The sequence below is a fragment of the Rothia sp. P5764 genome (genome assembly GCF_048512965.1).
Classification (GTDB): domain Bacteria; phylum Actinomycetota; class Actinomycetes; order Actinomycetales; family Micrococcaceae; genus Rothia.
In genome coordinates this window covers 56,916-114,586 of sequence record NZ_JBLXXQ010000005.1, presented here as the reverse complement: position 1 = coordinate 114,586, position 57,671 = coordinate 56,916, and the positions used below count along the sequence as shown (strand labels likewise).

The 57,671-nt window shown below is 55.3% G+C and carries 40 protein-coding genes (2 of these 40 cut by a window edge); 15 read left to right on the top strand and 25 right to left on the bottom strand.

Going from position 1 to position 57,671, the window contains the following annotated elements:
- The 3 genes from ACN08Y_RS08410 to ACN08Y_RS08400 form a co-directional block, all read left to right on the top strand.
- Positions 1 to 194, top strand: partial view of an ABC transporter substrate-binding protein gene (locus tag ACN08Y_RS08410; protein ID WP_419112400.1) — the 3' end only. Its footprint begins 1,555 nt before the window's first position; the window shows 194 of its 1,749 coding nt (coding positions 1,556-1,749); the start codon falls outside the window, past its left edge; it ends in the stop codon at positions 192 to 194.
- Between the two features lie 159 nt (positions 195 to 353).
- Positions 354 to 1,886 carry an ABC transporter permease gene (locus ACN08Y_RS08405; RefSeq protein WP_419112399.1) on the top strand — a complete coding sequence of 511 codons (1,533 nt, stop codon included), beginning with the start codon at positions 354 to 356 and terminating at the stop codon, positions 1,884 to 1,886.
- The gene (locus tag ACN08Y_RS08400) at positions 1,886 to 3,073 is read left to right on the top strand and encodes an ABC transporter permease (RefSeq protein ID WP_419112398.1); all 1,188 of its coding nucleotides are present in this window, start codon (positions 1,886 to 1,888) and stop codon (positions 3,071 to 3,073) included. The genes ACN08Y_RS08405 and ACN08Y_RS08400 overlap by 1 nt, the downstream gene beginning before the upstream one ends.
- A gap of 101 nt (positions 3,074 to 3,174) precedes the next feature.
- Here ACN08Y_RS08400 and ACN08Y_RS08395 read toward each other — a convergent pair whose 3' ends face one another.
- Positions 3,175 to 3,795, bottom strand: coding sequence for a PH domain-containing protein (locus ACN08Y_RS08395; RefSeq protein ID WP_419112397.1), 621 nt, complete (start codon positions 3,793 to 3,795; stop codon positions 3,175 to 3,177).
- Positions 3,796 to 3,872: 77 nt separating this feature from the next.
- On the opposite strand from ACN08Y_RS08395, the gene ACN08Y_RS08390 reads away from it, so the two are divergent.
- Positions 3,873 to 5,627, top strand: a complete 1,755-nt coding sequence (locus ACN08Y_RS08390; protein WP_419105229.1) for an ABC transporter ATP-binding protein — start codon at positions 3,873 to 3,875, stop codon at positions 5,625 to 5,627.
- A gap of 243 nt (positions 5,628 to 5,870) precedes the next feature.
- On the opposite strand, the gene ACN08Y_RS08385 is transcribed toward ACN08Y_RS08390, so the two are convergent.
- Together ACN08Y_RS08385 and ACN08Y_RS08380 are read right to left on the bottom strand one after the other, a co-directional pair.
- Positions 5,871 to 6,833: an NAD(P)-dependent oxidoreductase gene (locus ACN08Y_RS08385; RefSeq protein ID WP_419111094.1), complete on the bottom strand. Its 963-nt coding sequence runs from the start codon at positions 6,831 to 6,833 to the stop codon at positions 5,871 to 5,873.
- A 22-nt stretch (positions 6,834 to 6,855) separates the two neighbouring features.
- Entirely contained in the window at positions 6,856 to 7,560 is a 705-nt protein-coding gene (locus tag ACN08Y_RS08380; RefSeq protein WP_419111095.1) for a TetR/AcrR family transcriptional regulator, read from the bottom strand.
- A gap of 97 nt (positions 7,561 to 7,657) precedes the next feature.
- On the opposite strand from ACN08Y_RS08380, the gene cls reads away from it, so the two are divergent.
- Positions 7,658 to 9,157 carry a cardiolipin synthase gene (gene cls / locus ACN08Y_RS08375; protein ID WP_419112396.1) on the top strand — a complete coding sequence of 500 codons (1,500 nt, stop codon included), beginning with the start codon at positions 7,658 to 7,660 and terminating at the stop codon, positions 9,155 to 9,157.
- Positions 9,158 to 9,275: 118 nt separating this feature from the next.
- On the opposite strand, the gene ACN08Y_RS08370 is transcribed toward cls, so the two are convergent.
- Positions 9,276 to 9,695 (bottom strand): hypothetical protein, encoded by a 420-nt coding sequence (locus ACN08Y_RS08370; protein WP_419112395.1) that lies wholly within the window; start codon positions 9,693 to 9,695, stop codon positions 9,276 to 9,278.
- A gap of 198 nt (positions 9,696 to 9,893) precedes the next feature.
- On the opposite strand from ACN08Y_RS08370, the gene ACN08Y_RS08365 reads away from it, so the two are divergent.
- Positions 9,894 to 10,139, top strand: a complete 246-nt coding sequence (locus tag ACN08Y_RS08365; protein WP_419111098.1) for a hypothetical protein — start codon at positions 9,894 to 9,896, stop codon at positions 10,137 to 10,139.
- Positions 10,136 to 10,405, top strand: coding sequence for a type II toxin-antitoxin system RelE family toxin (locus ACN08Y_RS08360; protein ID WP_419112394.1), 270 nt, complete (start codon positions 10,136 to 10,138; stop codon positions 10,403 to 10,405). Before ACN08Y_RS08365 ends, ACN08Y_RS08360 begins: the two co-directional genes overlap by 4 nt.
- A gap of 522 nt (positions 10,406 to 10,927) precedes the next feature.
- Here the strand turns inward: ACN08Y_RS08360 and ACN08Y_RS08355 are convergent.
- From ACN08Y_RS08355 to ACN08Y_RS08320, 8 genes are all read right to left on the bottom strand, one after another.
- Positions 10,928 to 11,338 (bottom strand): hypothetical protein, encoded by a 411-nt coding sequence (locus tag ACN08Y_RS08355; RefSeq protein ID WP_419112393.1) that lies wholly within the window; start codon positions 11,336 to 11,338, stop codon positions 10,928 to 10,930.
- On the bottom strand, positions 11,331 to 13,121 hold the full coding sequence (locus tag ACN08Y_RS08350; RefSeq protein WP_419112392.1) for an RHS repeat-associated core domain-containing protein: 1,791 nt from the start codon (positions 13,119 to 13,121) through the stop codon (positions 11,331 to 11,333). The genes ACN08Y_RS08355 and ACN08Y_RS08350 overlap by 8 nt, the downstream gene beginning before the upstream one ends.
- Before the next feature lie 122 nt (positions 13,122 to 13,243).
- Positions 13,244 to 13,639 (bottom strand): hypothetical protein, encoded by a 396-nt coding sequence (locus ACN08Y_RS08345; protein ID WP_419112391.1) that lies wholly within the window; start codon positions 13,637 to 13,639, stop codon positions 13,244 to 13,246.
- Positions 13,640 to 13,685: 46 nt separating this feature from the next.
- Positions 13,686 to 19,331: a DUF6531 domain-containing protein gene (locus ACN08Y_RS08340; protein ID WP_419112390.1), complete on the bottom strand. Its 5,646-nt coding sequence runs from the start codon at positions 19,329 to 19,331 to the stop codon at positions 13,686 to 13,688.
- A gap of 171 nt (positions 19,332 to 19,502) precedes the next feature.
- Positions 19,503 to 19,784 (bottom strand): pyrophosphorylase, encoded by a 282-nt coding sequence (locus tag ACN08Y_RS08335; protein WP_419112389.1) that lies wholly within the window; start codon positions 19,782 to 19,784, stop codon positions 19,503 to 19,505.
- 260 nt (positions 19,785 to 20,044) lie between these two features.
- Positions 20,045 to 24,337: an FtsK/SpoIIIE domain-containing protein gene (locus ACN08Y_RS08330; RefSeq protein WP_419112388.1), complete on the bottom strand. Its 4,293-nt coding sequence runs from the start codon at positions 24,335 to 24,337 to the stop codon at positions 20,045 to 20,047.
- A 95-nt stretch (positions 24,338 to 24,432) separates the two neighbouring features.
- On the bottom strand, positions 24,433 to 25,698 hold the full coding sequence (locus tag ACN08Y_RS08325; RefSeq protein WP_419112387.1) for an ABC transporter substrate-binding protein: 1,266 nt from the start codon (positions 25,696 to 25,698) through the stop codon (positions 24,433 to 24,435).
- Positions 25,699 to 28,668 (bottom strand): hypothetical protein, encoded by a 2,970-nt coding sequence (locus tag ACN08Y_RS08320; RefSeq protein WP_419112386.1) that lies wholly within the window; start codon positions 28,666 to 28,668, stop codon positions 25,699 to 25,701. It abuts the gene before it with no gap.
- 178 nt (positions 28,669 to 28,846) lie between these two features.
- Here ACN08Y_RS08320 and ACN08Y_RS08315 point away from each other — a divergent pair, with 178 nt between their 5' ends.
- Positions 28,847 to 30,802: a serine/threonine-protein kinase gene (locus ACN08Y_RS08315; protein WP_419112385.1), complete on the top strand. Its 1,956-nt coding sequence runs from the start codon at positions 28,847 to 28,849 to the stop codon at positions 30,800 to 30,802.
- A gap of 171 nt (positions 30,803 to 30,973) precedes the next feature.
- On the opposite strand, the gene ACN08Y_RS08310 is transcribed toward ACN08Y_RS08315, so the two are convergent.
- Positions 30,974 to 31,180, bottom strand: coding sequence for a cold-shock protein (locus tag ACN08Y_RS08310; RefSeq protein ID WP_419100254.1), 207 nt, complete (start codon positions 31,178 to 31,180; stop codon positions 30,974 to 30,976).
- A 267-nt stretch (positions 31,181 to 31,447) separates the two neighbouring features.
- Positions 31,448 to 31,867 carry a GNAT family N-acetyltransferase gene (locus ACN08Y_RS08305; protein WP_419100255.1) on the bottom strand — a complete coding sequence of 140 codons (420 nt, stop codon included), beginning with the start codon at positions 31,865 to 31,867 and terminating at the stop codon, positions 31,448 to 31,450.
- Positions 31,868 to 31,954: 87 nt separating this feature from the next.
- Between ACN08Y_RS08305 and ACN08Y_RS08300 the strand changes: the two genes are divergently transcribed.
- Positions 31,955 to 32,476 carry a hypothetical protein gene (locus tag ACN08Y_RS08300; protein ID WP_419100256.1) on the top strand — a complete coding sequence of 174 codons (522 nt, stop codon included), beginning with the start codon at positions 31,955 to 31,957 and terminating at the stop codon, positions 32,474 to 32,476.
- 111 nt (positions 32,477 to 32,587) lie between these two features.
- Here the strand turns inward: ACN08Y_RS08300 and ACN08Y_RS08295 are convergent, their stop codons facing one another.
- The 4 genes from ACN08Y_RS08295 to ACN08Y_RS08280 form a co-directional block, all read right to left on the bottom strand.
- Positions 32,588 to 33,337, bottom strand: coding sequence for an amino acid ABC transporter ATP-binding protein (locus tag ACN08Y_RS08295; RefSeq protein WP_419105240.1), 750 nt, complete (start codon positions 33,335 to 33,337; stop codon positions 32,588 to 32,590).
- Positions 33,330 to 34,007: an amino acid ABC transporter permease gene (locus ACN08Y_RS08290; RefSeq protein WP_419112384.1), complete on the bottom strand. Its 678-nt coding sequence runs from the start codon at positions 34,005 to 34,007 to the stop codon at positions 33,330 to 33,332. The genes ACN08Y_RS08295 and ACN08Y_RS08290 overlap by 8 nt, the downstream gene beginning before the upstream one ends.
- A 33-nt stretch (positions 34,008 to 34,040) precedes the next feature.
- The gene (locus ACN08Y_RS08285) at positions 34,041 to 34,865 is read right to left on the bottom strand and encodes a transporter substrate-binding domain-containing protein (RefSeq protein ID WP_419111115.1); all 825 of its coding nucleotides are present in this window, start codon (positions 34,863 to 34,865) and stop codon (positions 34,041 to 34,043) included.
- Positions 34,866 to 35,065: 200 nt separating this feature from the next.
- Positions 35,066 to 35,902, bottom strand: a complete 837-nt coding sequence (locus ACN08Y_RS08280) for an NlpC/P60 family protein (protein WP_419112383.1) — start codon at positions 35,900 to 35,902, stop codon at positions 35,066 to 35,068.
- A 912-nt stretch (positions 35,903 to 36,814) separates the two neighbouring features.
- Here ACN08Y_RS08280 and ACN08Y_RS08275 point away from each other — a divergent pair.
- Positions 36,815 to 37,444, top strand: a complete 630-nt coding sequence (locus ACN08Y_RS08275; protein ID WP_419100263.1) for a DedA family protein — start codon at positions 36,815 to 36,817, stop codon at positions 37,442 to 37,444.
- 88 nt (positions 37,445 to 37,532) lie between these two features.
- On the opposite strand, the gene ACN08Y_RS08270 is transcribed toward ACN08Y_RS08275, so the two are convergent.
- The gene (locus ACN08Y_RS08270) at positions 37,533 to 38,738 is read right to left on the bottom strand and encodes an RNase H family protein (RefSeq protein WP_419112382.1); all 1,206 of its coding nucleotides are present in this window, start codon (positions 38,736 to 38,738) and stop codon (positions 37,533 to 37,535) included.
- A gap of 200 nt (positions 38,739 to 38,938) precedes the next feature.
- Complete coding sequence (gene ilvD / locus ACN08Y_RS08265) at positions 38,939 to 40,777, bottom strand: dihydroxy-acid dehydratase (protein WP_419112381.1); 1,839 nt, start codon at positions 40,775 to 40,777, stop codon at positions 38,939 to 38,941.
- Between the two features lie 622 nt (positions 40,778 to 41,399).
- Between ilvD and treR the strand changes: the two genes are divergently transcribed.
- The 3 genes from treR (at position 41,400) to ACN08Y_RS08250 (ending at position 45,590) form a co-directional block, all read left to right on the top strand.
- Entirely contained in the window at positions 41,400 to 42,134 is a 735-nt protein-coding gene (treR, locus tag ACN08Y_RS08260; protein WP_419111128.1) for a trehalose operon repressor, read from the top strand.
- A gap of 155 nt (positions 42,135 to 42,289) precedes the next feature.
- Entirely contained in the window at positions 42,290 to 43,945 is a 1,656-nt protein-coding gene (locus tag ACN08Y_RS08255) for an alpha,alpha-phosphotrehalase (RefSeq protein ID WP_419112380.1), read from the top strand.
- Between the two features lie 124 nt (positions 43,946 to 44,069).
- Positions 44,070 to 45,590 (top strand): MFS transporter, encoded by a 1,521-nt coding sequence (locus ACN08Y_RS08250; protein WP_419112430.1) that lies wholly within the window; start codon positions 44,070 to 44,072, stop codon positions 45,588 to 45,590.
- A gap of 10 nt (positions 45,591 to 45,600) precedes the next feature.
- Here ACN08Y_RS08250 and ACN08Y_RS08245 read toward each other — a convergent pair whose 3' ends face one another.
- Positions 45,601 to 46,632: a magnesium and cobalt transport protein CorA gene (locus ACN08Y_RS08245; RefSeq protein WP_419100269.1), complete on the bottom strand. Its 1,032-nt coding sequence runs from the start codon at positions 46,630 to 46,632 to the stop codon at positions 45,601 to 45,603.
- 3,254 nt (positions 46,633 to 49,886) lie between these two features.
- Positions 49,887 to 51,179: an adenylosuccinate synthase gene (locus ACN08Y_RS08240; protein ID WP_419112379.1), complete on the bottom strand. Its 1,293-nt coding sequence runs from the start codon at positions 51,177 to 51,179 to the stop codon at positions 49,887 to 49,889.
- 421 nt (positions 51,180 to 51,600) lie between these two features.
- Between ACN08Y_RS08240 and ACN08Y_RS08235 the strand changes: the two genes are divergently transcribed.
- The gene (locus tag ACN08Y_RS08235; protein ID WP_419100274.1) at positions 51,601 to 52,545 is read left to right on the top strand and encodes an Ltp family lipoprotein; all 945 of its coding nucleotides are present in this window, start codon (positions 51,601 to 51,603) and stop codon (positions 52,543 to 52,545) included.
- A gap of 25 nt (positions 52,546 to 52,570) precedes the next feature.
- Here the strand turns inward: ACN08Y_RS08235 and ACN08Y_RS08230 are convergent, their stop codons facing one another.
- The 3 genes from ACN08Y_RS08230 to ACN08Y_RS08220 all read right to left on the bottom strand — a co-directional run bounded on the left by ACN08Y_RS08230 (position 52,571) and on the right by ACN08Y_RS08220 (position 56,014).
- Complete coding sequence (locus tag ACN08Y_RS08230; RefSeq protein WP_419100275.1) at positions 52,571 to 53,557, bottom strand: aldo/keto reductase; 987 nt, start codon at positions 53,555 to 53,557, stop codon at positions 52,571 to 52,573.
- Between the two features lie 10 nt (positions 53,558 to 53,567).
- Entirely contained in the window at positions 53,568 to 55,064 is a 1,497-nt protein-coding gene (locus tag ACN08Y_RS08225) for an MDR family MFS transporter (protein WP_419112378.1), read from the bottom strand.
- Positions 55,065 to 55,222: 158 nt separating this feature from the next.
- Positions 55,223 to 56,014, bottom strand: coding sequence for a hypothetical protein (locus tag ACN08Y_RS08220; RefSeq protein WP_419111134.1), 792 nt, complete (start codon positions 56,012 to 56,014; stop codon positions 55,223 to 55,225).
- 263 nt (positions 56,015 to 56,277) lie between these two features.
- Between ACN08Y_RS08220 and ACN08Y_RS08215 the strand changes: the two genes are divergently transcribed.
- Positions 56,278 to 57,671, top strand: the 5' portion of a protein-coding gene (locus tag ACN08Y_RS08215) for a M13 family metallopeptidase (RefSeq protein ID WP_419112377.1). 583 nt of this gene lie beyond the right edge of the window; the window shows 1,394 of its 1,977 coding nt (coding positions 1-1,394); the start codon lies at positions 56,278 to 56,280; its stop codon lies off the right edge, out of view.

The window sequence follows — 57,671 nt, the reverse complement described above, 5'->3', positions numbered from 1 at the left end:
AGACCACCGATGAAGCTAAGATCAACGAGCTCAAGATGTCTGCCGATGCCGAAACCTTCAAGGACGGCTACGGTCTGCCCCTCTTCCAGTCCATTGCTGTTACCTCCTACAGCGACTTCCTGAGCGGGGTCAAGCCTAAGGCAGGCGCTCAGCCCCTGACCTGGAACATTGAAGAATGGGATATTGCTAACTAGTAGCTAGCAAATGCTCAGCTCACGCCACAGTGGCTGAACTTCTTAGCCCTGTAGCTTGTTCCCCGGCGCGGACGCTCAAGCAGCGTCCGCGCCTTCTGGCTATTGAGTTAGGCTGGCAACCCCAGCACCTCTAACTCCCCAACCCACCAGGAACCTATCATGCTCATGTACTCCGTGAGGCGCTTGATTACCGCGGTTTTCATTCTCTTTGGTGCCTCCTTTCTGATCTATAACCTCGTAGCTATTGCCGGTGATCCCCTTGAAGAGCTACGAGTCTCCACCTCCCCCAATAAAGAGGCCCTGATTGCCCAGCGCATTGCGGCCCTCGACCTGGACACCCCAGCCCCTCTGCGTTACTTCAAGTGGCTAGGTGGTGTGCTGGGTTGCTTTGCCGGTAAGTGTGACTTCGGGCAGAACCTGGCTGGTACCCCGGTCACCCAGTTGCTCTCTAACGCCGTCTACCAGACCCTGACCCTGGTGCTTGCCGCAACAATTCTGGCTATCCTGATCGGTGTCTGCCTGGGTATTGTCTCGGCTCTGCGCCAGTACTCCGGGCTGGATTACACCGTTACTTTCGCCAGCTTTCTCTTCTTCTCCCTGCCCTCCTTCTGGATCGCAGTTCTGCTCAAGGAATTCCTGGCCATTGGTTTTAACGACTTCCTGCGAAACCCCGTGGTAACTATTCCCACCACCCTGCTGATCTCGGCCCTAGCCGGCCTCTTCTGGTATGCGGCCTCCTTCGGCAAGCAAAAGACCCGCTACCTCATGGGTCTGGTGGGCTTCACCCTCACCGCTGGGGCCATCATCTTTGTGTCTGCCACCCACTGGTTCCTGACCCCCTTCCTGGGGATCCCCTTCATTCTTCCCCTGGGCCTGGTTGCCGCCCTGACCTTCACCGTTTTGGTCTCCGGCCTGCGCAACCGCCGTGCCCTGGGAGCTGGCCTGAGCATGGTGGTAGTCGGTCTTGTGGCCTACTTCCCCATTCAAGGTCTGCTGGCGCAAGCTACCTTGCTGATGGTCGTCATCGTCACGGCAGCCTTTATGGCCCTGGGTGTCATTCTGGGCCTGGGCTGGGGTGGCTACGACAAGGGCCAGGGGGCCCGTGTGGGTATGCTCACCGGCCTAGCTATGGCGCTGCTGATTATCGCAGACCGCTTCATGCAGGCCTGGCCCAGCTACCTCAACAGCGGCCGTATCAAGGGTCGCCCTATCCCAACGGCTAACGCCTCCACCCCTAACTTGCAGGGTGACTTCTGGATCCATGGGATTGACACCATGACCCATATCCTCCTGCCCACTATCGCCCTGACGCTGATTTCCTTGGCATCGTACTCCAGGTACTCACGTGCCTCTATGTTGGAGATCATGAACCAGGACTACATCCGCACGGCTCGCGCCAAGGGTGTCTCCGAACGTTCCGTGGTCATGAAGCACGCCTTCCGCAACGCGCTGATCCCCCTAGCAACCATTATCGCTATGGATATTGGGTCGATTATCGGTGGTGCAGCTATCACCGAACGCATCTTCGCTTTCAAGGGTATGGGTACCCTCTTCTTGGACGCGCTGGCCCAAACGGACCCCAACCCCGTCATGGGTGTCTTCTTGCTGACAGGCATCATGGCACTGACCTTTAACCTGGTTGCTGACCTTCTCTACTCAGCACTTGATCCGCGCGTGAGGGTGAAAGCATAATGAGCACCAACGAAACCACCAACAAGGGCTCGGTCGCAGAGCCCACCACCGAAACCACCGCTATGCGGGCCCTAGAGACCAACGTGGACATCCGGGCCCAGGAGTCGGTGGGTAAAACCCAGGGGCAGATTGTCCGAAAGCGCTTCCGCCAGAACACCGGTGCCGTTATCTCCCTGGTTCTCCTGGGGCTGATCCTGTTACTGGCTGTCACCTCCATTGGGGTGGGCCCGGTGCCCGGCTGGTGGGGCTACAATTACACCGAAATGAACCCATCCGTCAACGGGGCCGCCCCTAACGCCCAGCACTGGTTCGGCCAGGACGCTACCGGCCGCGACCTCTTTGCCATGACCATGCGCGGTGTTCAAAATACCTTCTTAGTGGTTACCCTCATTACCGCCATCGCGGCCTTCCTGGGGGTACTCTTTGGGGGCCTGGCAGGTTACTACCGGGGCTGGGTTGAAACCCTGATCATGCGTTTTACCGACATGGTGATCATCATCCCCCTGATCCTGCTGACCGCCGTACTGGGTAAGCTAGCCGGTAGCTACTTTAACGGTATTTGGAATACCATCATGTTCGGTGTAGTGGTGGGCTTGCTCTTCTGGGCTTCCCTGGCCCGTCTGGTGCGCGCCGAGTTCCTCTCCCTGCGTGAACGCGAATTCGTTGATGCCGCCCGTCTAGCGGGCGCCTCTGATTTGCGGATCATCTTTAAGCACATTCTGCCCAACGCTATTGGTGTAGTAACCGTGAATGTGTCCCTGATGATGAGTACGGCCATCCTGACCGAAACCGCCCTCTCCTACCTGGGCTTCGGCATTAAAGCGCCGGACTGGTCGCTGGGGTCACTGATTTCAGCTAACCAGTCAGCTTTCTCAACCCGCCCCTGGCTCTTCTGGTTCCCCGGGCTTTTCATCCTGGTAATCTCACTGGCTATCAACTTTGTGGGTGATGGTCTGCGAGATGCCTTTGATCCTCGCCAGAAGAAGTTCAACCCCAAGAAAGCCACCGAGCGTACCGCCCACTCTGCGGAGAACGGTGTGGGGGTAAGCGGTCAGACAGCTCCGGCTGAGGCAGGCCTAGCACGGACCAGCCTGGATGCTGAGCTCACCCAGCAGGGCTCAGGCCCCTCGGAGACCGTCGGCCCTGACGCTCCCGGTTCCGGTACGCCCGGTGCTGGTAAAATCTGAGGCTCAGTAGCCAGCCCCGGTAGCTTTGAGAACCGTGGCGGTGGCTGAACAAGCAGCCACCGCCGCCCATAAACCTATAGAGAAAAGCAGACCCCTCCTAGCTAAAGGAAGAGCCCTACCACAGTCAAGAAGACCAGGGCGCCGCAGGTGAGGATCCCCCGCACATCAAGGGCGGATATCTGAACCGGCTCAACACCGTCAAGGGCACCGTCTTCTACCTGCTCCTGCCAGTAGCCCCGAATCATCAGGGCCAGGGCGCCTGCCGCTGAGTTCGGTAAATCCGAAGTCCGCACAGCAGAGCCGACAGCGTAGGTGATTGCGGGAAGATTGCGTAAGTCCTGACGGTGAGCCGTGAGGGAGGCAAGCATACCGTTGGCGGGCACCCCGAAGGCCTGATAGCGCTTAGTGGCTGTCACCAGGGTCAGGTGGTACCTGGTTGAGATATCAATCAGGGCCGCGTAGTTAACGGTATGGTTCACAAAAGGGTTGCGCACGGTAATTGCGTCTTGGTCAACAAGGACATCCGAGCGGCCCAGCAGGTACCAGATGGCGTAGGCTATCAGCAGTGCACCCCACCCCTGCTTGAGAAGGGCTAAGGGGCCGCCGCTGTAGGCCAAAGCCAGCAGGACGCTAAGAGCAACAAGGCCCGCACACCAGGTGTAGAGGGCAGCTGTCTTGGTCCGAAAACGTACCGGGGGGTTCTGCAAATACTGAGACTTCATAGTCTTTAGATTCTCTCAGATAAAAACCGCTCTACAAGATAAAACTCCTTAACCAAACCTAAGAGTTGGGAAAACTAGTGAATACTCCAGTAACTCAGCAGACCGCTAGCCCGGTGCTTGAAGTTCGTGACCTCAGCGTCGACTTCGGTGTCGAACGCAAGTGGGTTCCCGCCGCCATTAACCTCAGCTACGAGGTTCATGCCGGTGAGGTACTCGCTATTGTGGGTGAATCAGGCTCCGGTAAGTCCGTCTCCTCTATGGGTATGATCGGCCTGCTCCCCAAGAACGCCCGGGTCACTGGATCCGTTAAGCTCAACGGCCGTGAACTGATTGGGCTCTCTAATACCGACTTGCTCAGCGTGCGCGGTGAAGAGGTCGCGGTCATCTTCCAGGAACCTATGACCGCTATGAACCCGGTCATGACCGTGGGGGATCAGATTATTGAGACCCTCCGAATTCACAAGGACATCTCACCCGCTCAGGCTAAAGACGAAGCTCTTAAAATGCTTGAGCTGGTGGAGATGCCTGACCCGGTCAAGGCCTTTAATTCCTACCCGCACCAGATGTCCGGTGGGCAGCGCCAGCGCGCTATGATCGCCCAGTCACTGTCCACCAACCCCAAGCTCCTGATTGCCGATGAGCCCACTACGGCACTGGATGTGACCGTGCAGGCTGAGATTCTTCAGCTCATGCGTAACTTGCAGAAGAAGCTCAACTCAGCAATTATTCTGATTACTCACGACATGGGTGTTGTTGCTGACCTGGCTGATCGGGTAGCGGTTATGCGCCGAGGGGAGATTGTGGAGACCGGTGAAATCCACGATATCTTCAATAACCCCCAGCACGAGTACACCAAGGCTCTGCTAGGCTCGGTGCTCCACCTGGGCGGTGATGAGATTGATGTGAACGCAGCCATTGACGATGCCGCTGAAGGCCAGCGCCCGCCAACGGCTGTCATCAACCAGGTACTCCCCCCGCCCAAGGCAGATGGTGAGGTTATCCTGGAGCTTAAGAACGTTGCCCTGGAATACCCCAAGCAGGGTCGGGTTGGTCCCTTCCGAGCGGTTACCGACGCTAACCTTCAGATCCGGGCCGGTGAGGTGCTGGGTCTGGTGGGTGAGTCCGGCTCCGGTAAGTCCACCATTGGCCGCGCTACCGTGGGATTCTTGCAGGTTGCCGAGGGTGAGCTGAACGTTTGTGGTGTTGATATGCGCAAACCCAGCCGTAAGGACCTGGCCCAGGTGCGTAAGGATGTTGGCATGGTCTTCCAGGATCCTTCTTCTTCCTTGAACCCCCGACTGCCCATTGGTGAATCTATTGGGGAGCCTATGATGCTGGCCGGTGAGGCCAAGGGCGATGCCCTACAGAAGCGGATTGAGGAGCTACTCGACCGGGTTGAGTTGCCCCGCTCTTACCGTAACCGTTACCCGCATGAGCTCTCGGGCGGGCAGAAACAGCGTGTGGGTATTGCCCGTGCGCTGTCGCTCAAGCCTAAGCTCCTGATCGCCGATGAGCCGACCAGTGCCTTGGATGTGTCTGTGCAGGCTCGTGTGCTGGAACTCTTCCAGGAGCTTCAGCAGGAGATGGGCTTCGCCTGCCTCTTTGTGACCCACGACCTGGCTGTTATTGACGCTCTGGCCGACCGTATTGCGGTCATGCGCCGAGGGGAGATTGTAGAGCAGGGGACGCGTGAGCAGATCCTGCGCCACCCCAAACAGGCCTATACTCAACGTCTGCTGGCTGCTGTTCCCCTACCTGATCCCGATGCTCAGGCCCAGCGCCGTGAGCTTCGCGCCAAGCTACTGGAAGAAACAGGGCCGGTCGTTAGCTAGAACGGATCTTTAGACACGTTCAGAGATAAGGCCGCTCCACCCATGACGGGTGGAGCGGCCTTATTCTATGAGCTTTGGAGAGCAAGGCTCAGCCCGCAGGCGGTGTGAGCCTTAGCTGGCTCGGCGGGGCTGGCGTTAAGGGGTGCTAATGGGAGCACCACCTACGGGCGTGTAAAACCGTGTGAGCCTTAGCAGGCGAAAGGGGCTGGGAGGCCTGGCGCTGAGGCCTAGAAGGGCAGGTAACTAGTTCATCTTGTTGCGCCAGTTAGCGGTCTTGCCTGCTCGCTGGTCGCGCAGAGCTTGCAGGTTCTGAGCGATCAAAGGCTCCGGTTCCACAGGGCGACCACCAGCGGAGTGAGGAGTAATAACCAGGTTCTTGGCATCCCAGAGCGGATCGGCAGGATCAAGAGGTTCCTCTTCCACAACATCCAGGGCCGCACCGGCAATAGAACCGGTTTTAAGGGCCTGAATGAGAGCGCCCTGGTCCAGGGTGGGGCCACGGCCCACATTGATCACATAGGCACGTTCCGGCAGCTGAGCTAGGCGGGCGGCATCCAAAGCCTTCTGGGTTTCTTCCGAGTTAGGCAGAATCATGACCAGGATGTCGGTGGTGGGTAGAACCCTGTCGATGTCTTCAGTAGCAAGAACCGGGAAGCCCTCGCGTTCCCCTGCGCTACGGGCTACACCGGTGACATTGGCACCGAAGGCCTGGAAGAGACGGGCGGTTGCGGTGCCGATGGAGCCAAAGCCCCAGATGGTGACGTTGGCGCCGAGTAAGGTGGTGACCTGGTGGGCAGGGTGTAGCTCCTGGGGGCCACCCAGCTCACCGGCCCAATGCTTCTGAGCCTGATGCTCAGCCAGGGTGGGCAGGAAACGCACAAAGTTGAGGGCCAGCGCTAGGGTATGCTCAGCAACGGTTTTTGAGTGCAGGCCGCTACCGGAGGCAATGACAGCTTCGGGGCGGAAACCTGCGGCGCGGGCCTGGTCGGGGCCAGCCAGGAGCGCCTGAACCAGCTCTACCTTGTGGAGGTTGGTTGCCGCGTCTTTGAGCTGGTCGTTGGTGTTGCCCCAGGCGATCAGTACGTCGGCGTCGTAGTTCTCGGGGGAGATATTTGCGGCGGGGTCGTAGCTGATGAGCTGGTCCTGGGCGGTCAGGCCTAGGAGCTCTTCCTTGAGGCGAATGGAAGTGGGGGCAAGTATTTTCATGAGGTGCTCCTTTGATCCGGGGTTAGGGGGTGCCCTGTGAGGGCGGGTCTGTTGGTGTGTCTTCGCGCAGTAGGTGGCGGAAGGTTGATACGGCTTCTCTGATGAGGGTATCTCGTTGGGGGCCGTCCGGTATGCCTTGGGTGAGGTCAATGTAGCGCAGCAGAGCGGAGGTAATGCAGAGGGCAGCTTGAACGTTGTGCTCCCTGAGCGGGGTGGGTGAACCACAGGGCCGGTAGATGAAGGGGCCCTTGCGGCCCTGCTGGGAGAAAGCCTGCCAGTCCACTGAGCGCAGGAAGTCAGCCAGAACGTTCTCGCAGGCTAGGTGGTGGGTGCGCATGCGGAAGCGGAGTTCCGGGTAGGTATCTAGGAGTAGCCTCAGCTGGGGGTAGCTGGGGCCGTCTATGGAAGTCACCAGTATGTCAACCAGTAGGTGAGCGATCCGCTCAAAAATGTAGAGCTCCTTCCTGGTCTGGTCCTGTTCTAGTATCTGGTCGGTCAGAACCGGTGGGCGTAGCCCCAGGACGGCGTCCTCCTTGGCCGCGAAATAGTTGAAGAGGGTGCGGGGGCTGACGCCAGCTTTCTGGGCGATTTCGTCGGTGGTGGCTGCTTTGAAGCCTTTATCAGCGACCAGGTCAAGAGCCGCTCCATGTATGGCGGCGTGGGTGCGTTGGCGCCGCCTTTGGCGGGCGGAGGGAGCTGGCCTTGTTTCCTGCGCAGAGGTGTTCACTCCCCTTAGTCTAGTGCAGGGCCCGCTCGGAGCCTACCCCAAGGGTTCCAGCCTGTGATTCCGCTGGCCACCGTATCTTAGCCGGTAGACTGGGAGGGTGAATCTTGGTCTGCCCTTCCTCAATATCACCAACCTGCCGGACTGGCTTTCGGTGTCCTTAGTAGTTTTTGATCTCATCATCCGCCTAACCGTCATCTTTTGGTTGCCCTATAACCGTAAGCCGGTGGTCGCGCTGGGCTGGCTGATGGCTATTTTCTACATACCCTATGTGGGGCTACTTGCCTTCCTCATTTTTGGTTCTAACCTGGTCCCTAAGCATCGTCTGAGCCGGCAACGCACCATGAACAGGATCATTAAGGACGCTATTGAGGGCGATCAGGCGGTCCTGGGTCATGCTACTCTTTCGGAGCCGGCTCGGGTGGCTGCCAAGCTCAACTACAAGCTGGGGGCCCTTCCCCTGATTGGGGGCAACAGTTTTGAGCTACGCCACCACAACAATGAATCCATCCAGGAGTTAGCTGAACATATTGATAGAGCCCGGACCTACGTTCACCTAGAGTTTTATATCGCCGGGTTAGATGCCACGACTGAGCCTCTCTGGGAGGCGCTGATTAGGGCCCACCAGCGGGGGGTTGCTGTCCGCATCCTCATTGATCATATTGGTTCCCGTAAGTACCCGCGCTGGCGGGAGCTTCAAGAGCGGCTTACTCAGGCGGGGGTCCCTTGGCATCTGATGTTGCCCTTGAAACCCTGGAAGGGGCAGTGGCAGCGCCCTGACCTACGTAATCACCGAAAGATTGTGGTGATTGATGGGCAGCTTGCTTTCTCCGGCTCCCAAAACGCTATCGACCGCACCTATAACCTCAAGAAGAACCTGCAGAAGGGGCTGGAATGGAAAGACCTGTGCTTCTTCTGCACCGGCCCCGTTGTGCACGAGCTTAATGCTGTTTTTGTTTCTGACTGGTACGCAGAAACTAAGGAGCTACTGCTCAACGAGATTGATGCGGATATCGAGGCCCAGGATAATGCGAGCCTGGACGCCCAACCGCCCCTGGCGCAGATAGTGCCCTCAGGGCCGGGCTATGAGACCGAAAATAATCTGCGCCTGATTAACCACCTGATTTACAACGCGGAGGAGCGAATCATTATCTGCTCCCCCTACTTTGTGCCCGAGTCAACGCTTTTGCAGGCGCTCACCAATATGGCGCTCTCCGGTATCGAGGTAACCCTGATTGTCTGCGAAAAGGGAGACCAGTTTCTGCCCATTATGGGCCAGCGTTCCTACTATGAGGAACTGCTACGGGCCGGTGTTAATATTCAGCAGTACCCTGGGCCAACCGTTCTGCACTCCAAGTTCATGATCGTGGACCAGGAGATCACTTTCATTGGGTCGTCAAATATGGACCCGCGCTCTTTTGCCTTGAACTTTGAGGTCTCAACTTTCATTGTTAGCTCGGATATGGTCAAGGAGTTGGAGCAGGTGGCCCACGAGTATATCGCTGTGTGTAAGAAGTTACGCTATGACGAGTGGATTTACCGGCCATTGCGCCATAAGGTGACAGAGAATCTTTGCCGCTTGTGGAGTGCCCTGCTCTAGGGCTTGTGAGGAGGAGAGTCAGATTTTGTGCTCTTAGCCTTGGTGGTGAGGGCGACCTGTGTAGGGCTTGCCGGCCCTACACAGCACAGGGTCTGTCTGAGTGCAGAGGCCTAGCCGGTTAGTCTCGAATAGGAAAACCCTCCAGCTCCACAGCACGAGCCTCATAATGACCCACATACAAATAACTCACCCGAAACCGCAACCGCTCACCCCGATGACGATTCAACTCATCAGCCAAATCCTGCCCACTATCGAAACCCTCATTCTGCATCATTACGAACACAAGCAGCCCACACTCCTCAGTCTCAGTATTAACACTTTGACGCGAACCAGCAGACCGCAAACCACCCCCACCACTAGTAGCCTCAGCACCCACAACAGTACAATCAACCGTCCGATAAAAATACATATCACCAAAGTAATAAGCAAAAACAACAACCCAAAAAGTCCACACACACCGCACAAAAATCTTACGCCCTCGAGGACCTAAACTACCAGCCCCAGACTTACCACCACGGTCTTGATCAAAAACAGCCACACAAACCACCTCTCCAACTACCCACGAGCCTAATCAAACCCCAGCAACAGACCGCGCTTGGGTTGGTCTCTATCTACCCGCCCCAACCTAAAATTTCCGCTAATTCTTTTATTTTCTATCTCCGAGCAGGTTTGAACAAGCCCACCCTCCTACACTTACTCTCTAGCATCCGTGAATGACGTGTAATACGATTAAGGTATGACTATAGAAACAAAAGCACGAAAAGGGTTCACCTTCCGCCCCTCCCACGATGTACGCCAACGCCTAGAAAACCTAGCCCACCAGACTAACCGCCCCGTCTCCTTCTATATCAACACCCTACTCGAAGAGCACCTGGCAGAAATAGAACACGCCTTTACCCTGAAAGCCGATGCTGAAGCGGTACGCTCAGGTAAGCAAAAAACCTACAGCCTGGCAGAAGCTCGCGCGGAACTTGACCTGTGAGCAAGACCTGGAGAATAGAGCTGACCCCTCGGATCCTCAAACAGCTCAAAAAGCTGGATAAGCCAGTTGCCCAGCGTATTGTAGACCAGCTAGAGAAGCTGGAAATCTCTGAGTACCCGCAGGAGCACTGTAAGGCTTTGATCGGTAACTACTCAGGACTGTGGCGTTACCGTGTGGGGTCTTACCGAGTGATTTTGGATATTGACCAAGGTGCCTTGGTGCTTCTGGCCTTAGAGGTAGGGCATCGTTCTAGTATTTATCGGTAGAACTTAGCGTGGGAGGGCTCTATCCCCCGCCTGTATGAGTAGCACCTTGCCCGCTCCTCTATCCAAGAGGGTCTTTGACTCCGAATATGGGATATCACCTTCGGCCAAGATTACTGACATCCAGTTAGAAACAACTTTGCGCGTCAAACACAGAAGGAGTTGCTGAGTCTAGTCTGTTAGCACAGACCCGCCCCATCGCAAGAGCACGAGCTAAGGCCACATTTTTCAGTTCCTAGTAGCACGCGCACCCCGGGAAACGCCCTCCCCTGGCGTAAACGCACACCTCAAACCTATCTAGCCAGGTTATCGGCTACTACGGTGGCCATTGCCCAAAAAAAATAATTGATCACATTTCCTGCCGCTACCGCCTTGGTGAATACACCGCCCAATCCACCTACCAGGAGATAGCCCAGCACCACCATCATCAAACCCAGCAAAAACAAAAGACGGCGGCGCCCCCATGCACCCAAACCGAACACACAAGAACACCGCCACCAGATATCAAACAATAAGCCAGGGGGCCTACCGGCCCAAATCAAGACCCTCAACACCAACAATAAGCGTGTCAGAAAAAGGCGCCTGCCAATACCCCACATCCACCGCCACCCGCTGACCAGCAAGAACATCAATACGCTCAGCAACCTCAGCACGCGTCAACCCATGACGCTCACCCACATAACGCATCCCCGGACAATCAGAAGCCTCCACATACACATAACTATTACCCGAATACGACTTAGACCGACTCTCCCCCTTAGCCGCACCCACAATCGTGCACTGCACCGGATGATTAAAAGCACGGTTAAAGGGCGTAGAAACAAGCACAGTAGCAACCCCATAAACTATCGGTCCACCTACCACCAGCAAAAAAAGCCAAGCACGAATACGCTCACTCCGGCTAACAGGCTTCTTACCCTCCACAGACTCACTCACCAGAACCCTCCCTCACATTCTCAACCATAGCCCCCACAGACGCCTGCACACCCGAAGCGCCAGAACCCAACAACCCTAGATCCCGCACAGCACCACCATAATCAAACCCACCACCAGACTTCACATCAAAAGACACCGACTTCAAAGACTCCACCGGACGACTCGACGAAGCACCACCCTTAGCCATCTCCTTCAAACCAGCAGCAATCGCATCGTCCCTATGCCAGCCGGGGCCTTCATAATCCTTCCCCTGATACGACTCAAACTGAGCAGAATACGTCATCGGAGCACCCGAATACGAGGTCACACCATTCACAAAATTACCAGCAGCATCCGACATAGCAGAACGCCCCTTAGCCGCAACACCCTCAGCCGCATCCAAACCAACCTTTTGGAAAGCCCGATCAAATCCCTTAGACACAGGCCTCGGCACCAAAGCATTCGACGCAGCAGGAACACCCCACGCCTGCGCCAAACCATCAGCAGTCACATGATGACCGTCCGTAACATACGTCAACGTAGTATCCACACCAGCCTCAACATAAGCACCCACCATCTCCTTAGCCCCACCATAACCAAGCTTCTGACCAAAACCCGCAACCTTCTGCGGAACACCAGAAAGACCACGAGCAGCATTACTCCACGCCGCCTGCGCCTGGCCATAACGAGAAGCCAAACTATTACCCAAACGACTACCCCAACTAGCAGCCTCATCAGCACGAGCACCAATCTGAGCTGCACGCCCAGCCATAGCCCTCACACTAGAACCAAACACCGAAGAACCCAACTTCGTCACAAGACCAGCAACACCAGCGCCAACACCACCAGCAATACCACCAATAGAAGCGCTCAAAGCAACCTTCTTCCAGTCAATAGGCTCACCACTTAACCACTGCGAACCCAACTCAACACCACCAGAAATAAGCATCCCCGTCAAAATGCCCCAGCCAACCGGCCCAGAAACAGCCAAAGCAGCCACACCAACAGCAGCAACACCCAAAGCAATCCAACCAGCATTATCCCGGGCAAAATCAGCAAGCCCCTTGCCCATACGCTCCAAAGCACGCCCAGAAGTATTCTCGCGATACTCCTTAAACTGCGCAGCACTCATCGGCGAAGTACCCCAAGGATCCACCAAGGCGCTCGGTGCATTACCCACAAACGAATACACATTCGCGCCCCAACCAGCACCCACAGGCGACACCACAGGATCAGGGCTCATGAACCCACGAGAAACAGGGTCATAAGCGCGAGCCCCTAGAACCTCGAGCCCAGCAACCTGCACAGAACCCGCAGCAGTCACACCACCGGCCACACCAGAACTAAACTCAGAAACCACCGGCGAAACACCAAACGGGTCCACACCGCGAGCACCCAACAAATCCACACCAACACCGGTAGCCAACGACACCGGCGCACCAGCGGTACCCAACACAGTAGGCACACTAGCGGCCAGATCCCACACCAGCTCACACGGTGCAGAACCATCAGCACCAGCGACACCGGTAGTCTGGCTCAAAGCGTCATTCCACAAGCGCACCACCGGGGCACCATCATCACTCACCTGCGCCAACAAACCAACCGGTGAAAACGCAAAATCACGCACAGAACCATCAGCACGCCGATGCTGAACACGACGGCCCAAACCGTCATAGATGAACTCAGAAACCCCAGCCTCAGAGTCATCAAGTCGTACCAGTTGCCCAGCAGCATCGTAAGTGTACTCACGGGTAACACCAGCAGCAGTTACCTCACGGGTCAAGAAACCAGCATCGTTATACACAAAAGAATGAGTACCCGCGCCAGAAACAACACCGGTGAGCTGGTGCGCATCATCATAGGTAAACAGACGAAGCCCATCAGCACCTTGCCCGCCCTACAAAAATAATGACATAGACCGTTCACCTACAAAGACTCAATCCCCATACCTATCCAATCTGAAGGGAAAAGCCGAACAAGACCAATACGAAATTTATAGGTTTCACCAACATGAATCTTCTGAGCAAACTCCGCTATACTCCCCTCACCCTCTGGGGTACTTCTAAAGGTAATAAGCGGACATTCCTCAGATTCCACATATAAAATATCATCGTTCGCAATAATTCCGCCACCATTTGAAAAAATCGTCTCCACTCGGGCATCTTTCACGGTGCATGTTTCTGTTGTGTATAGAAATCTATTACCAAACATATAAGCCGCAAAATAAGCACAAAAAATAATTGATAATACGAAGATTATATTCCTTCTCTTCTCAGACTTTTTCTCTCTTTCTACCCAATATTCCAAGCTCTTCTTATCCACAGATTTCTTCATAATTTTCTGCATCAATCCCGAAATTCAAAAAACACTATTTAAGGTACGGAGCAATTCTACTGACACTCTCAATAGGGGACAGCACATAATCCGTAGCTTTCAAAGCTCCTTCTTTCACCGTTGTCCCCACCGGGCGGAGCACAGGAGGAGCAGATTTTGAGACACTCTTAAGCGCACCGTTACCCGCGCCTTTAACAAATCCGTCCATAACCCCCTTAATATTTTTCTCACCATACTGTTCAGGCGGTGCACTTAAATAAACCCCTGCAGAATTAACACCACCGGAAAGAGAATCACTTACCAAATTCGTAGCAGCATTCTTAACAACACTCTTCTCAGCAAACTTCTCAACCGGAGCAAAACCAGGAACCCACTGATTTGCCTTAAACCTAGCACCCAGACCAGCAGTCCCCCCACCCCAGAAAGCACCAGCACCAAAAGATTGAACCGCGCCTAATACCGTATGATCACCATCAGAGTTTAGATAGTTAGCCGTATTCGAAAACGCACCCGAAGCCGCACCAGAAATAGTCTCACGCCCCACGGCAGAGACAGCTGGAGTAAACTTTCCAGGAACCTGTGTAGCCGCAGAACCTAATCTGGCAGAAGCATACCTCAAAACATGACCGGCTGACGTATTTCCCAAAATATTAGAGGCCTTCATCCCCATAGAGCCGAATGACGATGCAACGGCGCTACCGCCTACTTTCAGAACCTGAGAAACTCCACCACCTATAGCACCAGTGACCCCACCAATGAGACCAGATTTGAGAACCTTTCCCCAGTTAACACGGCCATTAGAATCTTTCTGGATAGCAACCCCAGCGCCAAAGGCAGCTCCACTAAGTGCCCCAAGAATAATGATAGCTGCAGGCCCAGTGGCGAGAGCAGCAGCAATGGTTAAAGCAACACCGCCAATCATCAGCCCTGTTTTGATAGCATCAGCATGCTCATTAGCCCAATTCTCAAGCCCCTTACCCAAACGCTCCAAAGCACGCCCAGAAACATCCTCACGATACTCCTTAAACTGCGCAGCACTCATCGGCGAAGTACCCCAAGGATCCACCAAGGCGCTCGGTGCATTACCCACAAACGAATACACATTCGCACCCCAACCAGCACCCACAGGCGACGCCACAGGATCAGGGCTCAAAAACCCACGAGAAACCGCATCATACGAACGAACCCCCAGAACCTCCACACCAGCAACCTGCACAGAACCCGCAACCGTCACACCACCAGCAATACCAGAACCAAACCCAGAAACCACCGGCGAAACACCAAACGGATCCACACCGCGAGCACCCAACAGATCCACACCAACACCGGCAGCCAAAGACACCGGCGCACCGCCGGTACCCAACACAGTAGGCACACTAGCGGCCAGATCCCACACCAGCTCACACGGCGCAGAGCCATCAGCACCAACAACACCAGCGCTCTGGCTCAAAGCATCATTCCACAAACGCACCACCGGGGCACCATCATCACTCACCTGCGCCAACAAACCAACCGGTGAAAACGCAAAATCACGCACCGAACCATCAGCACGCCGATGCTGAACACGACGACCCAAACCGTCATAGATGAACTCGGAGACCCCAGCCTCAGAATCCACAAGGCGCACCAACTGCCCAGCAGCATCATAAGAATACTCACGGGTAACACCTGCAGCAGTTACCTCACGGGTCAAGAAGCCAGCATCGTTATACACAAAGGAGTGGGTGCCCGCACTAGAAACAACACCGGTGAGCTGGTGCGCATCATCATAGGTAAATAGACGAAGCCCATCAGCACTATCATCCACACCGATGACCAAGCCCTCAGCACTGTAATAGGTAGTCCGGGTGACCTGTTCGCCGCTTGCGGTAGTGCTCTGCTCAACAGAAGCCCAGCCACCATCAGCCTGATAAGCAGCCTGGCCTGCATCAGTGCCATCACCCTGACTCTCAACCCCATCAGAAACCCGAACCGCAGTGGGTACCACATCAAAAGAACGCAACACAGCGCCCGCCTGATCAGTCACCCGCGACAAACGCCCGCCCTGATCATAGTGATAGAACACCGATTCACCGCTGGCACCACGCACCAGAGAAGTAAGCAACCCGGTGCCCTCATCGTAGGAGTACTCGGTAAGAACACCATCAACGTCAACGGTCCGGCGGCCACCGTCAGGGGTGTAGGAAATACGCACACTATGCCCATCCCCTACAAGCCCACCGCGGGTAGAGTGTTCTGCCAAACGGCCCAAACGGTCAGCAACCAAAGTGTGCACCACCGGTGCGCCCTGGCCCTCATCAGCCAAAGAAACCCCATACCCGGTGTAATCAAAAACCCGAGTCGTACGAGAAACCGCATCACGCTCAACACGCGAAAGCAACTGAGCATTAAAACGGGTAGTCGCCAACATACCGGCACCATCGTAGGTGTACTCCAACCGATCCCCATCAGGGCTGGTAGTACCCACCAAACGGCCTGCCTTATCGTACCGAGCAGTAGTAACCCTACCCAGAGCATCACGACTAGAAACAAGCTGACCGGCAACATCATAGGTAAAGGTACTCACCGCACCGGTAGGATCAGTGACCGAAGCGACCTGACCATCGGGGGTATAGGTATAACGGGTTTTACCGCCTAAACCGTTGGTAGCGCAGATGAGCTGACCGGCAGCATCATAGGCAAAACGACGGATACCAAACTTCAAATCAGCAGCGTAGGTCAAACGGCCACACGCATCGTAAGCATAACGAGCTGTACTGCTATTGGTCCGCTGAACAATCACGCGAGAGGCAGCATCGTAGGTCAGCTCTTCACGCTCACCGGCAGAAGTTGAACGCACGACCACACGAGAATCCGCGTCGTACTCCAAAGTAGTTACCACACCGGTCGGCTCGGTCATGGTCTCAGGGCGGCCACACGCATCGTAGGTGAAAGTGGTTACCCGGCCCTCAGGGCTGGTAATAGAGGTAATCTGCCCGCGAGCATCACGCCCAATCAGGGTCAGGTTGCCCTCCGCATCCAGAACCTCAACCACGTTACCCGCGGCATCGTGGGTGTAGATTTCCTCGGACCCGTCAGCACCCGTTTCCTTGACCAAACGGCCGTAAGAATCATAGTGAGAAGTGTAGGTGCCAAACGCATCCTTCACCTGAGCAATACCGGCCTGACGCTTCTGATCAACCGTAGTGCGCACACCGGTCGGATCAACCAGGGCGGCCAGCTCACCGTTAACATCGAACTCCCGCAACCACTTGTTCCCCAGCGGGTCAATAGCGGCGGTAGCCTGCATCAGCTCATCGTACTCAAAGCTCCACCGGGCGCCACCAGCCGTCAAGACTGACTTGATATTGCCCATAGCATCAAAAGTCTGGGTGGTTTCACGGCCCAGCGGATCAATCACCTGAGCAACCTCACCAGCACAGTTGTACTCCAGGGTAGTGACTGCACCCAGCGGGTCTGTAACAGTCTTGACCTGCCCACCGGCGCCATAGGTAAAGCGCCAGAGCGCACCGTCAGCATCCTCACGAGCCACAAGCTGGCCAGCCGCATCGTAGGTAAAGGAAGTAGTGTGGCCCAGCGGGGTAACAATCTTAGTCACGCGACCAGCAGAGTCACGTTCAAAACTCACCCGGTTGCCCAGGGCGTTAGTAACCCCCACAATGTCACCAAAAGTATCGTAGGTCAGGGTCATAGCCACACCGGTAGGGCCAACCATAGAGGTCAGAAGTCCCTGTTCCCACACCATCTCGGTGCGCCCACCCAGGGCATCCACCAGAGTGGAGGGGTTGCGGTCAGCACCGCTAGCATCGGCGTACTCGTACGAAACCACTGCACCGCTAGCAGTCACCAAAGTAGTGATACGGTCGTGCTCATCGTACTCGTAGGTAAAATCAGCCCCTTCGGGGGTTACTTCACGGGTCAGCAGACCGCGCTTATTGTAGGCACGGACCGTCATAGAGCCGTCACGTTCGGTAACGGAAACACGGTTATTGAAAGTGTCATAAGCCATGGACTGGCGATTGCCCTGGGCATCAATCATGCCCACCAGACGGCCCTGAGCATCAGAAATCCAAGAGTTAGCGTGCGAGCCGTCCTCATTGGTCACCAGGGTCACGCCATTAGAAAGGTAGGAATACTTACGCACCACGCCGTGCGGGTACTTCTGGGAACGAACCCGGCCCAGGGAATCGTAAAAGTTCTCAACCTCAACGGTGCCGTCTGCCGCAGTGACAGAGCAGATAAGATTCTCCTCATTATGAGCGTAGTAGCGAGTACCCACGGGGGTTGAAACCCCGGTCAGCAAACCTGAGGCACTGTAGAAGTACTCAACACGGGTGCCGTCATGGGACTGGGCGTAAGCAACCCGACCATCGGAATACTCAATGTCAATAAACCGGCCACGCACATGCTGCATGCGGGTAATCTCACCGCTGGCATTACGGGTGGCGGTAACAGCGTCACCGGTAGTAGCACCGTGAGCCAGCCACTCACCGGCAGGGGTAAAAGCCCACCAGGCACCCTGGTTATCGCGGACAACCAAAACCTCAACAGGTGCAGAAGCAAGCTCAACGGGGAGCTGTGAAGCATCCTCCCGGGTCAGCCACAGAGCATGAAGGTGGGCGCGGTCCCAGCCCTCCCCTTGACGCGGGAAAATCAGGTGCTGGCCATCTTCCTTAACCCAGGTAGCGTTCTCATCATTCAAGATCAGGCGCATATCCAGCGGTGAAGACCAGCCCAGGCCAAAAACGCCGATACTGGAATCCCCCGCGTTATACATGCGGGTAAGAGCCAAAGCAGCGGAAGCACCGGTAAAAGCAAGGTCGGTTTCGGGCTCAATAAAGTTACCGGAAGCAGCGTTGACAGGGTCGCCAATATAACCAGCGGCACCCTCAGAACCCTGAATAGTGGGGGTGTCTACTTTGATGCTCTTACGCGACAGCTCTGAGGTATTACCCACCGCAGCTTCGATTGCAGAGTAGGGCACGGACGCAACCGATGCCGGGTCACCGCTGATACGTTCAAGCTCGTCGGCGATCTTGCCGAGCCAAGTCTGTTCTTTCTTATTGGCACCCAGCCAATCAGTGAGAGCCTGAGGAATATTACCTACGTTTATGGGTGCCCAGCTACAGGCGGAAGCGTAGGACTCAACCGCCCGGCTCATGCGACCGGGAGCGTCCTCAAGAGCACCATCAAGTGCCGCGAAATCGCGCACACCGCCATCAATCTCGTTGGGAATGCCAGAGACGGTTGCAGCCCCACCAATCGCCCCTGACGGCGTGTCCTTGGCGGCGGGAGAGGGCGAAGCGACCGGCGGAAGCGAAGGGGAAGGCGGCAACTCTTCCTCAGGGTTAAACCCCAAGAAATCCCTACACTTGTCAACGAATTCCTCCCAGTCGCTCTTCTGGGCATCTTCCATATACTCGTCATAGGCCTCGATGGCGCGATCCATCAAGTAACCGACCTCGCGCATGGCCTTAGAAATTGAGGCTATATCGGTTGCTGCCGTCCCAGTATTAGCCCTGAATACATCAGCATAGGGCCCTCTGAACTCATTCAAAATCTTGTCAGCCGCCGCCGACCGCCTGGTAACCTGACCATCCAAAGCATCTGCAGTAAGAGCGAAAGCGTCCTTGACGCTACGGGCAGTTTCGCGGTTGAAGGGGATGTCCAGAGAGCCCATGAAATACAAATCCTTTTCAGGTTGATTTAATACACCAAGCTGGCTAGCAGTAGCCACAAGTGAAGCAAAAAGTCCGGTCAGCCCAAAGAATGCCTGACCATGTACATAGAGGGGGGAGCTAAAGGGCTTAAAACCCCTTTAGCTCCCAGTCAGAGAAAAACTCTAAAAATGCTAGGAAGCGCCACCAGCTGAGAAGATATCCTGAGAAATTTTCTGAAGCTGCTGCTGCAGTTCTTCCAGCTCGGTCTTAGCCTTCTCCAAAGCGCTCTTGGTCTCGGGCCAGGTGGAGTTGCGGAACTGCTCAGCAAGGGGGCCGTCCCAGTTGTTGGGGTCCTTCAGGATAGTGCCCTGTCCATCGAGAGCAGCGATCTGCTCGGTGAGCCCACCGTTGATGATTTCCTGGATACGGGTGATAGCTGACTTAGCTTCGTCCGAAGAGAGTACGCGAGCCATAAGAGGAACCTTTCATAAGGGTATAGTTTCCGGGAACTAAAGCCATGCCCACATGGGTAAACTGTTAGCCCCCTCCTAGAGACTACTAAAAAATGTAGAAACCAGAGAACCCTGTGGATAAAAACTTACCCCGAACCAAAAGCTCAGAAGCAGAGGAAACACGGATGACTAGGTTAAATAGGAACAAGCAATCAGGAGTGTAGAGAATAAAAAGTTCAAATATTATCTTTGTTTACGCACTCTAACAGACAACTCACCACCTAGGGAGTGAGGGCCTGCACCAGTTGTACGCTGCCATTAGATACCGCATAGCCGCGCCCAACAGTCAACTCAACAGGAGCTTTTCGAGGAAGGCGAGCGCCCAGCAGATCACCGTCTAAATCAACGTTGGGCTGTAAGAGCACACCGCACTTGGCTTTCCGCAAGGTCTTGCTCCAGTGACTGTAGAGGCTTCGTAACTCGTCAGCACGACCTGCCGCGATAATACACAAACCGGCAGGGGTCTTCTCCACCAGGCCTGCCAACGATTTATCGTTATCGGCGAACCCATCAGCATCATCCACCAAAAGCACAACCGGACCGGTAGCAAGACGAAGCTGGGCAACCAGGGCGGGGATCTCGTCCTCACCCACCGCAAGCTGGTCAAACTCCTGGGAGGCCAAAGGTGAACGGCGAGAACAAATAGCCCACACCGCCGGCGGCTCGTGCCCCTGCTCAACCTGCGCCCCCTTGATGAGGTCGCGCAGAGCCAGCAGCAAGGAGGACTTGCCCGAACGTGACGGGCCAGCAACCAGCACATGCTCACCCTCGTAGACCTCCACAAAGGCAGGTTTAAGGGTCTGCTCGCTGAGCCCAACAGGGATACGCCAAGGTTCCACCGTGAACTGGGCAGACTCACCCAGCTCACTCACTGAGACACGTTCTGGCAACTGACCAATCACCTCAGCCTTGGGCTGGTAGCCAGCCCATTGCTCTTGTAGGCGTTCGACAGCCTCCCCCAGCGGAACATCCGGAGTGGCAACATGGGTTTGCAAAAGTGAGGCAACGCTGACGCAGCGCCCAGGGAAAGCTGCAGGCAGATCCTTACCCTTAACCCCCTGAATGGAGTAGTCGTAGGTATCCGCCAAGCGGAAAAGCCACTTCTGAGTGGTGACCTCATCCATAGCTGCAGGTATCGCCTTAGAACGCGGAGTAGCAACAGCAAAGTGCATGCCCACAGAGGGGCCTTCGGCGTAAGCCCTATAGAGCATGTTTAAGAGAGCCTGCCCGTCAAAATCATCAAACTCATCTCTCAGGCTGGCCAGGCCGTCTACCAGAATCACCAGCGGCTTCTCGTGCTCAAGGCTTGCTCGACGCCGCTCCAGCTCAGACTGCATAAACCTCAAGAACCGGGCACGCTGCTCCTTAGCTCGGCCACCCTGCCCCACATAGGCCACGGTATGGGGTAGCCTGGACAGCTCTTTGAGGGACCCCGCGCCCAAATCAAGAACCATTAGGTCCAGGTTCTCAGGGGCACGGTGACGGGTAGCTGTCAGAGCGACGGATGCCAGTGTCGTACTAGTACCGCTACCGGGAATACCCACCAGAAGCAGGTTCCCCTTGGTCAGGTCCCAACCCACCGGTATCTGCCGTTGCAGGTGCGGCTGGTCCGCCAAAGCAAAATTAAGCTGTTTACCCTCAAAAGAGCCAACAGGCTCCTGGAGCTTACCCAACCCTGTGGTAATAGGCTCAGAGAAGCCCTCCAAGGCAACCCTCTCCCCCAGGGCCTCCGGCCACACCTGCCGGGGCTCAACAATACCCAACTCCTTGTGAGCCTCGCAGACCGCATCAATGAGCAGGTCAAGGTCGTTACCATCAGAAACCACTTTGGGTTTCTCCACCAGCGGCTTGAGCGGAACACCAAAAATGCTGGACTCGCGTAACTCGAGCTGGGTAGCGCCCTCAACCGGGGTCTGCCCCGTCACCAGTGCGGTCTGCACAGCAGAGATGTCTTCCTGGCCCAGCTTCACATAAGCCCGGCCCATCTGGGTTCGTTCAATAGCGGAAGCATCGGGCACACCAATAACGTTGGACGAGTCTTCCTTAGACTGCACGCGCAAAGCCACACGAAGGTTGGTGTTAGCCAAAATGTCATCGTTCACTACACCGGCCGGGCGCTGGGTCGCCAAAATCATGTGAACACCCAGGGTACGGCCCACCGCCGCTACGTTAACCAGCGACTGCAAAACGTCGGGAAAGTCCTTAGCCAGCATGGCGAACTCGTCAATGACCAGCAAGATACGTGGCATAGGTTCAGCCGGGTTAGTGGCCATGTACTCCTTGATGTTATCCACGCCCTCACCCGCCTGGGCAAAAAGAACCTGCCTGCGGTGCATCTCCGCATCGAGAGCACGCAGAGCACGGTCTGCAAGCTGCTCATCAAGGTTACTAATAGTACCGATAGTGTGGGGCAGGCGCTCGCAGGCCTTAAAAGCCGCGCCACCCTTAAAGTCAATCAGAATAAAGTTCAGATCCTCAGGTGAGTTTCGGGCCGCAAGACCAGCAACAAAGGTCCTGAGGAACTCACTCTTACCCGAACCAGTCGTACCACCCACCAGGCCGTGGGGGCCATCGCGCACAATATCAAGGAAGACCTTGCCGTCATCACCGATACCGATAGGGGCAGAGACACCTGTTTTCTCGCGCCACAGCTCTTTGATCTTCTCAGAGGTAGCCGGGGCAAGACCGAAAAGTTCAGGTGCCCGGACAAGCCGGGGCAGAGCAGCACCAGGAATTACGAGCTCGGGGTCATCAAAATGAGCGAGCCGCATGGCCGCTCTTTCAGCGGTCTCAATCTCCATACCGGCAAGAACAATGTCTTCAATGAGGGTACGGTTCTCGGGCTCAAAAATATCCGCAGCAGCATCGTCTTTGACGCGGATAATGCTAGTACAGGCGGCAGGGAGCTGCTCTTCAGAATGGGCAATCACAATACCGGAGACCGTATGCTCCGTCGAGTCTGCACCGGCTCCCAGCTTCCTTACCTTCTTCTCACGCCCGTACCCCAGTAGGTCACGGGCAGGAGCGTCCCGCCCCTCAGTCAAGACCTCTGAGTCAAGCACCAGAACAAGTGCGGGAGTAATAAAGCGATCAATATTCTGAGCCAGGTTACGGAGCATCTCGGTGCTACTCTGACGGCCTGACGTCATCCAACGACCACCATTCGAACTCCCCGCCTGGCGGGTATGAGGTAACCAAGAAGCCCAGCCCCAATCGTGTTCCTTCCCCTGATCACAAAAAACACCTAAGGTCAGATCAGCGGGGCCAACATGGGTTGCCAGCTGCACCACCAGGCTCCGCGCAAGCGCCAGACTGCCCTCCCGCTGACCGACAATACCAACAACACCGCCAGCGTTAAGGTTAGCCATGAGGGGGGTACCCTTGAGCTCAAAACTTTCGTAAATTTTCTCTACGTCCTCATCCAAAGTGGAGCTAGAACGTGAATCAAGAGCAGGCTTCCACGGGCGATTACCGCTCCCCACACGAGTCAGCAGAAAATCCTCAGCATCAGCACGCCGCTGCCAGACCTGAGTGGTAGGCAGAGCACTACGGTGAAGGACAAGAGCGTTATGAGGAACCAGCTCTTCTCTGCGAGCACGCTCTACAGTCGCAGCGCCTTCAAGTGCTTCCTCAAACTCTTCAAGAGCCTGCGAATACCGCTCATCCTCAGCTTTCAGATCCTTCTTGTAGCGATGTTTACCCTCAAACCAGGTACCAATCATGACCAAGGGGCTAAGCAGTGCGAAGACCGCATAGCGGGGGTTGCCCATCATAATGACCATGGCCCCAGCCATAATCAGAGGGGCAAGGACAACCGCCAGGTTAAAGCGAGAGTTCTCATTGACGCTTTTACGTTGCGGCGGGGTCACCGATTTGGGGGTAGGAGGGAGCGCAGGTCGCGGAGGGCGGTTGAACGGGGCCGTATGCGACGGCGTGAGATTAGGCAGGCTCCCCGGAGCAGGAGACTGAGGCTCCCGCAGACTCGGCTGAAAGAAGAGGCAGGCTCCGCCGGCTTGAACCTCACCCGGCTCACTCAGCGTAACAGGCTCATCAGGCTCCACCTTTTTACCGTTCACAAAAGTGCCGTTCGTAGAACCACTATCACTAATCACAACACCTTCATCGGTGACCTGCGCGGTGAAATGCTCCCAAGAAGCGCTCTCGGTAGGAAGGGTCAGATCAGCCTGTTCGGAACGCCCAAAGACCATAGGCCTCTTCTGCGTCACAGGCTTCAGGGGACCGGTCTGCAAACCCCCGCTCAGGCTAACAACCCAGCTAGAGTAAGTGCAGGCGCTCTCAAGAGGGGCGCGACTTACCCGCGAACCCTCCATCAGTATGACCTGGTCAAGGTGTTCGCCCGCACGCACCTGGTGAGTATCTACATAAATGCTCTCATCATCATCCAAGCGTGGCCCACCAACCGTGGCAACTAACTCGGCAAGGGTAGTTGTCGCCCTCCAGCTATCAAGCTCCACCGGCAGGTTCAGTGAATCAATCGCAATCGTGATACGCATTTATTCGGGTTTCCTAACGGTTGGGGGAGGATAACATCTCAACTTGCGCTGAGAAAGAGGGTAAACGCAAGGGGGCTAGGCCCAGTATCAGGTCTCTAAGCTTTCGGGAACCATTGGACACCCGCCCTGGCGCTAGGCAAAGAACCTCTCATATCGAGATTACCTATTGACGAGGCAAGCAAAACCGGCTTGGCCTGAACAGCATGTTGGGACGAAAAATCAAGGCTCCCGCTGGTGACTCCATCTGCCGGTGATAGCTTGAGCCCCTCAAGCGTTTCTTTAACGTCCTTAGCCTTATGAGAAGGGGAACCTTCCATGGCACGCACAAAAGCTACCAGCGAATCGTGGCTACGGGAATCGGCAGCCCCCGCAACCTCGCTAAAAGGCTGATCGCCTAGGGGGCTTGTAGCGTCAGAAGAATCGCTCATAATCTTCACCATCTGGAGGTAGGCAGACATAGAGCGGCCCTCACCATCTGACTTCAAGGCAACCGCATCACCACTGTCGTAGCCGATGCTGACAGCATTGATAGTAGAGCGCTTGACCTCCCCAGAGAGATAGCTTGCCCCAAAAGCAGGGCTAGTTGCACCCGGAGCGAGGATAAGTTCCGCATCAACACCAAGATCCTGCAAGGAACGCACAACCCTAGCCTGAAGGTAGGGGTCAGCATTGATGGCGATAGCAACCGGGACCTTGCTGTCCTTGACCTGCTGCGAGAGATCCCGCGCAAGCTGCTCAGTATCAGTACCTGCTGTTACCTTCACAACCTGGTCAGCAGGATACTCAACACCACCAAAGTTCTCCTGGTCAAGGCGGATAAGGCGCTGACCTGCATTGTGAACCGCCATCAGATTTTTCATGCTGTGATCATCGACCTGAAATGACCAGGTCCCCTCCGCATCGGGGGAATCGTAGGGGAAAATGAGAGGAATATCGAGCTGCTGAGCCAGGTCAATAGCCTCCTTGAGGTGCTTACCGCGAGTAGCCACAATGATTCCAGAAACATTTTGCTCAGCCAGCGAGCGAACTGCCGCAAGAGCACCGCTTGCTGTGCCACGGTCATCTTCAGTAACCAACGTGATACCGGCGCCGGCACGGTTAAAACGCTCAAGAGCGACCTGCGCACCGGCTGCTGCCTGGTTCCATTCAGACCCCTCAGCGTTCTCGTTACCAACGGTTACCAGCAAACCGATAGAGCCTCCCCTAACAGAACCTCCCGCCTTAAGCTCAACAGGCACCGTGACAGCAACAGCGTGGTCTTGCTCCTGAGCCTTCGTTTGGAAAATCGCCACCAAAACTAGGGATACGATCAGAGCGATAACAGCAATCGGAGCGCCAACAGTAGCTATTTTGCTTTTCATCTACTTGGCACCACCCAGAGTGAAGGTATAGATAGTCTTAACCGTTGCGCCCGATGGTGCCTCAAGCTGGAAAGCAGGCATTCCATTGAGCTTTGCAAGCGAGGCCTTGTACTGTGCCTGCTTGAAACGAATCTCACCCATATCCTCTTCACGGAGAGTCGCGTACTTCTCGGCGTTCTGAGTAGCCAGTGAAAGCTGGTAGTCAGCTCCCTCTGCCTTGCTAGCGTTCAGGGTCAAAGATCCCAGAAGACCGGACCCATCAATCGTGGTGTCACCAACATCGAGCATAATTTTCTGAAGCTCGCTGGTCAGAACTGCTGATGCCCCAGCAACATCCTGGGTTGCCTGGTCATGGCTTTCCTGAATACGTTCAAGAGCAGACTGGGTACGAGCATCTGCCTGCTCCACCTGCTTCTGAGCGCTTTCTTTAAGCTGTTCCGTCTGTTCCTTAACCAGATTCTCGGCGCCTGTAGATAGAGTGTTTGATGTGAGGGTAAGTTCAGTTACCTGCTGCGAAAAGAGAGCGCTAATGCTCTGCTTGCCCTGTGAACCTTGCTCAGAAATTCTCCGGGTCTGCTGGCCAAGAAGCTCGTTGACTTCATCCGCGCTCTCAGCTGGAGCGGTCTCAGCCAACTTTTTAATAGCCTGAGCCATAGCATCTTGCTGAGCTGCAAGCTCATCGAGACTAACAGAAAGATTTCCGAAGCTTTCCGATAACCCCGGCATCGCCTCCTTCACCGCTTTCACAGAAGAGCCCTCAGAGGGATCAGGGGTGGCTGTGGCCGATTGGCTAGGGGAAGGATCACCGGGAGTAGGGTCACCAGGGCTTGGTTGAGGGGATTGCCCTTGACCCAGAGCGTGACGTAGCTTAGCTGTTTCGCTGAGAACCCCCTCAATATTCTCTGTAAGGGCACTCAGCTTCTGGGAAGCCCCAGAGGTCTCAACATCCACATCGGTAATGCTCAGAACACTGGCCCACAGGTCAGCCTGGTTCTTCAAACGTTGGTCAAAAGGCGCAGGGAATTTGGGAGACTGACCTATCGGGAGTGTACCGTCGTCTGCCTGACTCGTTGGACTGACAACAGCCAAGCTAGGCGAGGTAGATGGAGCAGGAGCCGCGCTCTCGGTGGAGTGCCCACTCGGAGTAGCGGACGGGCTGGGAGTAGCCTTCTCAGCACCGCACGGAAGATCGGTGAGGTAGCCTCGAAGCCTGTCAATTTCTTCCTGCGACAGCTTGCCCGCCTGTTCGGTGCCGCCATCAGATAACAGGCAGAGCTGATCAGCCAGCTCATTGTTTTGCGAAACCATTGACATCTTACCGGCAGAGTCATCGGTAAGCTCAGCCAGGGCATCAGCGGCGGTCTGATGGATACTCTGAAGCAGGCCCCGCAAGGATTCAAGATCTTCACTCGATGACTTCATCTTCTCGTCGATCAGATTCAGAGTTGCTAGAACACTTGCCGTATCAACAGGCTCTGAACTTTCAGACGGTGAGGGCGCCGGGTCTACAGGGGGATCCTCAGGGTCGCTCGGTTCCGGGGAAGCCTGCCCTGGTGCTAGGGCATCCACCTTCTTCTGCAGATCCTCAAGGGCCTGAGTAGCGCTAGTGTAGTCGCTCATGACCTGACTCAAGGGGCCAGGATTGAGCTCATCAATGAGCGCCTGGGCATGTGAGCTGTGTTCAAGCATCAAGGCGGTCAATACTGTCTGGGAGTTAAAGACAGCGCAGGCTGCAGATACTGAATCCTTACAGGTTTCAGCGGTCGGGTTCTCGGGGCCCAGAATCGAATTCACGGTTTCCAAGACCTGATCACGGCAGTCAATATTTGCTTCGCTGTAAGCACCGAGTACATTCGACAGCTGAACCATGTTCGAATAAACAGTTGAACCGCCCTCAGGCTGGACAATATTAACCTGGCAAGTTCCAGCATCAAACACGGGTGCAGGGACTTCCTCGCCCTCACGTCCCAGGAAACTCTCCAGCGCCTCAAGAGTCTGCTGAACTTGGGACACCAACTCACCTTGCGAACTCTGGGTACTCTCACCCAGGTTAGCCTTGAGACCGCCAAGCTTCTCCTGCAAATCAGCAAGCTGACCGGTCAAACGGTCAGAGCTCTGCTTAAGTTCCTGAATCGTCGAAGACTTCAGCCCCTCAGCACTCGAATTAAGGTTGCTACGGACAGAGGACATCGTCGCACCTGCATCTGCAAGTGCCTGGTTTGTTTCAGCAATCAGTTCAACAGTCTGCTGCATCAGCTCCAGCTCAGAAGTCTGCTCAGCACTAAAAGCCGACGACACTGCCCCTGAAGCAGTCAAATCACTAGTTAGCCCAGGCTGGACACCCACAGTGAAACGGGGAACCTTAAAGTCCTCAGTGGAAAGATTTACAGTAAAAGTTGTGCTGGCACTGCCCTTGGGGCCAGCAAGAATCTTGCCCCACTGAATGACAGCGTCCCCCTGATCATTAGTGCTCACGATGCCGTTGGTCTTACCCCTGCCAAGAGTCGCCTCAGACAGGACCGCCTGAGGCTTCACACCGGTCAGCGTGGTAGAAGCTGCAACAGAGAGAGGCGCACCGATCAGAGCGCTCTTCTTCTTCTGCACCCCGGCCACATCGTAGGTCAGTGCTTGAGACTGAACAGTCAGGTTCTCCACCGTAATATCAATGCTGACAGGACCGGTGAAGCCCTCAAGCTCGCTTAAGTCGCTACCGGACTTATCAGCTGTAGTGTAACGAGTCGTCACACGAACGGGTAAATCATTCACCGTTTCCCTCACGCTATAGTCGACCTCTTCGCTAGCGGAGGTACCACGTAAAGCATCAAAAGAGACGATAGTCGAACCAATACTCGACACCTCAGCCGAGTTAGTAAGCTCCACGTTCACATTCTGCAAGATGTTTGAGGCATCCACTGAAGCAGTATTTTGGCTAGAGCAACCGGTAAACAAAAGAGCAGCAACAGCTACCATGGCCGGTAGCCTTTTAAACTTTAGATCCGGCGTCCGCCGCAATAGTGTTCTGGATTCAGAAGACATGAAGAGCCCATTTCATGAGGGAGTGTGTGTTGTTTAAAGCTACGCCCCATTGTATCGGGTTTTCAATTACACTAAGGGAGGCATTATGTCTTGAACTGAGGAAGACTAGGGTATGGCAGAGATGAGCGCAGGTGCACCACTCGGTGCCTCGTACACCCTGGTAGAGCAGGTAGGCAAAGGAGCCTCGGGGCAGGTATGGCGGCTTGACCACGCCAAAAAGTCTGAACCGCTGGCCGCAAAAATCCTCCACCATCACCTCACCGCAGACACCGCAATTGTAGAACGATTCGTCCGTGAACGATCCGTCCTCCTCAACCTCAACAACAAAAACATCCTTGCAGTACACGATCTTGTTGTAGAAGGAGAAACCCTGGCCCTAGTCATGGACTACTGTGCGGGTGGATCCCTACGGGAGGTCATACAGAAATCCGGCACCTTAGCGCCCTCACAAGCCCTAAAACTCACCGCAACAGTCCTTGAAACACTCGCCTTCGCACACGGCAAGAACGTCATCCACCGCGACATCAAGCCAGATAATATCCTTTTCGCCCTTCCGGAAAGCTCACCGCGCAGCGAGAACCTGCGCATCACAGACTTCGGTATCGCCTCACTGATCCAAGAAGGAAAATCACACACCACCACACTTGCAGGCACACCCCACTATCTACCACCAGAGCTTATTCAAAACGGAGTAACCGGCCCCGCAGGCGATGTCTACTCGACAGGCATCATGCTCTACGAGCTCCTCGCAGGGCGCACCCCCTTCGCAGGAGAAGGCACCGACTTTACCGTCGCCTACCGGCATGTATCCGCCACAGTCCCACCTCTAGACCTGCCTGAGCCCATCATGCAGGAACTCATGAGCCTGCTCAGCAAAAACCCCGACCGGCGCCCCCACGCCCTAGACTCTGCGGGCCGACTACGCGCTTTAGCAGACAGATTTGCAGATCTGCCTGCGCTCACGCTCTCCTCTGAACCCAACAAATTCTCCGAAGTAGAACGCCCCAAAACCGTCATCCGAGGGTTAGCACACGACACCGCCCCTGCACTCAAGACCGAAGCTGACGAAACCGACGCCCCCAATCTAGGTCAGGCACCGCTCCCCACGGTCATCAGACCCGAGGCCTTACGACCAGCACAGCCTGCCCGCCAAAGTACCTCCACCGAAGCCCATGACACAGACGAGCAGAAAAAAGCAAAATCAAAAATGCTGTGGTTAGCTGTCATCGGTGCCCTACTCCTGATCGCAACAGGGTGGGGAATCTACTGGGCAGTGTCGTCAAGCAGCCAGAACAAAGAACCGTTCACCGTAGTCGGCAGGCAAGAAAGCCCACTGCCCTCAGGGCTATCAGTTCGCCGGGAAGCAACCTACACACCCTCCACCTCCACGATCAACCTCAAAGTGGTCTACTCGGCGCAGAAAGCACCGCTGTCCGGGGAAATCCTAGAAGTTCTCCCACCCACAGTTGAAGACGCAGCCTGCCCCAACGCCACCTGGGATAGAACCGACGGTCAACGCAACCAGCCAACAATCACTGATATGACCATAGAGTGCGGCTGGACCCTCAAAGGTATGGACATCAAACCCAACCAGGAGTACGAGGTTCAAGCACAAATCCAGGCACAGCTAGCTGACCAAAAAGCACTTGAAAGCTGGCTTGACACGGTATCTAGCCAAACCAAAGAAGCAGTCACCTCAGCCGACTACCAAAGTACAGCCTATATAGCCCAGCGACTCCAAAATATAGAGGTCAAAGTTCCCGCGCGAACGGTAAGTCAGACAGTCATACCTGTAAAACTTATCCCCGTATGGCCAAGCGGAGAGGACCTCCTCAACCCCATCTACTCGTCAGAAACCCCTGGCAAACCCACCGGTATGCTCCAAGCAATAGCCGGTCACGATAAGCCGCTTCGCTTCTCAGACGGCTGCTCCGGTCATATCGCTGTGGACGAGAGTGGCCTCAAAGTCACCGCACTTTCGGTAGCTGAACGGTGCACGGTACTGGCACGCGTGGGCAACTTTACCGACCTGCAAAGCAATAATTTCACCATCACCACCCGAGACTAAGACACTCCCCCGACTCAGCAAGTACTACAGGGGTAAAGGGATTATTGTCTGCCCTGTGAGCGACTAGAAACGGCCCGAGCTAGCTGGCTCTACCAGCCCAAGGGCACACAAAAGGTTCGGCCCCCGTCCACAGTGGACGGGGGCCGAACCCTTTATCAGTTAGCGCAATGCTTAGCTGAGAACGTTGATGTTCGCGGCCTGCATGCCGCGATCGCTCTGCTCGGGATCGTAAGCAACTGAGTCGCCTTCTTCGAGTGAGCGGTAGCCGTTTGAGTTAATCGCTGAGAAGTGAGCGAAAAGATCTGCTGAGCCGTCGTCGGGCTGGATGAATCCGTAGCCTTTTTCAGCGTTAAACCATTTTACAGTGCCAGTAGCCATGTGTTTTATTCCTTCTGGAAAATGCGTCCAAACCTCGAACGCTTAAGGTGTGCCCTCTCTTTTCCCAAGGAGATGAAACGCAAAACTAAAAACAAAATTCTAAATTCTTACTACACCAACCGGTGGGCACGTCTCTGACTCTACAGCACCCCGGCGGCTTTGTATGCATTATGTGTCGCAGGTCTCCTTTGTGGCTGCAAAATGCAGCACGATACCCTGACTCTTAGGCGCCAAGCCCCTGATGAAAGCCAAGAAATCTAGCGGTTTTTACTTAAAGGAGGCCAGGGTCAGGCAGTTATAGTCACCCACGGGCCTAAAACCACGGGAAAGGTAGAGGTCAATAACATGCTTGTTACCCTCATGGGCATCTGTAGAAATATAAACCTGACGCACCCCACCAACGGCCTCCAGGGCGGCATCGAGAAGAGAGCTACCCACGCCCTGCCCCTGGGCGTCCGGGTGCACCAATAGATCCTGGATGTAGGTAATCGTCACGCCGTCCCCGACCGTTCTCACCAAGCCAATCAACCGACCAGAAAAGTCACGCGCGCAGGCCAGATAGTGCGACCCTCTGCACATGGCCACCAGATTCTCAGGCTTTTCAGTGTAGGCGGACCAGCCCACCGAAGAGTAAAGCTCCTCAAGCTCATCCCTGGCAGGGACAAGCCCCAGCACTAGATCAAACATTTTGCCCCCTCACCGATATGGGCCGCTCGCTAGGTCTGGGAAACAGCAGCCAACTGTACCGCCAGAAAATCACCTTAGTATTAAACTATGCAGAAAAAATCACAGATAGACCAGCTGGGCAAACTAAAACCCCAAGACGTAGCCCACCGTGTTTCGGCCTATACTTACGGCAACATCCTAGCCCTAGGGGCACTCATCCTCACCAAACCCGGTCAGATTGCTCAGGGCCACACACTCACCGTTCTGCTAGCAACCGGGCTCACCACCTACCTGGCTCACTTTCTAGCAGAAAGCCAGGAGCACCGCCTCTTGCACGGCAAGGCACTCACAGGTCAAGACATCATAAAAGCCTTACGCAACGCAGTGCCCATCATGAGCTCGACACTACTACCGGCTCTCTTTATTGCCCTAGGTTCCTGGGGTTTTCTCGCTCCCCCCACAGCCTGGTTCCTAGCGGTCACAGTGCTACTCTTACGGCTGGCCTCCATGGGGTTTGTAGTAGCGCGCTACCAGCAGCAAGCAGCCAGCTTCCGGACCTTACTTGGTGGAATCCTCTTCGCCAGCCTCGGTCTAGTAGTGGCCCTACTCAAGGCCCTGCTGACGCATTAGCAAGCTACCCTAACCCACGCGTACTCACCCAGCGGCTAGCTATATCGGCCTGTGCAGGTTCGCTTAACCAGCCAGGGTCAGACCCAATAGGGCGCTAGGTGACGAAAATAGCTAGATGCGGTAGTCCGTCATCTCAAAGATTTGCAAGAAGCGGGCGATACGCTCATTGGTGGATTGGAAGAAAGGCTCGGGCGCACCGTTATAGAGCACCTTCCCTCCGTCCAAAAAGATGATGCGGTCCGCAACCCGGCGGGCGAAAGCCATGTTGTGAGTGACCACCACCAGGGAGCGCTTCTCTCGCGCTAGATCAATCAGAACCCGGATGACCTCGGCTTCTAGCTCCGGGTCAAGGGCACTGGTAGGTTCGTCAAAGAGTAGGTAGTCCGGGGACACCGCCAGGGCGCGGGCAATAGCCACCCGCTGCTGCTGACCACCGGAAAGACTATCTGGGTAAGAACTAGCCTTGTCTCCCAGCCCCACCTTGTCCAAGAGCTCCAGGGCATACTGATGGGCAGCGCCCTTGCCTACCTTCCCATTCAGGACCGGGGCAAGAGCCACGTTCTGAACAGCGGTCAGGTGCGGGAAAAGGTTGAAACTCTGAAAAACCATAGCCGAGTGTTTGCGGATACTCCGCACCTGCTCATCGGTCAATTTGCTGGAAAAATCAACCGAATCCCCCGCAAGATCCAGTACACCAGCCTCCGGTACCTCTAGCAGGTTGAAACAACGCAAAAGTGTTGATTTACCGGAGCCTGAGGGGCCCAGAATCACCGTGGTCTCACCACTGGTGAGCTCTAGGGAAACCCCGTTCAAGACAGTTTGCTCACCAAAGCTCTTGGTCAGGTTCTGCACACTAAGCATGGGAGCTCCTTAGATAGCGGCTGGTGCGCTTTTCGAGGGCCTGCTGGGCAACCGACAGGACGGTAAAAATCACCAGGTAGATAAGTGCAACTTCAAGGTACATAGCCAGGGGCTCAAAAGTACGGGCAGCGACCTGCTTACCGGACTGAAAGAGGTCAACCATAGAAATGACCGACACCAGTGAGGTTCCCTTAACCAGATCAATCAGGTCGTTTCCCAGGGGCGGCAGGGCGATGCGGGTAGCCTGAGGTATCACCACGTGGCGCAGGGTCTGCTTGCGGGTCAGATTCAGGGTACGGGCGGCCTCAAACTGGCCACGCGGTATAGAAGCGTAAGCCGAGCGGAAAGTCTCAGCCACATAGGCCCCGGTATTCAGGCTCAAGGCAATAATCGCAGCAGGCCAGGGATCAAGAGTGATGCCCAGCCTGGGTAGCCCGTAGAAGACCAGGAACAACTGCACCAAAAGTGGTGTACCCCGGAAGAACCAGACAAAGGCGGTAGCCAACCAGTTGAGGGGGTTATACCGGCTCAGGTTGCGGGCGGCTGTCGCCAGCAGACCTAGCACCAGCGCAAGCACAAAGGCAACCAGGGTAAGAGGTACTGTTACCTGCACGGTAGCCAGCAAGAGGGAGGGCAGAGATTCTGCCCAGAGTTCTAGGTAGCGGTCCATGATGTCCTAGAGATCTTTCTCCGGGCGGGCCGGTTAGGCTTTAGCCGAAGGACTGAGATCAAGACCTACATACTTCTGGTAGATAGCCTTAAGGTTGCCATTTTCCAGGTTCTTGGTGATGGAGTCGTTGATGGCTTTCTGGAGGCTGAGCGCGCCCTTGGGCATGAGGATAGCCGGCTGGGATGCCTCCCCCAGCAACCCGTCAAGCAGGCGAATGGGGGCATCGGGGTGCTGTTCCTTGTAGTAGGCGAAGGTGACGGCATCGTTGCCTACGGCATCAACACGGCCGGTGAGCACCTGCTCAATGGCCTCGTCGAAGCCGGTCACAATGGTCATCTTTGCGCCTGCAGCCTCTAGTAGGGTGCGGAAGTTGGAGGTTTCACTCGATGCGGCAGTCGCGCCCTTGAGATCCTCAATCTTCTGTAGGGAAGAACTCTCCAGAACAGCGACCCTGCCCTCAGAAGCAAGGTAGGGGATAGAAAAATCGTACTTCTGCTTGCGTTCTTCCGTGGGGGAGACATTATTGATGACAAGGTCGTAGCGGTTGGAGTCCACACCGGCAATCAGCGAATCCCACTGGGTTTCGATGTATTCGGCTTTGACACCCAGATCAGCGGCGATAAGGTCGGCAAGATCCTTTTCCATACCGACCAGCTGGCCGGATTCATTGTGGTAGTTCCAGGGCGCGTAGGTACCTTCTAGGCCGACACGGAGAGTTCCGGAATCTTTGATGGCCTGGAGTTTATCTCCTGCATCAGTTGAGCTGGCCTGAGAGGATGAGCCGCAGGCAGACAGGGCAAGCGTCACCAAAGATGCACCGGTCAGTGACAGAGCGCTACGGCGGGTGAGGGCCTTCATGGGTTGGTTTTCCTTTCGAGGAGCTTGATCTTACGCCCATTGAGCCTATACCCGCTGGCAACAAGTCAAAGAATTATTGTTACGCCTTTATTACGCACTTCTAGGGGAGGCAGTCACATCATCACCCACAAGGCATAAACCCCACCCTAGAAGGGTGGGGTTTATCAGGACTTATTTATTGGCTCGGTAGCCGGTAAGTATTAGCTGTTGTAACCTGCGGGGGACACGAAAATGGGTGCTGATGCGTTGGGCAGGTTCACAGAGAAGACGCTGGTGCCCATACCGTTCCAGCCGCCGTGAACAGCCTGGCCGTTACCAATGTAAACAGCGATGTGTTGCTGGCCAAAGCCATTGGAGGCGTAGATGACCAGGTCACCGGGCTGGGGGTTGGAGGTCACAGTACCCAGTGACATGTAATCCATGGGCCAACCGTGGAAGTTAATGCCAGCGGCCCTCAGGGAGTTGGTGGCCAGCGCGGTGCAGTCGGTCTGCGCGTTGACAGATGCGGCTGCCAGAGCCGCCGCAACAACGGCATCACGTTTTGCCTGGTTAGTAGCCACAGCAAGGGTGGGGGCAGGTGCGGGCTCCTGAACGGGAGCTGCGACCTCAACAGGTGCCGCCGACTGAACGGGGGCAGGCTCTTCTGCTGTCGGTACAGGTGTTTCTTCTACAGGTGCGGGCGCGTCCTCAAGAACCTCTACAGTTTCTGACTGCACAGTGACGGCTGCTTCTTCAAGAGCGGGAGCCTCTGCAAGAGGTGCTGCCTCTGTAGGAGCCTGCTCGTCAATAACGGGTGCTTCTTCAAGTGCGGGAGTGGATTCAACCGGCTTTTCGGGAGCCACAACGTATTCGGGAACACCCCACTGCCCAATTTTGGTCTCGCCGGCAAGGTCGAATGCCTTGAGCTGGGGGGTGGTAACTACTGCACCGTTGTCTACGGTGGTCTGCGGGGCTTCATTGTTGGTTGCGTTAGCTGCTGCAAAAACAGCACCTGACATGATGACACCTACCGCACCTACGGAGAGTGAACGACGCAATGTTGTACCTTTCGTCTCTTCTGGAGATCTTCGCAGCCGGGTTGCTGCTACATGCTGGGCGGCCCGCCTTTCTTAAGCGGAGCTCCCATGCTTCCCTCGGAAGCTGATTGGACCCGAATAATTTTATAACGATTTGGTAACGATGTATACCATATCGTTATAAAAGTTACTTTTGCACCAATTCCCAGCTCGTCAAGGTGAGGTTCCAAATACCGGTTTTTGGGTAAGACCGCCCGCCACAGGCCGCTTAGTATCAGCCCCCTGCATTCACTGAGAGGAGCAGAATAGTAATTCAATCCAGCTGACACAAAGACGGTGTGCACCGCACTGATGCACACCGTCTCCACAAAGCAGGGTTAGGTCGTTACCGTTTTGCGACGTTTAAGATCCCGTCCCACAGCCTTGAGCCATGCCCGGCGGTCAGGAACCGTAGGCACCTCCTTAACGGAAGGAGCCATGAGGTGGTTTTGCACGAACTCATGAATAGTTACCCGCGCTTTTCCCTGGTCCCCGTGGGAAGAAATCGCAGGGAGCTGGTAGATCAGCTCAGAATTCCCTACGCCCAGGGGGTATTTCCGTTGAAAAAATAGCCTGGATGCTTTCGCGTGACTCTTCCCCCGCGTAGGCGGGGGTATTTCTGTGTCCCCCGCCTTACCAGCCGTAGGGATAGGCTCTCCCCCCTAAGCGGGGACACCCATAATCTTTGCCCGTAGCTAGGCACAGCACCAACACCGCCCTCACCACCGGAAGTACCCGCCCCGGTAAGAAGAAACTCAAAGTAGGTTCCGCTATCACAGTTCCTTGGGGGAAAGAGGCCTAAGGCCCTAGCGCCTATGCTAAGTCAGACACCCTCAGCTAAACTGGGGGACATTGCTTAAACGCCCCTCACCGCCACCCCACGAAAGGGCCCCTGTGCTCCAGAACATCATCGACTGGGTTATCTCTATCATGGAAGCCATCGGCTCACCCGGTGTTGGCCTGGCCGTCTTCCTTGAAAACGTCTTCCCGCCCATTCCCTCTGAGGTGATTCTGCCGCTGGCCGGTTTCACTGCATCCCAGGGGTCCATGAATATCTTTGCAGCTTTTATCTGGGCTACCATCGGTTCACTGGCAGGAGCCTACTTCCTCTACTATCTGGGGGCGGCAATCGGAGCTGACCGCCTACGCCGTATCGCAGATAAGATGTGGCTGGTCAAAGTGGAGGACGTCGATGGTGCACTTATCTGGTTCGACAAGTACGGTAAGGCCTCTATCCTCATTGGGCGTGTTATCCCGGGTATCCGTTCCCTTATTTCCATTCCTGCCGGTGTTCACCGCATGAACCCCATAACTTTTGGCCTCTACACCTTATTGGGTTCAGCTATCTGGAACGCCCTGCTCATCTACTGCGGCTGGATACTCGGTGAAAACTGGCCTGTTGTTGAAGGGTTCATTGATCGGTACTCCAAGGTAGTGTACGCCCTAGTCGCTCTTGCCCTGGTAGGCACTTTCGTGTGGCTCATCCTCCGTGCCCAGAAAGATAAGAAAGCAAAAGCTCTCTAGGGCTCTCCCCTACCGCGCCTCAAGAGGCCACCTGTTTCTCCCTCCAATGAAAGTAAAAACAGGTGGCCTCTTTGCTGTGGATCCCTACCTACTTCCAGAGCCGGTTACGGGCGTGAACAACCGAGGGTTTAATCTGAATCCACTCAGCACACGGTAGCCGGAGCGCTTTTTCGCACCCGGAGAGCGCGGTAATAATCGACTCGCACCGCTGGTTGAACTCAGAAACGTACCCCTTTTCCACGATCTGCCCGGGGAAATGACGGTGCATCTTAGAAACCGAGTCGGATGACTCCTGAAGCCCGTGCCCTGAATGCCCAGGGACATGCTTAACCAGCACCCGACGCTCACGAATAGCCGCAGTGAGCCGCTCCATCTCGTCCAAGACCTGCTGGTTCTGCACACCCTCGGTTGTCCAAGTCTTATAGACCCAGCGGTTATGGGCCAGACGCAACACAAAGGTAAGCGCCCCTAGGGAGTCAGTGTGAATAATCAGCTGCCGACCGCCGTGGTAGAAGATATTGAAAGCCGCCAGCATGGCCGAGAGCTCCCCGGTCATAATGTTGGTGGCATCGTAGTGGGAGTGAAAGAAGAAGCCGTCCTCACTCACCCCACCAATACCCATGCGGCCACCCTTATGGTAGCGCTTGTTGTTGGTAGAGCGGTAAGAGCAGTCAGTAAAGACACTGTACTCCGCCAGCTTTTCCAGGGGGAGCTGGGCGGTGTTCTGCTCAAGTTCACGGTGGGCTAGTCGGGAAGCCTCATCAAAGAAGTGAGGCATAAGTTCTGCCGCCGGGGTGCCCAGAAGTTTCACGTGAATTTCCCCCAGCGAGTGAGACTCATAGGGGTTCATCACCTTATCCAAGGAACGGTATTCCATGAAGTCGCGGAAGGCAGTGAACTTACGGAAGAGCAGTTTAAGGTAGTGCTTATCTGCAGCTACGGTCATCAGGTTCTGTTTGTATTCCTCGGGGATAACATCCATAGCGGCCAGGATGGCGCGGCCCAGCATGTCGGTGTGTACCGTATCGCAGGGTTCCATCAGACAGTGGGTGAGAGATTCCGCGATAGGTTCGCACTCTAGAACTTCGCGGTCCCCGTTCTCCCGAGAGATAAACACAAAAGCCGTGAGCCCAACATGGCAGTCACCGGCAACCCGTATCTGGTCCATGACCACGGCGATGACGGCTACACCCTGTTCAGTGAAGCCCGCCGGGTAAGAGCTGGTGTAATCTGGCGGCTCCCAGGTTAACTGGCATTTCTTAATATGCGCGGGCGTGATGTCCACATTATTCATCTCCTATGGGGTTGTCGGTATTATGCTTACCCCTTAAAGCTATCTCAGGAGACTGACTAATTGCTACCGGCACCCCACCCACTGGACAGAGCAGCCCTTCTCTCAACAGTAAAACTCCTACTCACCGGTAACTCAAAAAACGAAAAAGCCGGGGGGCTTGAAGCCACCCGGCTTTACCGGAAAACCTCAGAAACCACCCCTTACTCGGGTACGATGCGCACAGCACCCTTATCGGCGCTGGTTACCATCGAAGCGTAGGCCCGCAGGGCACTGGACACCTGGCGCTCACGCGGCTTGGTGGGCTTCCAGGGGGCAGGGCCCTTAGCGGCACGGCGGGCGGCTAGGACCTCATCGGGTACATTCACGCGCAGAATTCGGTTATGGACGTCAATCTCAATTTCGTCGCCGTGCTCAATCAGGCCCACGGCGCCACCAGCGGCGGCCTCGGGTGAGATATGGCCGATGGAGATACCCGAAGTGCCGCCCGAGAAACGACCGTCAGTAATCAGTGCGCACTGCTTGCCCAGGCCCAGGCCCTTGAGGTAGGAGGTGGGGTAGAGCATTTCCTGCATGCCCGGCCCGCCCTTGGGGCCCTCGTACTGGATGACCACGATATCCCCGGGCTTAACGTTCTTGGAGAGAATCTCGTACACGGCCTCATCCTGAGATTCCACGACAAAAGCCTTACCCACAAAGTGGAAGAGTTCCTCGTCGATACCGGCGCTCTTGATGATTGCGCCGTCCTCAGCGATATTGCCGTAGAGCACCGCCAGGCCGCCGTCCTTGGTGTAGGCGTGCCCAACCGAGCGGATACAGCCCTTTTCGGGGTCGGTCTCGTGCGAGTCGAACTTGTTAGCGGTGGAGAAAGCCTGGGTGGTGCGAACACCTCCGGGGGCAGCCAGGAAGAGTTCCTTAGCGGTTTCGGTGGCCGTGCCGGAACGAATATCCCAGTCAGAAAGCCAAGATTCTAAAGAATCGGAGTGAACCGAGTGGACGTCGCGGTTGAGCAGGCCACCCCGGTCAAGTTCGCCCAGCAGGGCAGGGATACCACCGGCGCGGTGGACGTGCTCAATGTGGTACTGGGTGGAGTTGGGGGCAACCTTAGCCAGGCAGGGCACCTTGCGGGAAATCGCGTCAATGTCGCGCAGGGTAAAGTCCACACCGGCCTCGTGGGCAATCGCCAGAATGTGCAGGACGGTGTTGGTGGAGCCACCCATTGCAACATCCAGGGCCATAGCGTTCTCGAAAGCGGCTTTGCTGGCAATGCTGCGGGGCAGGACGCTCTCGTCGTCCTGCTCGTAGTAGCGCTTGGCCAACTCAACGATCTTGGCACCGGCCTCTAGGAAGAGCTGCTTACGGGCTACCTGGGTGGCAAGGGTGGTGCCATTACCGGGTAGGGCCAGGCCAATGGCCTCGTTGAGGCAGTTCATGGAGTTGGCGGTGAACATACCGGCGCAGGATCCGCAGGTGGGGCAGGCGTTCTGTTCGACCTGGGCTAGGGCCTCATCACTCACGGAGTCGTCAACGGCCATGACCATAGCGTCTACCAGGTCCAGGCGGTGCTCTACTACGCCGTCAATGGCGGCACCCGATTCCATGGGCCCGCCAGATACAAAGATGACGGGGATATTCAGGCGCATAGCGGCCAGCAGCATACCGGGGGTGATCTTGTCGCAGTTGGAGATACAGACCAGGGCATCGGCGCGGTGGGCGTTGACCATGTACTCTACCGAGTCCGCAATCAGGTCGCGGGAGGGCAGGGAGTAGAGCATACCGTCATGGCCCATGGCAATACCGTCATCGACCGCAATAGTGTTGAATTCTTTGGCTACACCGCCGGCTTCGCGGATAGCACCGGCCACCAGCTCACCCATGTTTTTCAGGTGCACGTGGCCGGGAACGAATTGGGTGAAAGAGTTGGCAATAGCAATAATGGGCTTGCCGAAGTCGTCTTCTCCCATGCCGGTTGCCCGCCAGAGCGCGCGGGCTCCTGCCATGTTCCTGCCGTGGGTGGATGTGCGCGAGCGCAGTTCTGGCATCGTGTTCCCCTTGATAACTGGTGGTAGTCGTCTTGGGTATCTAGTTTACGCCGGGTGCTGGTGAGGGTAGATGCAACCGCTGAGTGTTCTCAGATAGTGGAGTTTTAGACAGTGATAGGTTTTTCTCCCCAGATTTTGTTGAATAAGCCTTGTCTAGGAAGAGTTACTCACGGCAAGCACAGGGCGACGCCCCGCCTGCTCGCGGCCAACCGTAGTATTCAGGCGTCGCCCACCGGAGTTCTCCCCCTCGAACTTCTGCTAACTCCATGGATCGCTCTGCCAGCCCTCCGCTTCTTTGAGGTAGGCATCATCTGGCTGGTTCTCTTGCATTTCATGGGCCAGAGGCTCGAAGCGCACCCCGCGCCAGGCAGGTGCGTTTCGCGCTGGACAGACCCCTTGGGGTTGCTCGCTCAAACCACTGTTCCAGTAGGTCAAACCCAGGAATACTTTTCTCTACTCCTTCAGTTCAGATTCCCATCAAACGTGTGACATTTATTTATGGGTGGTTCCCTCGAAAACCCTGGATAAGCCCCCTAGACTATAGGGAAACACGACCGCCGTGTAAAAGCTCTCACTTTATTTGGCACAGAGTGCTATCGCACATGTTATTTAGGGGAACCCAATGGGAAAATTTGAACGTATCTACCACGATTTGGCTCGTGACATTGATGAGGGTAAATACGGTGTCGGGGATTTGTTGCCCAGTGAGATGAAGCTGACTGAGCGCTATCAGGTATCCCGTGAGACCGTTCGCAAAGCCCTGGCTATTCTGGTTGACCGGGGATATATCCAGCGCATTATGGGGAAGGGTTCGCTGGTGGTTGATCACAAACGGTACTCCATACCCGTTTCATCGTTGTTGAGCTATAAGGAATTTGCTGAGTCAGCTAGCCGCAGCACACTCACCGAGCTTATTAAGCTAGAAGATGCTGTGTTGCCTCCGGTTCCCTTCCAGGCACTGGCAGAAGGCACTGTTGAGCAGGTGCCAGTTACCCATGTGATGCGTGTACGCCACATGGATGGCGCACCGGCGATTATTGACCATGACTATATTGTCAAAGCTGTTGTTCCTAATATATCGGGGGAGGTAGCCAGGGACTCGCTCTACACTTATTTTGAGCAGGAGCTGGGGCTGAACATCTCCTCAGCGTCAAGGCAGATCACGGTTGAACCGGCTACACCCAACGATGCCAAGTACCTGAATCTGCACGCTGGGGAATACGTTGCGGTGACAACGTCCATTACCGCATTGGACGACGGCACGGCCTTTCAGTACACCATTTCTCGTCACCGGGCAGATAAGTTCCGCTACCTGGACTTCGCCCACCGGCGCCGGGGAATTCCAGTTTCTGAATAAAGTTCCAAATCTCTTATAACCCAAACAGGGCAACCTGTCAGACAGGTAGAGTGGGGTGTGCCAGCCAGCAGGCTGTCACGCCCCCTTTCTGCTATCTATGCACAGAACCAGCTAGCCAGACGACTACCGGAACCCACACAACGGAGCAGCGCACCATGAGCTTTCATGATCAGGTTATCTACCAGGTCTACCCCAAGTCCTACCGCGATTCGAGCGGTAACGGTGTGGGGGATCTGCGCGGTGTACTTGAGAAGGTTCCCTATATTGCCTCGCTGGGGGTCGATATGGTCTGGCTCAACCCTTTTTATGTGTCACCCCAGAACGATAACGGCTACGACATTGCCGATTACTACCGCATAGACCCGGATATGGGCACCATGGAGGACTTTCAGGAACTGGTAGCTGCCCTCGGTGAATACGGTATCGGGGTCATGGTCGATATGGTGCTCAATCATGTCTCTACGGAGCACGAATGGTTCCAGCGGGCACTGGCCGGTGAACAAAAGTACCGGGACTACTTCTACCTGCGCCCGGCCCAGCCCGACGGGAGCCTGCCGACCACCTGGGAATCAAAGTTCGGCGGGCCTGCCTGGTCACCTTTCGGGGGCACCGACCTCTACTACCTGCACCTCTACGACACCACCCAGGCTGACCTGAACTGGCATAACCCGCAGGTTCGGGCTGAACTGCACCGGGTTGTGAACTTCTGGAAGAGCAAGGGCGTGCGGGGCTTCCGCTTTGACGTTCTCAATGTCATCGGCAAGAGCGAGGTACTGCGTAATGCCACCCCCGGCGAGAATGAGAAACTGCTCTACACCGACACAGAACAGGTACACACCTGGGTTAAGGAACTCAACCAGCAGACCTTCGGGGACACCCCGGGGCTGCTTACCGTGGGCGAGATGTCCTCCACCACCATCGAGAACAGTGTGCGCTACACCCGGCCCGACAGCCGGGAGCTGGACATGGTTTTCTCCTTCCACCACCTGAAAGTGGACTATGACCGGGGTGAGAAGTGGTCAGATGTACCCTTCGATTTTATGGCCCTTAAGGGGGTGCTGACCGACTGGTCAGTCGGTATTCAAGCGGGTGGGGGCTGGCAGGCCCTTTTCTGGAATAACCATGACCAGCCGCGCGCTATCAACCGCTTTGGCGATCCAGGGCTGTACCGGGAAGAATCAGCGACCATGTTGGCCGCCGCTATCCACCTGGGCCGGGGCACCCCCTACATCTACCAGGGCGAGGAAATCGGCATGATCGACCCTGCCTATGAATCTATGGACGACTATGTAGATATTGAGTCCCACAAGGCCTACCGTACGCTGGTGGATAGGGGGCTGAGCTCCGAGCAGGCTTTCCGTGTTGTGGCTTCTAAGTCGCGGGATAATTCTCGCACCCCCATGCAGTGGGATGCTTCTGAGTTTGCTGGATTTAGCGACGTCCAGCCTTGGTTACGCCCCACCTCCCAGGCCCTCATGAGTGTGGAGCGGCAGGAGGCCGATGGCAAGATTCTGCCTTTCTACCGCCGCCTGGTTGAGCTGCGCCACCAGATGCCGCTGATTGCGGAGGGAAGCTACGAGCCTTTTGCCCGCGAGCACCAGAGCGTCTACGGGTTTATCCGCGAATATCAGGGGCAGAAGCTACTGGTGCTCTGCAACTTCTACGGGGCAGATACCGCTGTGGAGCTAGCCGCAGAATTCGCGGCGGGGAAGGTGCTGGTCTGTAATTACAAGAATTGCCCTGACCTCACCACCGCAGAAGGCCGACTGACCCTGCGCCCCTACGAAACCGTAGCGGTACTGGTGGACTAAACCTTCCACGGTAAAATAGGCGCTGTGGCTCTGCTCTAGGCCAGAAGCTACACGCTACCGATGATACCGACCCCAGGTAGCCCGCCACCGCGAAAGAGCAGGCATGCACCCCGTCACCGGCCAAATGGCCGCCCTACCAGACCCCTCACCCTCAGCGCACCCCTACCCCCGCAGGTGGGTAGCACTCGCTGTACTCATGCTCCCGGTCCTCCTGGTCTCCATCGATAACACGGTGCTCTCCTTCGCCCTGCCCGAAATCTCCGCCCACCTAACACCCACAGGCCCCCAGCTTCTCTGGATTAACGACAGCTACGCCCTGGTGCTCTCCGGCCTACTCATACCAGCAGGAAGTCTCAGCGACCGCTACGGGCGCCGCACCATGCTCCTGATAGGCAGTGCAGGTTTCACCCTCGTATCAGCCGCAGCAGCCTTTGCCCCCAGCGCAGAATGGCTGATCGCCGCCCGCGCAGGAATGGCTGTTTTCGGGGCACTCCTCATGCCCTCCACCCTCTCCATTATCCGTAACATCTTCACCGATGCCACCGAACGGCGCACAGCCATAGCTATCTGGGCATCTGGCTACGCCGCCGGCGCGGCCCTTGGACCCATCACCGGCGGAATCCTGCTTGAGCACTACTGGTGGGGTTCCATCTTCCTCATAGCCCTGCCCATCATGCTTCCCCTGCTCATCCTCGGGCCCTGGCTCATCCCCAATTCCAAGGACCCCAACCCCGGTGCCATAGACACGCTCAGCATCGTGCTCATTATGACCACCATGACCCCAGCCGTCTACGCCATCAAGCACTTTGCCCACAAGGGCCTGGACCTACTCACCGCCAGTATGCTCATCCTGGCCCTGCTCTGCGGGTTCATCTTTACCCGCCGCCAGCTAACCCGCACGAATCCCATGCTGGACGTGAGGCTCTTCACCAACAAGCGGTTTACCGGGGCGGCACTGACTAACCTTATGACGGTATTTTCCCTGGTCGGCTTCCTCTACTTCGTTTCCCAGCACCTGCAACTGGTGAGCGGGCTCTCCCCGCTCCAAGCATCCCTGGTTCTGCTCCCCGGTCTGGCGCTCTCCGTTATCGCGGGCCTGGTGGTGGTCTACCTGGTCAAGTTCGTGCGGCTCTGGATCATGATTTGCATGGCTCTGGGCCTCATGGTGATAGCCTTCGCGCTGGTCATGCTCACCGCCCACACCGGCTCGGACACCAGTATTCTGATCGCTTTCGCCCTGTTAGGAACCGGCATAGGTTTCGCTGAGACCCTGACCAACGACATCATCATGTCAGCAGTCCCGCCTGAAAAAGCGGGGGCCGCCTCCGCTATCTCTGAAACCGCCTACGAAAGCGGGGCTGTGCTCGGTATCGCGGTTCTGGGTTCTATCCTCAATGCCGCCTATCTCGCCCACCTTGTCATACCCGCAGGTGTCAGTGAGCCTGATGCCGCACTGGCCCGCGAAACCCTGGGCGGTGCCGTTGCCGTGGCGGATCAGGTTGGCGGGCAGGCCGGTAGCGCGCTCCTAGAGTCAGCCCAGCAGGCCTTTGACGCGGGTGTTCTCTATACCGCCGGGATCGGTGGTGTGCTCATGCTCCTGTGTATTGTGCTAGTCACTCAGACCCTACGGACAGCCCCTAGGTAAAGGCCGAGGGCTAGAGCCAGCCCTTCTTGCGGAAGACCACCCAGAGGATCAGGGAGACAAGGGCCATGAGCCCCAAAGAGGCAGGGTAGCCCCAGGCCCAGTGTAACTCTGGCATCTCATCAAAGTTCATTCCATAGATAGACCCAATGACCGTTGGGACGACCAGGATCGCCGCCCAGGCGGAGATACGCTTCATGTCATCGTTCTGCCGTTCGGCAACAATGGTGGAGTTAACAGCCAGAGCATTTTCAAGCGATGCTTTTAGGTCATCGACCCGTTCGTTAATCTGTAGGACGTGGTCGTGGACGTCGCGGAAGAGGCGAATGAGCTCTACACCCTCTTCGGTTCCGGTGGTGCGACCGGTTGTTTCCATCAGGCGGAGGCGGCCCATGAGCAGGTCCAGCATGGGCACCAGCGGTTTTACCGCGCGTTTGAAGTCGGCTACCTCGTTGAGCAGGCCGTAAATGCGTTGGGAGATTTCGGAGGCTTCCCCGCCGGAAGAGAAGAGGGTGTCTTCGATTTCGTCCCCATCATTTTCTAGCCCATCTATGACCGGGTAGTAGCTATCAACCAGGCTATCCAGGACTCCGTGCAAGAAAAACATGGTCTGGGCACTGGTGGCGCAAGTCTGCATTACCAGCTCATTAAAGTTCTGGTTCATGGCGGCACGGGTTTTCTCGGCTGACCGCAGTGAGTCTTTGACCAACCAAATCATAAAGTGAGGACCAACGAAGAGGTGGGTCTCCCCCAGCCGAAGCTCCTCGGTGTCGTCCAGGTAGACGATAGGCCGCAGAACCAGGAAGTAAGTGTCGCCATAGCGGTCTATTTTGGCACGCTGGTGGCCGTGCTCTGAGTCTTCAATAGCCAGCGGGTGGAGGTCAAAGAGAGCCGCCAGAACCTCTAGATCCTGGTGACTGGCCTCAAGAAGGCCAACAAATGTACGGTCGCCCACCTGTGGTTGAAGCTCCGCGAAGTCTTTCAGGGTGCCGTATTCTTCGATGTCGCCATTGGCGCGCACAATTTTGCTGAGGAGAAGAGCCATGCTCACCATGCTATAGGAGTCTGCCCCACCGACATGAACTTGCCGGGTAACTCAGCCTGAGGGGTGCCATGAGGCTTATTCAAAAGTAGGAACACACCCCATACCCACCAACTAGATAACGGCACCAGCAAATGACAATCAATGAGGATAAATCATCACAAATAATCTCAAACCCACCGAAAGAACCATTACTCCACCAGCGCGCAAGAGGACTCACACCTCAACAATTCACCACACCACCAAGAGCCCCACCACCCCCAACATCTGGGCAAAACCAAGCAGCCAACCACCAGCATTCACCCTCGCCCAAGCCCTCAAAGCCCCGCTAACCTACCACCGGCGCAATCTCACTGAAGAGCTCCCTACTGAACTCTTCGACACCTCTCACCCCACCATCGCGCGGACCATCAACAGCATTAAGAAAGCGCCCCAAAATCTCTTTCCCCGCTCAATCCACCCTTAAACCAGCTCACTCAAAACACGGGGCCTTTGGCGATTGGCAGAACCCTGATTCCTCCTTGGAATTGGTGCTCCCAAGGTAAAACAAAACTTCTTCTGTAAGGGCAAACAGGCTGGTTCAACCATCACGTCATTTGCCCCCGGGGGAACTCTTGACTATCACTGACCCTATACCCAGGGCCAAGCATGATTCGCGCACTTTTAAGCATCATGGGCTGGACCGGGGGCCGGATTCATCTATCTTGGCTGCTAAGGGTTATATCGAGCTAGGCCTAGTCATTTTAGTCAGAGACAGTAAAGTCCACAAGACACCTGCGGATGTGAAGGCGGTGAACAGGTTCATTAATTTACGTCGGGCGGTGGTAGAGCAGGTGGCTGCGCAGGTAGGGATGCCTGGCAATGTAGTTTTGGCCTATGTGGAGCTATTTGTTTCTCTTTTAATATCACTAGTTCAGATAACGACGATGATGTATCGTTGGGTTTTGAATTAGGTGCTGGTGGGGAGCTTAGCACTGATACATTTATTGGAAGAACCTCCGGGGACCCAACTCCTGAGTACAGCACAGCATATAATAGTTTTTGCCAGGCCGCGTACGGAGGAGGTTGGAAGAGCGGAATGCAGGTACTTATCGATGGAAGCCCTGGATCAACCTCCAATGGGTTTTATTCGGTGTCGGAGTAGGGTGTTCTCAAAGTTTTTCATGGGACTGGGGAGTGAAATGATACCGATGAATAGTGTTGATGTATTTTTGAATGTTTGGTGCCCTACTAGGAGATTCCTTTAGTATCTACCGAATAATGAAATACCTCTCACGGGTAAGAAACCAAAAAGGAATATTCATTCCAGGAATCCCACCAGGGTCCCTTGCGGATAAAATTTTATATACTGTATCCCCTATAGAAGTATTTATCGGAGGCATTCATTTAGCAATGAAGAAAATCCCTTTATAAAAATTTTTTATTTTCACCTTTTTCTATACATTGATTGCACTAAAGCAACAAAGGAAATACTTATGTTTAATATATTCGAGCATGTTAACCTCCCCGTATTTGTCACTTCGTGGATTGGCTTTGCTATTTTTGGCATATTCCTTCCGCCGGTAACACATGACAAAGGAGTATGGTTCTTCATTAGTATTGCAATTTCAATTGTTTTTCTTATCATCTTTTGGTATCAAGTTTTGAAAGCTTTTGCACGAAGAAAGCAAGATACCGTCAGGGAATCTGACCCGCATGAGTAAGAAGAAAGAAATGAGCGCAAAAAGCATACATGGACATCCTAAACCGTATCTATTAACCGTGAGATAACGACTTATATGGAGGAGTAACGTTTGGTATTGGGGCGGGCTGGTCTCGTACGTATGGTAAATTTTGGCCTGCAAAGTAGGGGTATGTAGTAATGAATAATCTAGTAATTATAGTCGGCGCATTGGCTTTTATAGTGGGGACAATACTTTCTATATATCGAATAAGAGTATATCCAGATCGGGAAAGTGGGAAGCGGGGAGGTATTTTTCTGCCCGGCGTAGAAACCGGATCATTTATAGATAGAATGTGGTATATAGGGTCATCACTAGGATTTGGGCTCATGGGGCTCGTATGGATTATTAGTGAATTGACGAAAAAACCATGAAGAGGGATTATAAAATTTTTCTATCTGCATGGATAATAGGATTTTTATCCACTTCATTGATACCCTTTTTTCAAAACGAAAAATCTTTTGTGTTCTATATGCTATTTATTTTTACTGCAATTTCCTATTTAATTTTTCTGGTTTATGGAATTAGGGTTCTTTCTACTTTATTTACATTCAAAAAGAAAAATAAGTAGAAATATCGAAACCATTTTGTGATATTTCGAAACACAAAAAATAATTGACATTCATGTTGAGAAGATTCATCATGAGGGTAAACTGCTTATGTTGAACACCCCCTGCAACTGGTGCCCCTCTCTTTCTACGCGATACGGATAGGGCCAGTGTGCCTATATATATTTCTGATCTGATTGATTCTGATATTCGTTTGGTGAAGGATGATGGTTCGCCGCCTGACTATAATGGGGCATGTGTATACTTAGCGTTATAGGTCTTGTGGGATCTGGGCTTGTTTTTGCGGGCAGCATTATTGCCTTACCCGAGACTTTTGGGGCAACAACTCTAACAGCTATTGGCTCAGGCATAGCCTTTTTAGGATCGTTAGGAATGGCAGGCTTAACATGTCTCTAAAAGAAAAATATACGAGTCGTAAAAAATACTCTAGAATCCTTCTACTACTCGGATCCCTTTTTTACCTGGTGGCGCTTTTAGGATTTTCATATTTTTACCTAAAAACCCCTGTGGGAATTTTTCTTGCGGTTTTAATATTATTTACACTAATCGCAAATATATACATATTAATAAAATATTTTAAAAAGTAAGTATTAATCTACAGCCAACCTCCAAGTTTGCGGAACTAACCAAGACACTGCTATCTCCACAGAGTCAAAACCCCAAAAAAAATTTGGGTAACTTTTCAAGGTCTACGATCTTATCCCAGCTCTCATATACAGCCCTGCACCAGCGGATAGCCAAACCCAATAAGCAAAATAAGCCAGATATAAATTAAGCAATAACCCGTCCCATCGCCGACCACAACCGGGCTTACGCCGAATTATTCCACTTTAGCCAGTCACTGAACCACCGCGGTCAGAAAAAATTTTGAGGTGTTGTCCTTTGAAAAAGTCAACAAATCTCTTAAAAGGTGAGGCCCGCTCCCCTATCAGGAGCGGGCCTCACCTTCCATACGGGTTAGTCCAAGTTAGTCTTCCTCAATCAGGTCGCGGACCACAATAGTCTGCTCGCGCCCCGGGCCAACACCAATCGCCGAGATACGACAGCCAGAGATCTCTTCGAGCTTCTCCAGGTACCTACGGGCATTGACGGGCAGCTCTTGGAGAGTCTTAGCCTCAGTAATGTCCTCAGTCCAACCGTCAAAGTACTCATAAATAGGCTTTGCATGGTGAAAGTCCGACTGAGTCATAGGCATCTCATCAAAGCGAACGCCGTCCACATCGTAGGCCACACAGACCGGAATTTTCTCCAACCCGGTGAGCACATCCAGCTTGGTGATGAAAAGGTCGGTAAAGCCGTTAATGCGTACGGCCTGACGAGCCAACACCGCGTCATACCAGCCACAGCGTCGGGGGCGGCCAGTATTGACCCCAAACTCTCCACCGGTCTTCTGCAAGAACTCGCCCATCTCGTCAAAGAGTTCTGTGGGGAAGGGTCCAGCACCCACGCGGGTGGTGTAGGCCTTCTGAATACCGATGACGCGGGAAATGCGGGTGGGGCCAACACCGGAACCAACCGAAGCGCCGCCTGCGGTGGGGTTCGATGAGGTCACGAAGGGGTAGGTGCCGTGGTCAACGTCCAGGAAGGTGGCCTGACCGCCCTCCATGAGCAGGGTCTTACCCTCATCCAGCGCCTTGTTAAGGAGCTGGGTTGATTCCACAATCATAGGCGCTAGCCGATCGGCGAAGCTCATGAAGTAGTCAACGATCTCTTCGACCTCAACGTGGCGGCGGTTGTAGACCTTGACCAGCAGTTCGTTCTTCTGGCGCAGGGCCCCTTCAACCTTCTGACGCAGGATAGATTCATCGAGAATATCCTGCACACGGATACCCAGGCGGCCCACCTTATCCATATAGGTGGGGCCAATACCGCGACCGGTGGTACCGATAGCACGCTTGCCCAGGAACCGTTCGGTCACCTTATCCATGGTCTGGTGGTAGGGGGCTACCAGGTGGGCGTTGGCTGAAATCTTGAGTTTGGAGGTGTCTGCCCCGCGCGCTTCAAGCCCGTCAATTTCTTCAAAAAGGGCCTCGGGGTTCACCACAACACCGTTACCGATCACCGGGACAGCGTTTTCTGAGAGGATACCGGCGGGAAGGAGCTTGAGCTCAAACTTCTGGCCGTTGACGACGACGGTGTGCCCGGCATTGTTGCCACCGTTGGGCTTGACGACATAGTCAACGCGACCGCCAAGCAGGTCGGTTGCTTTGCCCTTACCTTCGTCGCCCCACTGGGCGCCTACAATCACGATTGCTGGCATAAAAGTCTTACTCCTGAATAGGTGTCACCTGCCGGGTTTCACGGCGGTGGGGTGGCGCTGAGCTAGCTGTGTATGCGGTTTGGCGCAGAGCACACCGTTTTTAAGAATACCAAGGCGGCACAGTATTGAGAGGGTCGGCGCGGTTTTCTGGCAAGAACAAAAGTAGAAGGCTCCCTCGGTAGGCACCCTATATACAGGGACTCATACAGTGCTCAGTGGGTCAGAACCCATTATGCGAAGCCTAAAAATCATAGGACATCGCAATTCTCCAAGAAAGATGTTTTACAAGTAAAATATTCTATATTTATTTAAAAATTGTAAATTTTACAAGTCACATAAAACTAATCACCATTCCACGCCAAACACCATAAATCTCCAAGCAATACCGCCCAGTAATTTTTAATAAATTAGAATGGGTAGCATGAGCAGCTTTCCCCCCAATAGCGCCCCAGATTCCCCCCAACTAGCACCCCCACAACCGGAGACTCATAAACCTAAAAACCGCATAGGACTTATAGCCCTTACACTTTCCGTGTCGGGGCTCATCTTCGGCATTTTTCCGGCAACCTCGGTCCTGGGCTGGATCCTGCTACCCGCCGGCTTTGGTGCCGGAATCGCAGGTCTCTTCCAAAAATCAAAGGAAAGAGTTACCTCAATTCTGGCGATTGTTCTTTCCTTTCTGGGCACCGTCATTTGTGGCATCGTACTATTGGTTACAGCGGTCCTCTCCGCTTCGCATCAGCCAGCAGCTAGACAGCCAGCAAGCGAAACTGAGGCAGAATCCCCCGTCGCTTCATCTTCGCTGTCAGCACCGGCGCTCATGCAACCCGCCGATTCCAGCCTTGCCTCATCTTCGGCTCAGCCAAGCACAACCACAACCCCCTCAAAGGCAGAATCACAGTCAAAGGGCAACGTCCCTGACGGCTACGAGAACGCTCTGGCAGAAGCACGCAATTACGTCAAAATTATGGACTTCTCCTACGCCGGGCTCTACGACCAGCTCACCAGTGAATACGGCGGAAAGCACTCGGCAGAGGCCGCCCAGTACGCTCTGGATAATCTGGAGGTTGACTGGAATGCCGAAGCCTTAGGAGCAGCACAGAACTACATTGACATCATGTCCTTCTCCTATGCCGGGCTCTACGACCAGCTCACCAATGAATACGGTGAGCAGTTCACCCCCGAACAGGCCCAGTACGCGGTGGATCAGGTCAAGGTTGACTGGAATGCCGAAGCACTAGAGTCAGCCCGGAGCTACATGGACCTGATGGACATGAGCACCGACAGTCTCTACGACCAGCTCACCAGCAAGCACGGTGAACAGTTCACCCCCGAACAGGCCCAGTACGCTATCGACCACCTCTAACCGGGAAGCCCCTCCTGTGACGTGATTAGAACAGCGCGACCTTGGGAGGTGCCGGGAAGATCGCGTCGAGTTGCGCCAGGTCGACGTCACTCAGACGGGTCACGATGGCCGCCGCATTCGCTTTGACCTGTGCCTGGCTCGTTGCTCCCGCGATTACCGACGCCACCGGGTTCTGCTGGGCCAGCCAGCTAAAGGCAACCTGCACCTCGGTAAGACCACGCTCGGAGGCAAAAGCAGAGAAAGCCTCCAACTGCCCCCAGTTGGCGCCCTCTAAGAGGGCGGGCTTGATGCGAGTCAAACGGCCATCAGCAGGAGCTTGGGTACGGGTGTATTTACCGGTCAAGAGACCGTTAGCTAGGGGGAAGTAGGGCAGCAGGCCCAGCCCGAACTCGCGGGCTGCCGGTAGAACCTCCAGTTCAGCCCTGCGGTCCAGTAGGTTGTAGTGATTCTCAGCAGCTATATAACGGTGGCCCAAGGCGCGGCCTAGGTGCTCAGCGTGGGCTAGTTGCCAGCCAGCGTAGTTAGAGGAGCCAATATAACGCACCTTGCCCTGCTCAATCAGGGTGCCCAGAGCAGAGAGGGTTTCCTCAACCGGGGTGGCGGGGTCGGGGGTGTGATGGAAGTAGAGGTCAATATAGTCTGTGCCCAGGCGGGTCAGTGACGCTTCAACAGCGCGCATAATGTAGCGGCGGGACCCGCGCACACCGTAGTCGCGCCCATTCACACCGCCCATATCCATGCCGAACTTGCTGACAATCACGATGTCGTCCCGGTCTATCCCAGTCTCACGCAGGGCACGGCCAAACATGGTCTCGGAAACCCCGGGCTCGGCGCCGTAGATATCGGCAACATCGAAGAGGGTGATGCCCTCGGCTACAGCAGCGGCAAGGACGGCGTTAGTGCCAGCCTGCGTTTCGGTTGCGGTTTTGCTGCGTCCCAGGTTGTTACACCCCAGGCCGACCGCTGATACGGTTAGCCCGCTCTTACCCACTTGGCGATATTCAATACTCATAGCCTCTACCTTAGCGGGCTGCGGGTGCGGCTCCGGTGGATTGCTTGCCAGCAGGTACCAGAAGAGCAACGACCAGGCAGACCAGTGACAGGCAGGCGGCAGCGAAGAAGGCCAGGTGCACACCGTCCATATAGGCGGCCAGATCGGTCTTTTTGCTGGTAGCTTTTCCTAGCTCGAGCAAGGCCACAAAGCTGGCGGTAGCTGCAGCGCCCGAAACCTGCTGGAAGGTAGTCATAGCCGATGAGCCAAAAGCCTGCAGTTCGCCGTTGAGCGACCCCAGGCCCACCGACATCATGGGTGTGTTAATGAGGGGTAGCGAGAAGCTCATGAGCATGTAGGTTGCTACCACGTACCAGACAGCGGTGTCCTGGCTAAAGGTGCTCATCAGCCAGATAGATGCGATAAAGAGAACCGCACCGGGGATCACCAGGGTACGAGCGCCCAGACGGTCAGCCAGGCGGCCAACAAAGGGACTGAGTACGGCCATGAGCAGGCCACCGGGAAGGAGCATCATACCGGTCTCCAGCGGGGTCAGGCCCAGGACGTTCACGGTGTAGAGCGGAATCAGGATAGCGGTACCCAGCATGACACCCATACCCACCGAACTCATCATAACGGTGAGGGTGAAAGGCCGTGCCTTGAAGATACGCAGGTCCATGAAGGGGCCCCGTTCTTGGAGCTTAATCTGGCGCACCACAAAAGCGGCGATAATGACGGCGGCAAAACCAATGACCAGCCAGGGGCTAACCGGCAGGTGGGCACCGCCGTGGGTTGGTTCCCCGCCAAGCGAGGAGAGACCCAAGACCAGGCCGCCGAAGCCTGCGGTAGATAGAACAATGGAGAGCAGATCAAGACGTTGGCTCTTGCCCTGGGGCTTACCGACAGGTGCCAGGCGGGAACCCACAGCAAGGGCAATCAAACCAATAGGCAGAATGAGCCAGAAAAGCCAACGCCAGCTCGCAACATTCAGAATCAGGCCAGAGACGGTGGGGCCAGCAGCAGGGGCCGCTGAAATGACCATACCGATGATGCCCATAGCCTGGCCGATTTTACTGGGTGCAACCAGACGCATCATGGTGGTCATCAGCAAGGGAATCACGATGCCGGTTCCGCCCGCCTGAAGCACTCGCCCTACCAGGAGTAGAGCAATGCCGGGGGCTGTAGCCGATACCAGAGTACCTAGCGAGAAGAGGGCCATAGCTCCCAGGAAGACCGCGCGAATGGAGTAGCGGGAAATAATGAAGCCCGACGCGGGGGTCACCACAGCCATGGTGAGCATAAAGCCGGTGGAGGTCCATTGGGCAGTTGCCGCCGCGATGTTGAGGTCTTCCATGATGTTGGGAAGAGCCACCCCCAGTAGGGTTTCATTGAGAATCAGAACAAAAGCGGATAGAACCATGATGGCAAGTAGTAGGAACTCATGACGTTCAAGCGACTGAGTCTGAGGACTAGCCTGGGGTCTTAGATGTTCTGATGGGTTGCTCTGGGCAGGCTGAGATGAAGGCATAGGCTACTAACCCTACCTAAAGGATGACCTAGTTAGCTATAAAATCTTGCTCACAGCCAGCTGACCTTGAGGTCAGGTAGGTACAAGAAAAAACGCTAGGGCTAGTAGCTTTTGCCACTAGCCCTAACGCCTTCTGCGGGTATCTAGGTAGAAAAACCTTAGAACTTGCCGTCGTAACCGCTACGCCAGGTGTTACCGGCAATACCAACGGTATCTAGTACGTGCCAGTGGCCGGTAGCCTTGTTCCTGATAACCCAGATAGCCTTGATCCAGCTTTGGCAGGAGCTAAACCAACGGTTAGCTGTTTTAATCTGTAGTTTGCCGACCCCGTGGGTGTTGCTGAAGCAGACGTTGTTGGACTGAACCATGATGGACCCCTGGGGTAGGGTGATGGTGCAGGGCCCGGAGCTACAACCGTCGAAGGCGTAAGGCATAGTAAGCCCGCTGACGTCACAGGGGCTAGTCCAGTTACCGGCAAAAAAATTGCCGCTGCTGTAGTAGCCACGGCTGATGCAGCGGAAACGTTCGGCGGCGTTACCGTGGGTGTTGGCGCGTGAGCCATCGCCACACACGGGCACCAGGTAGCACTGAACGTCGTAGCCTGCGCTACCTGCGGAAGCATCTAGGGTCAGGGTGGTGGTGTTGCCAAAGCACCAGCCTTCACCGTTGCTCTGGTCTGTGAAGTGTGCACAGGGAATCTGGCTCATCCAGTTACCGTCGTGGCAGCCCGGGGGCAGGGGTACCTGGCCGCCACCGCCGGTGCTGGGGGGGTTGGGGTTACCGGGGTTAGGGGTGGGGTGGGGGTGACCGGGGTGAGGAGTGGGCGTGGGCTGGGGTTGTCCACCGGGTGGGGTGGTGCTATCAGCAAATGCAGCTGGGGCTACTGCCATCAGGGGTGCTGCAATAGCCAGACCTTTAAGAGCCGTACGGCGGTTTGTAGAAAGAGTCATGATTTTCTCCCTAGAGAAATAGTGGTGTGTCACACGTGTATGGGTGCGGTGAGACTGGGGCGCAGGTACCGTTTGAAGGGTCCTAAGCTCGCTTGCTCACACATCATTTTTCCCCAGAAAAGTGCTGATAACTAGAGGAAACTATGATTTGTGGCGATAAGAGTGGGCATTGTAGGTAGTTCTGTTGATAGGCTGGTCACGCCCTGAGCCAAACCCACTAAATCAGGTCAAGAAGATATCAGCAGACCTCTAAACTGAGAAGCATGACACATTCAGGTATTGATACCAGCTTCCTTGACCCCGCCACCAACCCTGCCGACGACTTTTTCCGTTACGTCAACGGCACCTGGTACGACTCCCACCAGATTCCCGCCGACCGTTCACGTGACGGTGGCATGTACTTCTTGCGCGATGCCGCCGAAAAGCATGTGCGTGAGATTATCGAAAAGTTCGCCGCCGAACAGCCCGGCTCCCGTATCGGTGCGCTCTACTCATCTTTCATGAATACCGAGAAAATTGAGCAGGACGCCCTCACTCCCCTACTTGCCGAAGTCGAGCAGGTTTTGGCCGCCGCCACCCCCGATGACATGGTGCGGGTCATGGCAGCGCTCGATGTTCAGGGCCACGGCGGCCCCTTTGGCTGGTACACCAGCATTGACGCTAAGAACCCCGAGAAATATGTGCTCTACCTGTCCCAGACCGGTCTGGGCCTGCCTGATGAGTCCTACTATCGCGACGAAAAGTACGCCGAGATCCGTGATGCCTACCTTCAGCACATCACCCGCATGTTTGAGCTGACCGGTCTGGCCGAGAACTTTGGGCTAGAAGCCGCCGATGCCGCTAAAGCTGTCTTTGCCCATGAGACCGAGATTGCCTCCCACCACTGGGATAACGTTAAGTCCCGCAATGCCGATCTGCGCTATAACCCAATTCAGGCATCGGAGCTAGAGACCAGTTTCCCAGGCTTCCCCTTTAGCAGCTGGCTTGAGGGCATGGGCATCTCTCTGGAGAAAGCGGGTACCGTGGTGGTTAACCAGCCCTCCTACTTTGAGGCCGCCGCCCAGATGTGGGCCACTGCCCCGCTGTTTATCTGGAAGCTCTGGTACATCTGGCATATGGCTCATTCCCGTGCGCCCTACCTGACCGAAGCGATTGTGGCTGAGAACTTTGACTTCTACGGGCGTACCCTTTCGGGTTCCCAAGAACTGCGCGAGCGCTGGAAGCGCGGAGTTGGTCTGGTAGAAGGTTCCCTGGGTGAGGAGCTGGGTAAGGAATACGTTGCTATCCACTTCCCGCCAGCCCACAAGGCTAAGATGCTGGAACTGGTCAATGACCTGCTGGCGGCCTACCGCGAGTCGATTGGCACCCTGGACTGGATGACCGATGAGACCCGCGCCCGCGCCCTGGAAAAGCTGGGTAGCTTTGTCACAAAGATTGGCTACCCCGACACCTGGCGGGATTACTCTGAGCTGGAACTGACCGATGATCTCTTTGAGAATCTGCGCCGGTCGGCGGTCTTTGAACACGAGTTCCAGGTGGGTCGCATCAACGAGCCGGTCGATAAGAACGAGTGGCTGATGACCCCGCAGACCGTCAACGCCTACTACATGCCACCGGCCAATGAGATCGTCTTCCCTGCGGCCATTCTTCAGCCACC

Excerpts from the sequence above, each read along its gene's own strand:
- ACN08Y_RS08405 (WP_419112399.1), top strand. The coding sequence starts at position 354 with ATGCTCATGTACTCCGTGAGGCGCTTGATTACCGCGGTTTTCATTCTC.
- ACN08Y_RS08400 (WP_419112398.1), top strand. The coding sequence starts at position 1,886 with ATGAGCACCAACGAAACCACCAACAAGGGCTCGGTCGCAGAGCCCACC.
- ACN08Y_RS08395 (WP_419112397.1), bottom strand. The coding sequence starts at position 3,795 with ATGAAGTCTCAGTATTTGCAGAACCCCCCGGTACGTTTTCGGACCAAG.
- ACN08Y_RS08385 (WP_419111094.1), bottom strand. The coding sequence starts at position 6,833 with ATGAAAATACTTGCCCCCACTTCCATTCGCCTCAAGGAAGAGCTCCTA.
- ACN08Y_RS08365 (WP_419111098.1), top strand. The coding sequence starts at position 9,894 with ATGACTATAGAAACAAAAGCACGAAAAGGGTTCACCTTCCGCCCCTCC.
- ACN08Y_RS08340 (WP_419112390.1), bottom strand. The coding sequence starts at position 19,331 with ATGGGCTCTCTGGACATCCCCTTCAACCGCGAAACTGCCCGTAGCGTC.
- ACN08Y_RS08335 (WP_419112389.1), bottom strand. The coding sequence starts at position 19,784 with ATGGCTCGCGTACTCTCTTCGGACGAAGCTAAGTCAGCTATCACCCGT.
- ACN08Y_RS08330 (WP_419112388.1), bottom strand. The coding sequence starts at position 24,337 with ATGCGTATCACGATTGCGATTGATTCACTGAACCTGCCGGTGGAGCTT.
- ACN08Y_RS08325 (WP_419112387.1), bottom strand. The coding sequence starts at position 25,698 with ATGAAAAGCAAAATAGCTACTGTTGGCGCTCCGATTGCTGTTATCGCT.
- ACN08Y_RS08320 (WP_419112386.1), bottom strand. The coding sequence starts at position 28,668 with ATGGTAGCTGTTGCTGCTCTTTTGTTTACCGGTTGCTCTAGCCAAAAT.
- ACN08Y_RS08315 (WP_419112385.1), top strand. The coding sequence starts at position 28,847 with ATGGCAGAGATGAGCGCAGGTGCACCACTCGGTGCCTCGTACACCCTG.
- ACN08Y_RS08310 (WP_419100254.1), bottom strand. The coding sequence starts at position 31,180 with ATGGCTACTGGCACTGTAAAATGGTTTAACGCTGAAAAAGGCTACGGA.
- ACN08Y_RS08305 (WP_419100255.1), bottom strand. The coding sequence starts at position 31,867 with ATGTTTGATCTAGTGCTGGGGCTTGTCCCTGCCAGGGATGAGCTTGAG.
- ACN08Y_RS08300 (WP_419100256.1), top strand. The coding sequence starts at position 31,955 with ATGCAGAAAAAATCACAGATAGACCAGCTGGGCAAACTAAAACCCCAA.
- ACN08Y_RS08295 (WP_419105240.1), bottom strand. The coding sequence starts at position 33,337 with ATGCTTAGTGTGCAGAACCTGACCAAGAGCTTTGGTGAGCAAACTGTC.
- ACN08Y_RS08290 (WP_419112384.1), bottom strand. The coding sequence starts at position 34,007 with ATGGACCGCTACCTAGAACTCTGGGCAGAATCTCTGCCCTCCCTCTTG.
- ACN08Y_RS08285 (WP_419111115.1), bottom strand. The coding sequence starts at position 34,865 with ATGAAGGCCCTCACCCGCCGTAGCGCTCTGTCACTGACCGGTGCATCT.
- ACN08Y_RS08270 (WP_419112382.1), bottom strand. The coding sequence starts at position 38,738 with ATGAATAATGTGGACATCACGCCCGCGCATATTAAGAAATGCCAGTTA.
- ilvD (WP_419112381.1), bottom strand. The coding sequence starts at position 40,777 with ATGCCAGAACTGCGCTCGCGCACATCCACCCACGGCAGGAACATGGCA.
- treR (WP_419111128.1), top strand. The coding sequence starts at position 41,400 with ATGGGAAAATTTGAACGTATCTACCACGATTTGGCTCGTGACATTGAT.
- ACN08Y_RS08255 (WP_419112380.1), top strand. The coding sequence starts at position 42,290 with ATGAGCTTTCATGATCAGGTTATCTACCAGGTCTACCCCAAGTCCTAC.
- ACN08Y_RS08250 (WP_419112430.1), top strand. The coding sequence starts at position 44,070 with ATGGCCGCCCTACCAGACCCCTCACCCTCAGCGCACCCCTACCCCCGC.
- ACN08Y_RS08245 (WP_419100269.1), bottom strand. The coding sequence starts at position 46,632 with ATGGCTCTTCTCCTCAGCAAAATTGTGCGCGCCAATGGCGACATCGAA.
- ACN08Y_RS08240 (WP_419112379.1), bottom strand. The coding sequence starts at position 51,179 with ATGCCAGCAATCGTGATTGTAGGCGCCCAGTGGGGCGACGAAGGTAAG.
- ACN08Y_RS08235 (WP_419100274.1), top strand. The coding sequence starts at position 51,601 with ATGAGCAGCTTTCCCCCCAATAGCGCCCCAGATTCCCCCCAACTAGCA.
- ACN08Y_RS08230 (WP_419100275.1), bottom strand. The coding sequence starts at position 53,557 with ATGAGTATTGAATATCGCCAAGTGGGTAAGAGCGGGCTAACCGTATCA.
- ACN08Y_RS08225 (WP_419112378.1), bottom strand. The coding sequence starts at position 55,064 with ATGCCTTCATCTCAGCCTGCCCAGAGCAACCCATCAGAACATCTAAGA.
- ACN08Y_RS08220 (WP_419111134.1), bottom strand. The coding sequence starts at position 56,014 with ATGACTCTTTCTACAAACCGCCGTACGGCTCTTAAAGGTCTGGCTATT.